This window comes from Cohnella caldifontis (assembly GCF_029360585.1).
In the GTDB taxonomy this organism is placed as follows: Bacteria; Bacillota; Bacilli; order Paenibacillales; family Paenibacillaceae; genus Cohnella; species Cohnella caldifontis.
On record NZ_JAQZSJ010000016.1, the window covers coordinates 1 to 57,671 of the forward strand.

The window sequence follows — 57,671 nt, forward strand, 5'->3', positions numbered from 1 at the left end:
TGATGTCAGTGTTTATGCAACGCCAGTGAACTTTTTTACATAACTCTGCCGGATTCCCGTCACCACGATGTTTTTATGTAACTTTATTACATAACTCTGCCGGATTCCCGTCACAGCGATGCTTTTATGTAACTTTTTTACACAACTCAATTGAATGAATGTCTTCTTCCGGGTGATTTGTGATTCATCTTTCGAATCCCTGGAAGGGTACCTAAGGATATCAATGAATCCTGGTTTCGGTTTCACCACCAGTCTCAGCATTCTTCGTGAATGAGAATGCTTTTTTTATTGTTGCTCGAGCGTTTTGGCCATGATCAAATCGGTTTGTTCTTCATCCCCCATAAAGAAAGAATGGGCTCCGGATTCGACAAACCCCATTTTTTTATAAAAGCCGATCGCGCCTTCGTTTTTTTCCCAAACCCCAAGCCAGACTTTCGTTTTCTTTTTTTCTTTCGCTAATTCGATGGCTTTATGGATCAAGCATTTGCCCAGCCCCTGTTTGTGAAATTTACTCCGGATGTAAATCCTTTCGATTTCCAGCGAATCGTCGCCCATTTTTTCGGATTGGGCATCCTGGGCATTCACCTTTAAATACCCGGCCATTTCATTCTCGGAATAGATAAAATAGAACTCCGAAAAGCGGTTCGATAATTCTTTTTTCAACTGATCCAAGTTAAAAGCTTTTTCCAAGTAGGCTTGCATGTTTTCCTCCGAATTTTGATGCTTGAAGGTGTCGTGAAACGTTTCGACGCTGATTTCCTGAAGCAAGCCCAGATCTTCCATCGTGCACTTTTTAATGTTTACCGCCACTTCATTCGTCCTCCAGTACGATCAATAAATTCTTTTGTTGCCCTTTTTTACGGACTCCCAGTCTTTTTCGATGTTTTTTCTGGCTCTATGAAGCAGGTGGAACAGGGTTTCGATTTCGTTTTCGGAAAACCCGGAAAGCGCCACCCGATCGGAATGATCGTGCTCCCTTATGATTAAGGGATACACCGTCTTTCCTTTCTCCGTAGGAAATAGTTTTTTGATTTTGCGGTTCTTCGGATCGTCCCGTCTATCGATAAAACCGTTCATCACGAGTTTCTTTACGGCGCGAGCCGCCGTCGTTCGGTCTACCTTGATCATTTCCGCTAACTTCTCTTGGATGAACCCCGGATTCTCGCATATACGCACAAGGTACAAGTATTGTCCTTTCGTCAGGTCGTATTCTTTGAATTCCGTATTGCTGATCGAATCCAATGCCCTTGCGATCATTCCGATTTCGCGAAGAATTTCCTTCATCCTGAACCCCTTCTATGTTGCAATTGCAACAAAATAACCGATCTAAATGTACCTCAACTTTGTTGCATTTGCAATGAAAATGAGGAAGATCGGCAACGTTTCCAGGAGACAGCGAGAAGCATAGGATAAGGTAAACGCGGATGAGGAGGGGGCGCTTGCATGCTGGCCGGAAGCCGGCGCGGAATCGCGCTGATCGGCGTTCCCCTGCCTTGGGGGGCGGACCGGCCCGGACTGGAGATGGGGCCTGCCGCTCTAAGAAGCGAGAAGATCAAGGAGAAGCTGGAGTCGCTCGGCTATTCCGTGCGGGATGCGGGTGATCTAGCGGTTGACTTGCTGCGGAAGCCTTGTCTTCCCGAGGAGAAGCTCAAGCATTTGGACGAAATCGCGCGGGTGAATCGGGAGCTCGCCCGACTCGCGGCCGCCGTCGTCGGCGGGGGAGAGCTGCCGCTCGTGCTCGGCGGGGACCACAGTCTGGCGATCGGCACCGTCAAGGGCGTGCTGCAGCACGTCCGCAAGCTCGGCGTCATCTGGTTCGATGCGCATGCCGACGTCAACACGGAGTCGACCACGACGACGGGCCATATTCACGGCATGCCGCTCGCGGTGCTGCTCGGGCACGGGCATCCGGACCTGGTGTCGATCGGCGGGGACCGGACCTTGCTGGACCCGACGAAGGTAGTCATGATCGGAGCGCGTTCGTTAGACCCAGGGGAGCGGGCTTTCTTGAAAGCTTCGGGAATCCGAGTCTTCACGATGCACGAGATTGACAAGTTCGGCCTGACCGCGGTGATGGAAGAAGCGTTGGACCTGGTGACGACAGGCACGGACGGCGTCCACCTCAGCCTTGACTTGGACGGCGTCGACCCCGGCGAGGCTCCGGGCGTAGGGACGCCGGTGCCCGGAGGGCTGTCGTACCGGGAAAGCCATTTGGCAATGGAGATGCTGCACGAGTCCGGCGCGCTGGTCTCGGCGGAAGCGGTGGAAGTGAACCCCGCGCTGGATGCGGGCGGCCGGACCGCCAGGCTCGCGGTGGAACTGATCGGCTCCGCGTTCGGGGAACGCATTTTGTAGCGTGCCGCCGTTTAAGCGCGGCATGCCGCCGCGGTCTGGAGGTCACGGGCGTGCCGCCGGTGAAGCGCGGCCTGAAAGGAGGCGAGTCCATTGGAACGGTCGACATCGCCGGACGTTATTCAGCAGATCGAGCGGTACGGCGCCCGCAATTACCTCCCGTTGCCGATCGTGATCGCCCAGGCGGAAGGGGTCTGGGTTCGGGACCCGGGAGGCAATCGGTATCTGGATATGCTGAGCGCTTACTCGGCGCTGAACCACGGCCACCGGCACCCGAAGATTATCCGGGCGCTCAAGGAGCAGGCCGATCGGGTGACGCTCACGTCCCGCGCGTTTCATAGCGACAATTTGGGCGTATTCTGCGAGAAGCTTGCGGGACTGACCGGCAAAGCCCGGGTGCTTCCGATGAACACGGGGGCGGAGGCGGTGGAGACCGCCGTCAAGGCGATCCGCCGATGGGCGTACCGGGTGAAGGGCGTGCCGCCGGACGAAGCGGAAATCATCGTCTGCGCGGGTAATTTCCACGGCCGGACGATTACCGTTACTTCCTTCTCCTCCGAGTCCGAATACCGGGAAGGCTACGGCCCGTTCACGCCCGGCTTCCGGATCGTGCCGTACGGGGATGCGGGCGCCTTGCGCGCGGCGATCACGCCGAATACGGCCGCGTTTCTGGTCGAGCCGATCCAGGGGGAGGCGGGAGTCATCGTCCCGCCGGACGGTTATTTGCAAGCGGCCGCCGCGATCTGCCGCGAGAACCGGGTGCTGCTGGCCGTGGACGAGATCCAGACCGGCTTCGGCCGCACCGGCCGGCGGTTCGCCTGCGACTGGGAGAACGTGCGGCCGGACTTGTATATCGTGGGCAAAGCGCTGGGCGGAGGCGTGGTTCCGATCTCCGCCGTAGCGGCGGACGAAGAGATTCTGGGCGTATTCGAACCCGGCTCCCACGGCTCGACGTTCGGCGGCAACCCGCTCGCCTGCGCCGTCGCCATCGCGGCGATGGAAGCGCTGGAGGAGGAGAAGCTGGCGGAGCGGTCGGCGGAGCTTGGCGCCTATTTGGTGGAGAAGCTTCGGGAGATCCGCCATCCGGCGATCCAAGAGATCCGGGGACGGGGGCTGTTCATCGGCTTGGAGCTGACGGAGCCCGCCCGGCCTTATTGCGAGAGATTAATGGAACTTGGCGTCCTGTGCAAAGAAACCCACGGGTCGACGATCCGGTTCGCTCCGCCTTTGATCATCGAGCGCGAGGAGCTCGATTGGGCCGTCAGCCGGATCCGCGCCGTGTTCGAAGAGAGGAGTCGATCCGGATGACGGAACGGGAACCGTTTGCCAACGAGCCGCTCACGGATTTCGCGGATCCCGAGAACCAAGCCGCCATGGAGGCCGCCTTGCGCAAGGCGAAGGGGAAATGGGGGCGGGAGTACCCGCTGCGGATCGGGAACGACCGCATCCTGACCGAAGAGCGGATCGTCTCGCGGAATCCGGGCGAAGTCGGAGCGATCGTCGGGAGCGTCAGCAAGGCGGGTCGAGGTCATGCGGAGCAGGCGATGCAAGCCGCGCTCGCGGCTTTCGAATCGTGGAAGCGGGTGCCGGCGGAGGAACGGGCGGAGATTTTGTTCCGCGCTGCCGATCTCATGCGGAATCGCAAACACGAGTTCTCCGCCTGGATGATTCACGAAGCGGGCAAAAACTGGGCCGAAGCGGATGCGGATACGGCGGAGGCCATCGATTTTCTGGAATTTTACGGACGCGAAATGATCCGGCTCAGCCGGACGAACGAAATCCGTCCGCTCACTCCGGTCGCGGGCGAGCGGAACCGGGTGGACTACATCCCGCTCGGCGTGGGCGTCGTGCTCCCTCCGTGGAATTTTCCGCTCGCGATCTGCGTCGGCATGACGTCGGCGGCGGTCGTTTGCGGCAACGCCGTGATTCTGAAGCCGGCTTCGCTGACGCCCGTGATCGCCTATCGGTTCGCGGAGCTGATGGAGGAGGCGGGCCTGCCGCCAGGCGTGATCAACTACGTGCCGGGCAGCGGCGCGGAGATCGGGGATTTTCTCGTCGCCCACCCGAAGACGAGGTTCGTCAGCTTCACCGGCTCCAAGGAGGTCGGCCTTCGCATTAACGAGCTGGCCGCGAGGCCGTCGCCCGGTCAAATCTGGATCAAGCGGGTCGTCGCCGAGATGGGCGGCAAGGACGGCATCGTCGTCGACGAGACGGCCGACCTGGAAGCGGCGGCGCAAGCCATCGTGGCCTCCGCGTTCGGCTACCAGGGGCAGAAATGCTCCGCGGGATCCCGGGCCATTCTCGTGGAATCCGTATACGACGAGGTGGTCGAACGGGTCCGCGCGCTGACGGCCGGCCTGGCGATCGGACTGCCGGAGCTGAATTACCCGATCGGTCCGGTGTCGGACCAAGCCGCCTATGACAAGATCATGGCCTATATCGAAATCGGCAAGCGGGAAGGGCGGCTGATCGCGGGCGGCGGCCCGGCTCGATCGCCATGGGACGGCTATTATCTTCAGCCGACGATTTTCGTAGGCGTGCACGGAACAGCCCGGATCATGCAGGAGGAAATTTTCGGGCCCGTGCTGGCGATCGCGAAAGCCAAGGACGCGCGGGAAGCGATCGCCCTATACAACGATACGGAATACGGGCTGACCGGCTCTTATTTTTCCCGGGACCCGTCCCGGATCGCTTACGCGCTGGAGGAAATGCACTGCGGAAACCTGTACGTGAACCGCAAATGCACGGGTGCCCTCGTCGGCGCCCATCCGTTCGGCGGCTTCAACATGTCCGGCACGGACTCCAAAGCCGGCGGTTATGACTATTTGCTTCTGTTCACGCAGGCGAAAGCCTCTTCGATACGGTGATGCCCGATGGAGGAACTGATGCGGAACGTCCTGCAACGTCTGGGACGCAGCAGAACCGCGGGCCGGCTGGCCCGAAGGTACGGGCTTCGCTTGGGCGCCTCCCGTTTCGTGGCGGGCGAAACGCTGGAACAAGCGATGCGGACGGTGCGTCGGCTGAACGCGGAAGGCTTGATGGCGACCCTCGACCATCTCGGCGAGTTTACCCGGAGCGAGGCGGAAGCCGCGCGAGCGGCGGCCGCGTGCCGCCGGACGCTGGAGGCTATCGCGGAATCGGGCGCGAACGCGAATCTCTCCTTGAAGCTGACCTCGCTGGGCCTGGATCTGGACGAAGGGCTATGTCTTCGCAACGTTCGGGAGATCCTGGATGCCGCCCGGGGATACGGTAATTTCGTCCGCATCGACATGGAGGACTCCGCCCGTTGCCAGGCGACGCTGGATCTCTACCGGAAGCTTCGCGCGGACGGGTATGACAACGTCGGCGTCGTCATTCAGGCGTATCTGTACCGCAGCGAACGGGACGTGGAGGATTTGAGCGGCCTCGGGGCCAATCTCCGTTTGGTCAAGGGAGCGTATAAAGAACCGGCGGACGTGGCGTATCCGGAGAAACGGCAGGTGGACCGACAGTTTCGCGTCTTGATCCGGAAGCAGCTGCTCGGCGGAAACTACGCGGCGATCGCCACGCATGACGAGGCGGTGGTGGAGGAGACGAAGGCGTTCATCCGGGAACGCGGCATCGCCCGGGAAGCTTTCGAGTTTCAGATGCTGTACGGGATCGGCGAAGGGCTGCAGCGGAGGCTGGTCCGGGAAGGCTACCGGGTCCGGGTATACGTGCCGTTCGGCGTGGACTGGTTCGGCTATTTCATGCGGCGCCTGGCCGAACGGCCGGCCAACGTGCGGTTCGTGCTCAGGAATCTGCTTCGGTAACCCGTTTGCCAACGCTGGTTGCCGTCATCGCGATGGGGTCGGCGCCCTCGCGCCTCCGGCCGCAAGTTTGTTTAAATCCGTTTTCTCCCTTTTCGAGGGCGCCGGACCGAGGTACAATATGGTTGTCGGGCCGACGAAATTTCCGGAAAGGGGATGATCGTTTTGAACAACAACCATGAGGTGGCTTCCGTCTAAAGACGGAGCCGCGTGTTGGGCAAGGGGCCGCCCGGCCCCTTGTTTTATAGATGCTGTGGTGCGGAACGGGCGCATCACGGATTTTTCGCATTTTCCATAGGGAGGACGTTGACCGTCAGCTACAAAAACGGCAAAGACGTGCTTCCTCCCCGGCTGCTCGAGGAGCTGCAGAAATATACGCCGGGCGAGCTGATCTATGTTCCGAAGCCGTCCGAATGCCGTGCGGGCTGGGGGGAAGTCAGCGGGACGCGGAAAATGCTGCTTGAACGGAACGAGGAAATCCGCCGCTCGTACGCAGAGGGGCGTTCCGTCGATGAACTGGAGTCGATTTACCATCTCTCCGGGGACAGCATCCGCAGAATCATCTTCCGGACGAAGGCCGCCGAGAGCCGGCCGTAACGAAAAACCTTGAACTTTCGCCTATTGTGAAGGCGGAAGTTCAAGGTTTTTTTAAACGTTGCGGTAGGCTGCCGTGAATATCAAAGCCTTGTTATCTGCCGGTTTATGGGGTGATTCGAGTTTTGTTCCATTATTTGATACACTGTATTTCATGATGGAAAGGGGAGGATCCGGCAATGGGAAGAAAACAGTCGTTTTCCGAATCGGAGCTGCTGGACATCACGAAGAGACTGGTCCTCAATCATGGTTATGATGGCTTCCATCTCAAAATGCTGTCTCAACACCTGCCCGGAGCCCGAAGCACGATTTACCAATACTATGCCAATAAAGAAGAAATCGTTGCCGCCTGCATGAAACGGGTCATTTCGAACGTTTACGAAAAGTTATCCGCGGTTGATGAAACGGATTCAATGAGAGCCCTTCAGGAGATTCTATCCATTTACGTTGAAGAGTCCAAACTTCACCAGCTTCTGGGAGACGCCAATAAAATTAACACGAAAAATTCGGAAGCTGCTGCACGCGACCTCAAGTTCGTTGAGAATGCCCATTCGGATCTCAAAGCGCAGCTTACGCGTCTGATCGAACGCGCGCAAGAGGAAGGAAGTCTTCGAAAGGAAGTTCCGCTCCCCGTACTGGTCGGCACGTTTTTCAATCTGTTCAATACACCCAACATGCTCAATATTCCCGCATTGCAATGGAGTCGGCTGTTGTTTGAGATGTGGGTCGGGGGAGCCAGGAAATAAAGTGTATTTGACACAAGTGTCATAAATAATGTTTAATATCAGGTGAGGCGATGTTCGAACGCTTAATTTGACACATGTGTCAGGAATGTAAAGAGGAGGGACAGGAATCATGTTTTTAGCCTTGAAGGAGTTCGCCCATAGCAAGATGCGCTTTTTCATGATTACGATTATTTTCGTGCTGACGGCATGGCTGGTTTTCATTTTATCCGGGTTGGGCAACGGGCTGTCTACGCTTGCGGCGTCGACGTTCCAGAACATGGACGCTGATTATGTCATCTTCGAACAAGGGTCGCAGTCTTCCATGAGCAAGTCGCTATTATCCAATCAGTTGGCGGTGAAAGCAGAGCAATTGCCGAACGTCACGGCAACGTCGCCGATGGGGATCTCTATGACAACCGCACGGAAGGGGGAAAGCAACAGGAATGAAGATAAGGTGGACATCGCGATTATCGGAATCAACCCAGGAAGTTTCTTAGAGCCGCGGTTCGTTGCGGGCCATGGATTGTCGCCCGATAAGCCTGATGGCGTTATTGTCAATGAGACATTGCAGGATAAAGGCTTTCAACTAGGGGACACCTTTCAGTTGGATGGTTCGATGGAATCTCTAACCATCGTGGGTTTTGTCGAAAATCAGACCTATAATCACGTGGCATCCGTATTTACTTCCCTATCGGAATGGAGGAAGATCGCTTTCGCGGCCCCGGGGTCGGATAAAGGAATCCCCGATCCCGTCAACGCCATTATGCTGCAAGGCAAGGATATTCGTCCAAGCGACATTGACGCCAACCTCCCGGGAACGGATACGGTTACCCGTGGAGCTGCCACGCAAGGTCTTCCGGGGTACAAAGAAGAGAATGGCTCCATTATCATGATGCTTGCCTTTTTGCTAACGATCTCCGCGTTTGTGCTCGGTGTGTTCTTCTACGTGATCACGATGCAGAAAACGCACCAATTCGGAATCATGAAAGCGATTGGAGCAACGAACGGATTCCTCGGCAGAGTGATCCTATCTCAAGTATTCGTTTTGTCTTTAAGCAGCATTGTAGTCGGAATCCTGCTCACTTACGGAACGGCGGCGGTCATGCCGAAGGAAATGCCGTTTAAGCTAAGCGTGGATCTTGTTATCGTATATTCCGTTATTCTTCTGGTCATCGCATTGCTCAGTTCGTTGATTTCAGTACGCAGAATTACCAAAATCGATCCGCTGCAGGCACTAGGGAGGGTTGAATAATGTCAAAAGGATTGCAAATTCAAAATGTAACAAAATATTATGGCGAAGGTATGAATCGATTAACGGCACTGGATCGAGTATCCATTGAAGTTGAACCTGGCGAATTTGCAGCCGTAGTCGGCCCCTCCGGTTCCGGCAAAAGCACTTTCCTGTCCATCGCAGGGGCACTCCTTCAAGCCTCGGAAGGGGAGGTTAGAGTGAACGGGAAATCGATATCCAAGCTATCGGCACGGGAATTGTCTGCAGTTCGGCTGAGAGACATCGGGTTTATTATGCAATCCTCGAACCTTATTCCCTATCTGAATGTTATGGACCAGTTGATTGTGGTGAAAAAAATGGGCGGAAAAGTGTCGGCTGCGGACAAAACGCATGCTCATCGGTTGTTGGATGACCTGGGACTGGGTTCGAAGCTTAAAAGCTTCCCGGAAAAATTGTCCGGCGGGGAAAAACAACGGGTGGCGATCGCTCGAGCTTTGATCCATAATCCGAGCGTCATCTTGGCCGATGAACCGACAGCTAGTTTGGATACCCAGCGCGCATATGAAGTGGTGAATCTGATTGCGCAAGAAGTGAAGACACGCCGGAAAGCCGCGATCATGGTGACCCATGACGAACGTATGCTTGAACATTGCGACAAGGTGTACCATTTGGAAGACGGAAAATTGTCTTTGGTTCGGTAGCTCTCGGATCGGAGAGACTTACCCGAGGTAAGCCTGGGGGCGGGCGGTTTTCCCTTGCCCACAATCCGCTAAAGAAAGCCACCATGGACGCCGAAAACCAAGGAGCTAGGCGAGAACGAGAAGCTAGCTCCTTGGTTATTTCCTATGCCCTCCTATTCTGGAGTAGAAGCCCAACCTATGCTCTCTCCTCGAACAGCTTGGCGATCTCGACGATCACGTTCACGGCCTGGAGCATCGTGTCGGCCGAGGCGAATTCGTAGCGGCCGTGCCAGTTGACGCCCCCGGCGAACAGATTCGGCGTCGGCAGTCCCATGTACGAGAGCTGGGAGCCGTCCGTCCCGCCGCGGATCGGCCTTACGACCGGGCGAATGCCCAAGCGTTCCAGCGCCTCCTTCGCGACGTCCAACACTTCCGGAGCGGCTTCGACCTTCTCGCGCATATTGAAATACTGATCCTTAATCGTAAGCGTGATCCGCTCTTCCCCGTATTTCTTCCGCAGTTCCTCCACGATTTCGGTCAGAAGCGCTTTCCGGGCGCCGAACCGTTCCTTGTCGAAATCCCGGATGTTGTATATCAGGTTTACGGTATCCGTGCTGCCTAGGAACGTGTTCAAATAAAAATACCCTTCATAGCCTTCCGTCAACTCGGGAACTTCAGCGGGCGGAAGTTTGGCGTGCAGCTCCATCCCGACGGCAATGGCGTTGATCATTTTGCCTTTGGCGTAGCCGGGATGCACGACTTTGCCGCGGATCTCGATTTTCGCTTCGGCCGCGTTGAAGCTTTCGTACTCCAGTTCGCCGAGTTTTCCTCCGTCCATCGTGTAAGCGTACTTCGCCCCGAAGGCGGCGACGTCGAACCGGTGCGGTCCCCGGCCGATTTCCTCGTCCGGCGTGAACGCGACCCGGATTTGGCCGTGCTTGATCTCCGGATGCCGGATCAAATACGCCATCGCCGTCATGATTTCGGCAATGCCCGCTTTGTCGTCGGCACCCAGCAAAGTCGTGCCGTCCGTCGTCACGAGCGTGTGGCCTTCGTATTCCGCGAGCTCGGGGAATTGGCCCGGAGACAGCACCACCCCCAGCTCCCGGTTCAGCACGATATCCCGCCCGTCGTAGGCATCGATGACTTGGGGGTTCACGTTCGCGCCGCTGAGCTCGGTGGCCGTGTCCAGGTGGGCAAGGAAGCCGATGACGGGCACCGGCTTGTCCGTATTGGACGGAAGGGTGGCCATCACGTAGCCGTTGCCGTCCATCGTCACGTCCGACATGCCGATCGACTTCAGCTCTTCCACGAGTTTGCGGGCCAGTTCAAGCTGCCCGGGCGTGGAAGGACAGGTGTCGCTGTCGTCATCTGACTGGGTATCGAAGCGCACGTATGTAAGGAATCGTTCCAGCATTTCCTGCTTCAAAGTGTCCTGCTTCAAAATGATCATCTCCTGCCCCTCATTGTATCCCATAAACGGCCGCGCGCGCATCCTTCTCCTTCGCGAACCTCCAAGAAGGGGTTAATCAGGCGGATTTTGGAAACACTACCCCCACGCGAACGCATAAGGAGAATGACGATGAGTTCCCCATTAGGCGCGGAACCCCGCTCCGGTAAAATCAGCATCCTCTCCGCATTTTGCGCGATCATTCTGGCGATCGGGCTGATGAACCACGTCATGGTCATCCCCCCGCTGCTCCAGGAAGCCAAACCGGACGCTTGGCTCAGCGTGCTGTCCGCGCTCGTTCCTTTTCTGGTCTGGTCGAGCGTCCTGTATTTCGTCATGAAGCGGACGAACCAGCAACCGCTGCTGCCTTGGCTTCGTCAGCATTGCGGCGCCGCGGTTTGCGGTGCGATCCGCTGTTTTTTCGCCGTTTACCTATTGCTCATCGGCACCTTGACGCTGAAAGATACCACCGTGTGGACGCACGCCTCGTATTTGCCCCGGACGCCGATCGTCGCTTTGGCGGGCACGCTCATTCTGCTCTCCGGTTGGGCCGCGTATGCCGGCATTCGGGCGATTGCCATCTCTTCGGGTTTCCTGCTCCCGTTCGTCATCGTCTTCGGCGATTTCGTCATGAGCGCCAACCTGCCGAAAAAAAACTACAGTCTGCTGACCCCGATTCTGGAGAACGGCGTGCCTCCCGTTTTGAAAGGAACCTTGTACATCGGGGGAGGGTTAGCCGAACTCCTCGTCCTTCTGCTCCTCCAGCACCGTCTGAAGACCAAGGTGCGCGTCGGGTCCGTTTGGCTGCTCTCCGTCTTTTTGGTACTGCTCATTCTCGGCCCGGTGACGGGCGCCATCGCCGAGTTCGGCCCCTTCGAGGCCGCAGAGTTGAGATACCCCGCTTTCGAGGAATGGAGGCTCGTCAGCATAGGGAAATACATTCGCCACGTGGATTTTCTGTCGATCCATCAATGGTTGTCCGGCGCTTTCGTGCGCATATCGCTCGCGGTGTTTTTGCTGGACGACCTGCTGGGTTCCAAAAGGACGAAAAAATCGAAAGCGATCGGGATCGCGTCGGTTTGCCTGGCGATGTTTGTGCTGGCTGTGCTGCCGATCAGCGACATGCAGTATTTGGCTTTCCTGAAAAATTATTATTTGCCGGGGTCGCTCATGGCCTCTACGGGAGCGCTGGTCGTACTGTTGTTGGCGGTCCTGGTTTCCCGCAAAACGAAGGAGGGCGCTCATGACTCTTGATAAGCGGCAATGGACGCCTGACGGGATCCGGAATCTTTTCCGGCAATCCGCCGACGTGAAAATGGAAACCTACGAGCCCGGGGAAGCGGAGCATGCGCAGACGCTGCATCTGCTGTATTGCGAAGGGCTGACGGATACCCGGAAAATCAACGAGGTGCTGCGCCGTCTGGAGAAAATGGTCGATGGCGGGAGAATCGGGGTGCTGGACCGCAAATGGAAGGTATCCCGCGTCGAGCAGCCGCAGCAGATCGTGCAGCAGGTGTTTTCGGGCAAGCTGATCCTGTATTTCGAAGATTTGGATCTCGTGTACGATATGGATCTGGCCGACCCTCCTCATCGGGCCGTCGAGGAATCCAATACCGAGATTTCCATCAAAGGTCCCAAAGACGCTTTCGTGGAGGAGCTGAACACCAACGTCGCGCTCGTCCGCAAGCGGCTCCGCAGCAATTCCCTCCGTTACGAGCCGTTCACGATCGGCAAGCGGAGCCAGACGAAGGTTGCGCTTCTGTATATCGAAGACATCACGCAGCCGCGGATCGTCGAGGAAGCCAGAAGAAGGCTGCGGAACATCGATTTCGATCTCATATACAGCAGCAGCCAACTTGAAGAAATGCTGGCGGACCGATCGCTGAGCTTTTTCCCGCTGCTCGACTATACGACCCGTCCCGATTACGTCGTGGATTCCTTGGTGCGCGGACGGTTCGCCGTCCTCGTGGAGGGAGCTCCCTCCGCGATCATCGGGCCGGCCAATTTGCTGCTGCTGTTGAAAACGCCGGAAGATTCCTATTTTCCTTATTACATGGGGACGTTCAGCCTGTTCGTCCGGTTTGCGGGGCTGGCGATTTCGCTGCTGCTGCCCGGCTTCTGGGTCGCGCTCGCTTCCTTCAACATGGATCAAATCCCTTATCCGCTCGTCGCCACGATCGCCATGTCGCGAATCGGGCTTCCGCTGCCCGCCCCCTCGAGGCGTTCCTCATGCTGTCGTTGTTCGAGCTGTTCCGGGAAGCCGGCGAGCGACTGCCCAAAGCGGTCGGGCAAACGGTCGCCGTCGTCGGGGGCATCGTGGTCGGCGACGCGGCGATCCGGGCCGGGCTGGCGTCGACAACGTTCCTGGTCATCGCGTCCGTCACCGCGGTAGCCAGCTTTACGCTCGTCAACCAATCGCTCGTCGGAACGGTGACCATCATCCGGCTGTTGGTCTTGCTTTGCTCCGCTTCGTTCGGCATGTACGGCTTCATCCTGTCCACGATCGCCATCGTCTTGTATTTGTCGACCTTGGAATCGTTCGGGGTGCCCTTTCTAGCGCCCCTGGCCCCCTTGAACTGGAAGGACCTCCCTTCGGCCCTGTTCCGGAAGCCGTGGTACCGCAAAAAACGCCGGCCGGACATGCTGGACACGTTGGATTCGACCCGGCAAAAGGAGGGGGAATGAACGGATGCTGCGCCTTGGAAAAGCCGCCGCCGCGTGGGCGGTTTTGGCTTTGGCGTTGACCGGCTGTTGGGATATCAAGGACATTGAGACGACCAACTTCGCGACCGCCATCGGACTCGATTATGCCGGCGGGAAATATTCCGTGTACGTGCAAATGCTGGATTTTACCTCGGTCGCCAAATCGGAATCGGGAAAACCGGCCGAACCGGTACCCGTCTGGGTCGGCAAAGGCACGGGAGAGACGTTGATCGAGGCGTTCAACGATCTTTACCCGACCGCCCAGCTGCGTATTTTATACGGCCAGACCCAGGCCATCGTGCTAAGCGAAAGAATACTGGAGCACGGAAAGCGGGATGCGAAGGATATCCTTAACCGCTATTACGAAATGCGCTATACGCCTTGGATGTACGGAACGAAAGCGCCGATCGACGAATTGTTCGCGGTGACCCCGTTTTTCAATTTGTCCCCGATCGTATCCGTATTGATACAACCTCGGGAAAGCTATCGGCAGCTGTCCGTCATTCCTCCCGTCCAGATGGTCCGGTTCGCCTCCGAGTTCCGGGAGCCGGCCCATACGGTGATCTTGCCTTCGCTTGCGATTTCCAAAAAGAACTGGAAAAGCGGCGGCACGCCGAAACCGCTGCTCGAAATCGACGGCTGCTTCGCGTTTCATGACCAGAAGTACATAGGCTGGTTCGACAAGCGGGAGGTGACGGGGATTCGTTGGACCAGCAAGTTTACCCGCCGAAGCCCGGTGCTGGTCCGCTCCGGCGGCAATCCGCAAGCTTCCGTTTCGCTTGAGCATCCCCGAATCCGAGTCCAGCCGCGCGTTAAGGGGAACAAAGTATCGTATCGATACCGCGTGAGGCTGGTCGGTTACGTCAGCGAAGTATTGCAGCCGATTCCCGAATCGGAGTTGATACGGAAGATTGAAGAGGCGGTCAGGGCGGAACTCCGGCAGACGTTCGAAACGGGACTGAAGCAAGGCGCGGATCTGCTGCATCTGGAGCACGAGCTGTATCGGCAGAACAACCGTGCCTGGAAGCGAATCCGCAGCGCGGAAGCAACCGGCCTGACGGCGGGTTCACTCGAAGACATCCGGGTAGACGTCTTTTTGAAGCATGCCGGAAAGCTCAAGTATTCGTTCCGGGCAGGATCTTTTTGAATTCCTCGGTCAGCAGCGGCACTACCTCGAACAGGTCCCCGACGATGCCGTAATCCGCGACCTTGAAGATCGGCGCCTCCGGATCCTTGTTGATAGCGATGATCACGCGGGAACGGCTCATGCCGGCGAGATGCTGGATCGCTCCGCTGATGCCGCAGGCGATGTAGATCTCGGGCGTGACCGTTTTGCCGGTCTGCCCGATCTGCAGGGCATAGTCGCAATACCCCGCGTCGCAGGCGCCGCGGGAGGCGCCGACCGCCGCGTTCAGCACCTCGGCCAGCCGCTCCAAGGGCGCGAAGCCCTCCGCGCTTCGGACACCTCGGCCTCCGGAGACGACGATTTTCGCTTCCGTCAGATCCACTTTGCCCGACGTTTTGCGGACCACGTCTTTTACGGCCGTTCGCAGATCCGAGGGAGCGGAGTAGGCGGCCGTTACGACGGTGCCGGGAGAAGGGGCGGGGTCGGCCGCCGCGAAGTTGTTGGGGCGGATCGTCACGATCCGGGGATCGTCCGTGACGAAGCGCTTTTTCTCGAACGCTTTGCCGGCATAGAGCGGACGGGTGTAGAGAACCTCCGTGCCGGATCGTTCGATGGCGGTCACGTCCGAGAGTTGGCCGGCACCCAGGCGGGCGGCGAGCTGCGGAGCCAGGTCGCGGCCGACGGCGGTGTGGCCGAGGAATACCGCCCGGGGATGTAACGCGTTCAGGGTTTCGAGCAAGGCGCGGGCGTAGTTTTCCGGGTTATACGTTTCCAGGTCGGGATGGTCGATGACGTGGACGGTTCCGTCGGCATAACGGGACAATTCCTCGGCAAGACCGGCGATCCGATGCCCGAGCAGGACGGCGGCGATCCGGTCGTCCTCCCCCATGGCGGCCTGCGCCGCCCGAACCGCCTCCAGCGTCACCTGCCGCAGCTTCCCTCCGCGAACCTCCGCGACGACCGCGTACGTGTGGTTCATTTTCGGATTCCTCCTCCCGTTCGGGTTAGATGGCTCTTGCTTCGGTTCTAAGAAGATGGACCAGCTCGGCTGCTTGCTCGGCCGGGCTGCCTTTCAAGATTCGGCCAGCCTTGCGTTCCGGCGGCAACGCGAGGGATTCACGCGCCGTCCGGGGCGCGATGTCGGATTCCGACAAGCCCAGATCGTCCAGGCCCAGCGTATGGAAAGGTTTCTTTTTCGCTTTCATGATGCCGGGCAGCGAGGGATATCGGGGTTCGTTCAGCCCTTGCTGCGCAGTGAAAAGCGCGGGCAAGGCAACCTCGATCGTCTCGCTGTCTCCTTCAGCGTCGCGAAGCGCGGCCGCGCGGTTTTCGTCCACGTTCAGCTTGGTGACGGAAGAGACGTGGGGGAGGTTGAGCAGCTGCGCGACCCGCACCGCGACCTGCCCGCTGCCGTTGTCGATCGAGAAGTTGCCGGCCAGCAGCAGATCGAAAGATTGCCGGACGAGGAACGCGGCGATCGTTTTGGACACGGCGTACTCGTCTTCGCCGATCCGATCGTCCGAAAGGAGCACCGCCTCGTCGGCCCCCATGGCCAGCGCCGTCCGCAGCGCTTCGGCGGCGCGCTCGGGCCCGGCCGATACGGCCGTCACGTGCCCGCCGTGCTGCTCCTTCAGCCGGATCGCTTCCTCCACCGCGTATTCGTCGTAAGGGTTGATGACGAACTTGACTCCCTCTTCGGAGATCCGGCCGTCCCGCAGGACGATCCGCTCCTCGGTGTCAAACGTTTGCTTCAGCAGAACATAGACGTTCATCGGCTTCTAACCCCTTTCGTCTGGGATGGAAGGCTCCTCCCCGGGGAAGAAGCCGACCGTCCGGGATTGCGTTGCTTCGCCTATACTGCAGGATATGCTCGATCGATCCGTTATAGGGCATCGCGGATCGGCGATTTCCGTCTCGACCCCCGTCTAACCTCGCAATAGGGCATCACATGCGCTAAACTGCCTATGTCCTCCGTCAGACCGCGCAATAGCGCACCACAAGCACAGAACCGCGCCTGCAACCCGTCTAACCTCGGGATAGCGCACCACATGCATAATTTCGCCTAAGCCCCTCGTCAAACCGAACAAAAGCGCACCAGATGCGCAAAACCGCGGTCGCCCCTTCTAACTGTGCCAATCAGCAAACTGTGGCAGTCCATTTTGTACAAAACAGATAAAGATGGGAAATCGATCCGAAAATCGGAATCGGCTTCATAAGCTAGGTATGGAGGAGAGGTTGAATTCGACCGACTCCATATATCGGCCCTTAGCTCAGCAACTGCACCGGATTTGATCGGGTTACAGCGGTCGGAAAGCCCGACGCGTCGCCTGTAACCGGGTTTTATCGGGTTACAACACGCGAGAGGCTCGGTGTTGCGACTGTGACCGGACCATACCGGGTTACCATTCGCGGTTCGCAGAATGCGCATGGCTGGCCTGCGCGTAACCACCGAACGGCACTTCTGCGACAGCGGCGAAAATATCGAAACTTCGAACGCGAAAGGATGATGCGGATGGCGTGGCGGATCGCGAACCTGCTCCTGTTCCTCGCCGCGGGGGGTTATGCGTTGTACTTGTTCTATCAAACCGTGTACCGCCGATGGTTGTACATAAAGTTGGGAAAGCCGGCGGAGTTCAAGGGGCGGGGAGAGGGGCGGCTATCCGGGTTTCTCTCGCAGGTGTTCGGCCAGAAAAAGCTGCTCAAAGACCCGAAAAGCGGCCTGATGCACGTCGTCGTTTTTTACGGATTCATTATCCTGCAGTTCGGCGCGTTGGACTTGATTCTCAAGGGGCTAACCGGCGGCAAGCATCTACCGCTGCCCGCATACGAAACGTTCGGCCTGCTCCAGGAAATCACGGTATTCCTCGTGCTGGCCGCCATGGCGTACGCCGCCTACCGCCGCTACGGAGAGAAGCTCGCGCGCCTGAAAAGAGGCTGGAAGCCCAGCATCGTCCTTTTCTTCATCCTGTTCCTGATGTTGTCCGTGCTGCTCTCGCTCGGCTTCGAACGCCTATGGCTCGGCCTCCCTGAGCTGTCGGGATACGCCCCGTTGTCCTCTCTGATCGCGGCACTCTTCGCAGGTATCTCCGCCCAAGCGGCCCAAGCCGCCTTTTACGCGTTTTGGTGGATGCATTTGCTCACTCTGCTTGCTTTCCTGGTCTACGTTCCGCAATCGAAGCATTTTCATATTCTGACCGCCCCCGTCAACCTCTGGTTCCGCCGCAGGGAGCCGCCCGGCCGGCTCCGCAGACTCGACCTGGAAGATGAAGAGGCGGAGTCGTTCGGCGCCGGCAAAATCGAGGATTTCACGCGGAAACAGATGCTCGACTTCTACGCCTGCGTGGAGTGCGGGCGATGCACCGACGCCTGCCCGGCTTCGAATACGGGGAAAGCGCTGTCGCCGATGCACCTGATCACGAAGCTGCGGGACCACCTGACGGAGAAAGGCGCGGCGGTCACCGGCAAATCCCCCTGGGTGCCGGAATTCGCGTTCGCGGCAGACGGAACGACGAAAGCGCAAATTCATTCCCTAACGCCAGCGGCCGCACACGTCCCCGAATGGACTCCCGCCTCCCCCGTCACCGACATCCGGCCTACGCTCGTTTGGCAGAAAGCCGCATGGGCCGAAACGGCGAGCGCGGGCAAAAGGCCGGAAGACCTCGAGCTGATCGGCGACGTCATGACCGAGGCGGAAATCTGGGCCTGCACGACGTGCCGCAACTGCGAGGACCAGTGCCCCGTCGGCAACGAGCACGTCGACAAGATCGTGGACCTGCGCCGCCATCTCGTGCTCATGCAAGGCAGCCTTCCGGCCGAAGGCCAGCGGGCGCTGCAAAACATCGAACGCCAAGGCAACCCTTGGGGCCTCAGCCGGAGCGACCGCGCCAAGTGGACGGGTGAGATCGAAGGGATCCCCGTCCCGACGGTCAAGGAGAACCCCGGTTTCGAGTACTTGTTTTTCGTGGGCTCCATGGGCTCGTACGACCAGCGCAGCCGCCGAGTTTCCCGCGCGTTCGCCCGCCTGCTGAACGAAGCCGGGGTCAGTTTCGCGATTCTCGGCAACGAGGAGAGGAACTCGGGAGACACGCCGCGCCGGATGGGCAACGAAATGCTGTTCCAGCAGCTGGCGGCCGAGAACATCGAGACGTTCCGCAAGCACAACGTGCGCAAAATCGTCACCGCCTGCCCGCATACGTTCAACACGTTCAAAAACGAATACCCCGAGTTCGGCCTGGAGGGCGTCGAGGTGCTCCATCATACGCAGCTGCTGGACCGCCTCCTCCGGGAGGGCCGCCTGATCCCCCGCCATGAAGTGAAGGAGCGCGTGACGTATCACGATTCCTGCTACCTCGGCCGTTACAACGGCGTTTACGACGAACCCCGCCGCATCCTGCGAGCCATCCCCGGCGTCGAGCTGGCGGAAATGGCCCGAAGCCGCGAGAACGGCATGTGCTGCGGCGCCGGCGGCGGCCGGATGTGGATGGAAGAGACCTTCGGCAAACGAGTGAACGAGGCCCGCGCCGAACAGGCGCTCGAAGTTCGGCCGACCGTCATCGGCAGCGCCTGCCCCTACTGCCTCACGATGATGGAGGACGGGACGAAAACGAAGGAAATCGGCGAACGGGTCAAAGCGAAGGACGTCGCGGAGCTGCTGGAGTCGTCCGTGTTCGGCGATCGCCCGATCCGCCAGCCGAACCGAAACTTGAACGGGAGGTTGGAGAGATGAACAAACCGATTCGCCGGGCGGCCGTCATCGGCTCCGGAATCATGGGGTCCGGCATCGCCGCCCATCTCGCGAACGCGGGCATTCCCTGTCTGCTGCTGGACGTCGTGCCGAAGCAGCCGACCGAGCAGGAGGCCGCCGAAGGACTCACGCCCGAGCATCCCGCCGTCCGCAACCGGCTCGCAACCGCCGCGATCGCCAAACTCCAAACGACGAATCCGCCCCCGCTCTACGACCCGGATTTCGCGGGCCGCATCACGCCGGGCAACCTCGAGGACGATCTCCCGAAAATCGCCGACGCGGATTGGGTTATCGAAGCCGTCGTGGAGAACCTCGCCGTCAAGCAAGAACTGCTCGCCCGGATCGAACGTTACTTACAGCCAGGTACCGTCGTCACCTCCAACACCTCGGGCATCTCGATCAACGCGATGGCGGCGGGGCGCGGGGCGGAGTTCCGGAAACATTTCATGGGCACGCACTTTTTCAATCCGCCCCGGTACATGAAGCTGCTCGAAATCATCCCCGGCCGCGATACGGACCCGGCCCTCGTCGCCCGGATGAAGGCGTTCGGCGAGCGCGTGCTGGGCAAAGGCGTCGTGATCGCCAAAGATACGCCGAACTTCGTCGCCAATCGCATCGGCACGTACGGCTTGCTGGTCACGCTTCGGGAAATGGTGGAGAAAGGGTACGCGGTGGAGGAGGTAGACGCGGTCACCGGGCCGGCGCTCGGCCGCCCGAAGAGCGCGACGTTCCGCACGCTCGACCTCGTGGGGCTCGACACTTTCCGACATGTGGCGGACAACGTCAGGGAGAACGTAACGGACGAAGCGGAAAAAGCGGCGTTCGAGCCTCCCCAGGTGTTGATGGAAATGGTGGCGCGGGGGTGGCTCGGCGAAAAGAGCGGGCAAGGCTTTTACCGTAAATTGAAGGGGGCGGACGGCGGCAGCCGAATTCTGTCGCTGGACCTGGCCTCCCTCGAATACGGACCGCAGAAGAAACCGTCCGCGGGCTCGCTGGAAGCGGCGAAGCTGGCCAAGGGCGCCGCGGAGAAGACGAAAGCGCTGCTGGCCGGGGGCGACCGTTACTCCGAGCTGGCTTGGAACGTTCTGAAACGGGTGCTGGTCTACTCGGCGGCCAAAGTCGGGGAAATCGCCGATTCCGCGCTCGAGATCGACAACGCGATGAAATGGGGCTTCGGCTGGGAGCTCGGCCCGTTCGAGACTTGGGACGCCATCGGACTCGTCCCCTCCGCCCAGAGAATGGAGCGGGAGGGGCTGGCGGTGCCCGCTTGGGTCAAGGATTGGATCGGCCAGGGCCATACGTCGTTCTACCGCAAGGACAACGGCTCGCGGTTCTATGTTCTGGATGGGAAATATGCTGAAGTCGAAGAACGGCCCGAGGTCATTTCTTTGCGCAGCTTGAAGGAGAAGGGCCGCACGGTCAAGGCGAACAGCGGCGCCAGCCTGATCGACTTGGGAGACGGCGTGGCTTGCCTCGAATTCCATTCGCCGAACAACGCGATCGGGGCCGATATCCTGTCGATGATCACGCAGAGCGTCGAGGAAGTCCGCCGCAACTACGAAGGGCTCGTCGTCGCGAACCAGGGGAAAAACTTCTGCGTCGGCGCCAATCTGATGCTCCTGCTGATGGAGGCGCAGGACGGGGAATGGGACGAAGTCGACGCGATCATTCGGCGGTTCCAGCATACGATGTATCAATTGAAACGCCTCGATAAACCGGTCGTGGCGGCCCCGCACCGGATGACGCTGGGGGGCGGAGTCGAAGCCTGCATGCCGGCGGATCAGGTCATTGCCTCGGCCGAAACCTATTACGGCCTCGTGGAGGTCGGCGTCGGGCTGATTCCGGCGGGAGGCGGCTGCAAGGAGTTCGCGCTGCGGGCCAGTCAAAACGCGCGGCTTCCCGAAGCGGACCTGCAGCCGCTTCTGAACCAAACGTTCGAGACGATCGGTTTGGCCAAAGTGTCCTCGAGCGGGCACGACGCGAAAAAACTGGGGTACTTAAGGCCGACGGACCGCGTGCTGCTGAACCAGGACCATTTGATCTTCGAGGCCAAACAGGCCGTACAACGTATGGCGCAAGCCGGTTACGAGCCGATCCCGGAGGAGAAGATCCGCGTCGTCGGCGCGGAGGGCAAGGCGGTCATGCAGCTGGGCGCCATCGCGATGCGGGAGAGCGGATACATCAGCGACCACGACCTGAAAATCGCGAAAAAGCTCGCGCACGTGCTGGCCGGCGGAGACGTGCCCGCGGGGACGCTGGTGACCGAGGCGTATTTGCTGGATCTGGAGCGCGAAGCCTTTCTCAGCCTGTGCGGGGAACCGAAAACGCAGCAGCGCATGCAGCACATGCTGGCCAAAGGCAAGCCGCTTCGCAATTAATGGGCAGGGGAGGGGACGAAGCGTGAGAGAAGCCGTAATCGTGACCATTGTCCGGACCGCGGTCGGCAAAGCGAAGAAGGGCGGCCTCGCGCAGACGCGCGCGGACGATCTGGGCAAAGCCGTACTGGAGGCGGTCGTCGAGCGGACGCCCGGCCTCGCCAAGGAGGACGTCGAAGACGTCATCATCGGCTGCGCGATGCCGGAGGGCGAGCAGGGGTTGAATTTCGCCCGGATCATGTCGCTGTACGCCGGGTTCCCGTGCACGGTTCCGGCGCTCACCGTGAACCGGTTCTGCTCGTCGGGACTGCAGTCCATCGCTTTCGCCGCGGAGCGCATCATGCTTGGCCACGCCGACGTCGTCATCGCCGGAGGCGTGGAGAGCATGAGCCACGTGCCGATGACGGGTTTTAAAATTTCGCCGAATCCGCGCATCGTCGAGGAGATGCCGGAGGTTTACATCGGCATGGGCCATACGGCGGAGAACGTGGCGGAGCGCTTCGGCGTGTCGCGGGAGGACCAGGACCGCTTCGCCCTCCGGTCCCACGAGAAGGCCGCGAAGGCGATCGCGGAGGGGCGGTTCAAGAACGAAATCGTGCCGATCCAGGCGGAACTGAAAAGCGTGGACGACCGGGGCAAGGTGCTCGCGAAATCGTTCGCGTTCGACACGGACGAAGGCGTGCGCGCGGACACCTCGCTGGAAGCGCTCGGCCGGCTGAAGCCGTCGTTCAAGCGGAACGGCACCGTGACGGCCGGCAACTCCTCGCAGATGAGCGACGGGGCGGCCGCGGCGGTGGTGATGAGCCGGGAGCGGGCCGAAGCGCTTGGCGCAGAGCCGCTGGCGACGTTCCGCTCCTTCGCGCTGGCGGGCGTGGAGCCGGAGATCATGGGCGTCGGGCCGGTCAAGGCGATCCCGAAAGCGCTCCGGATGGCCGGCATCGGCATGGACGACGTGCGGTTGTTCGAGATCAACGAAGCGTTCGCTTCGCAATGCCTCCACGTGATCCGCGAGCTCGGCATCGACGAAGAGAAGGTCAACGCGAACGGCGGCGCCATCGCCCTCGGGCATCCGCTCGGGTGTACGGGCACGAAGCTGTCGGCGACGCTGATTCACGAGCTCCGCAAGCGCGGCGGCGGATACGGCGTCGTCTCCATGTGCATCGGCGGCGGCATGGGCGCGGCGGGCGTGTTCGAGGTCCACGCCGGCTGAACCGGATTTCATCCCCATAAGCAGGAGGGATTCGCGATGGGCAAGGCGACGGCAACCGGCAAAATCCTGGGCGGCAGCTTCATCCTCGAGGACATCGACAGCTCCCGGATCGTCACGCCGGAAGATTTTACCGAGGAACACCGCATGATCGCGCAGACGACGGAAGACTTCGTCGAGGCGGAGATCGTGCCGCACGACGAGGTGATCGAGAAGCTGAACTACGAGCTGACGGTGGAGAAGCTGCGCAAAGCCGGCGAGACCGGCCTGCTCGGCGCCGACGTGCCGGAAGCGTACGGCGGCCTCGGCCTCGACAAGATCAGCTCCACGCTGATCAGCGAGCGCATGACGAAGGCGTCCTCGTTCGCTCTCTCGGCAGGCGCCCACGTCGGCATCGGCACGCTTCCGATCGTCTATTTCGGCACCGAAGAGCAGAAGCGCAAATACCTCCCGCAGCTCGCGACCGGGGAGAAGCTGGCGGCCTACTGCCTGACCGAGCCGTCTTCCGGCTCCGACGCGCAAGGCGCCAAGACGACGGCGACCCCGACGGAAGACGGCCGGTTCTACGTTCTGAACGGAACGAAGCAGTTCATTACGAATGCGGGATTCGCGGACGTGTTTATCGTGTACACCAAGGTGAACGGCACCGATTTCAGCACGTTCATCGTGGAGCGGACGATGCCCGGCGTCAGCGTTGGGCCGGAGGAGAAAAAGATGGGCATCAAGGGCTCGTCCACCCGCCCGCTCATTCTCGAAGACGTCCGGGTGCCGGCCGAAAACCTGCTGTGGGAGGTCGGCAAAGGGCACCTCATCGCCTTCAACATCCTCAACATCGGCCGCTTCAAGCTGGCCGCAGGCTGCCTCGGCGCCTCCAAGAACGCCATCGAGCTTTCGTCGAAGTACGCCAACCAGCGCGCGCAGTTCGGCCGTCCGATCTCCTCGTTCCCGCTGATCGGCAAGAAGCTGGCCGAGATGAACGTCCGGACTTACGCGCTGGAGAGCATGGTATACCGCACGGCGGGGCTTTTCGACGAAGGGCTGGCGGAGGTCGATCCCGCGGCGGACAACGTCGGCTTGCAGGCCGCCAAGGCGATCGCCGAGTACCAGCTGGAATGCTCGATCAACAAGGTGTTCGGCTCCGAGACGCTCGACTTCGTCGCGGACGAAGGCGTGCAGATCCACGGGGGTTACGGCTATATCCAGGACTACAAAATCGAACGGATTTACCGGGACTCGCGCATCAACCGCATTTTCGAAGGCACGAACGAAATCAATCGCCTGCTCATTCCGGGAGCGCTGATCAAGCGCGCCATGAAAGGCGAGCTGCCGCTTCTAGAGAAGGCGATGTCGTTGCAATCCGAACTCCTGGAGCTGATCCCGGGGCAGACGTTCGAGGGCGTGCTGGAGCAGGAAACGCACCTAACGGGCATGGCCAAGAAAATTTTCCTGATGGTCGGCGCCGGGGCCGTGCAGAAATACCAGCTCAAGCTGGAGCGGGAACAAGAAATCCTGGCGCGCCTCGCCGACATGATGATCGCCGTGTTCGCGATGGAGAGCGCGCTGCTGCGGACCCGCAAGCTCATCGGGAAGGGAGGGGGAGAGAAAGCGAGCCATGCGATCGACATGACGGCGGTGTTCGTCCACGAAGAATTCGAGCGCGTCGAGTCGTGGGCCAAGGAGGCGCTTTCGGCGATGGAGGAAGGAGACCTGCTGCGGACCCAGTTGTCCGTCTTGAAGAAGCTGACCCGGAGGACGCCGATCGATACCGTCGCGCTCAAACGGAAAATCGCGGCCAAAGTGATCGAAGCGGAGAAGTACGTCGTGTGACCGGTTTTACACACTGTGGGTAGAATGGGGTGACCGCCATGCCGAGTCAACCTTGGCTCCGCCACTACCCCGCGGAAGTTCCCCCGACCTACCGGTACCCGAAACGCAACCTGGCATCGTTTCTCATCGACTCCGCGGAGGCTTATCCGAATCGGACGGCCCTCGAATTCATGGGGAAAAAAATCTCCTACTCCTCGCTGCTGCGTTCGGCGCGCCGCTTCGCGAACGCCCTGCTCCGGCTGGGCATTCGCAAAGGCGACCGCGTCGCCGTCATGCTGCCGAATTGCCCGCAAGCCGTTATCGCCTATTACGGCACGCTCATGATGGGCGGAGTCGTCGTGATGACGAATCCGCTCTACGTGCCGCGCGAGCTGGAGCACCAGCTGGCGGACGCGGACGTCCGCGCGATCGTGACGCTGGACGCGCTGCTTAAGCGCGTCCGTGACGCGACGGCAGAGCGCCCGCTCGAACGCGTCATCGTCACCTCCGTCGCGGACTACTTGCCTTTTCCCCTCAACCTCCTCTATGGCCTCAAGCAAAGAAGAGAAGGAACGGCCGTAAACGTATCCTACGACGACAAAGTCCGCTCTTTTCGCGAGTTGCTGGCCGTATCCGGCGAGGATCCCGTCGAGGTCCATATGGACCCCGAGCGCGAACTGGCCCTCCTTCAATACACCGGCGGGACGACGGGTTTGGCCAAAGGGGTGATGCTGACCCATGCCAATCTGGTCGCGAACACGATCCAGAGCCGCCTGTGGTGCCATAAAGCCGGGCAGGCCAAGGAGAGGTATTTGGCCGCGCTGCCTTTCTTTCACGTGTTCGGGCTCACTTGCCTGCTGAACCTGGGGATCTACACCGCCGGCACGTTGATCCTGGTGCCCCGGTTCGAAATCGATCGGGTGCTGGACACGATCCGGAAGCGGAAGCCGACCGTATTCCCGGGCGCCCCGACGATGTATATCGCGGTCATCAACCATCCGCGAATCTCGCGCTTCAACCTCTCGTCCATCGAGATGTGCATCAGCGGGGCGGCGCCGCTGCCGCTTCACGTGCAGGAGCGTTTCGAAGCGTTGACGGGCGGCCGGTTGATCGAAGGTTACGGATTGACCGAAGCCTCTCCGGTGACGCATGCCAACAACATTTGGGGGAAACGCAAACACGGCTCCATCGGCATTCCGTTCCCCGACACGGATGCCCGCATCGTCAAGCCGGGCACGTTCGAGGACGCGGAGCCGGGCGAAATCGGCGAGCTTGCGGTACGCGGTCCGCAGGTGATGCAAGGGTATTGGAAGCGGCCGGAAGAGACCGCCAAAATCCTGCAAGACGGCTGGCTGCTGACCGGAGATCTGGGGCGGATGGACGAAGACGGCTTTTTCTATATTTTGGACCGGAGCAAAGACTTGATCATCGCCGGGGGCTACAACGTTTACCCGCGGGAAGTGGAGGAAGTGCTCTACGGGCACCCGGACGTGGAGGAAGCCGCCGTGGCCGGCATCGCCGACCCGTACCGGGGCGAGACGGTCAAGGCCTATATCGTGCTGAAACCCGGCGCCGACGCGACCGCGGACGATCTGAAAATCTGGTGCAAGGAGCGGCTGGCGGCTTACAAAGTCCCGAAGCTGTACGAAATCCGCGACAAGCTTCCGAAGACGATGGCCGGCAAAGTCTTGCGCCGCAAGTTAATCGAGGAAGAATCGGAGCAAGCCCCCAAGACGTAAGGCAGGGCTGCGGAGAGAAAGGTGGGCTTCACCGATGGAGAGGGAGAAACCGTCTGAAAGGCTAGAAATCCCTAAAGAGCCGGGACAATCCGGCAACCCCCTGCAATCCGCAAACGACCAACAGTCGTCAAATCGCGATGGATCCGCAGATTCCCAACAATCGTCACCTCCCGATCAATCGGCAAACTCTCAACAATCAGCGGAAATCGAACCCGCGGCTATTCCTTTGGCGGAACGATTGGCGGTGTGGGGAGCGGCGGCCGAGCCGACCTTCTGGGGTTACCTCGGCTGCAAGGTCGAGTCGGCGGACGAACGGCAGGTGACCGTTGCGCTGGAGATTCAGCCCCATCACCTGAATATGATCGGCATCCTTCACGGAGGCGTTCATGCGACGTTGATCGATTCGGCGATGGGCCTGATCGCGATGATCGCCAGACCGACGGATAAGGTCGTGACGACCAACCTGAACCTGCATTATGCCGCGCCGATCTCGATAGGGCGCATCCTCGTCGTCGCGGAGCCGGTTCACGCGTCCCGCAAGACGATCCACGCCCAGGCGAGCGTGCGGACGGAGAGCGGGGAGCTGCTCGCCTTCGGCACGGGGACGTTCCGGGTGATCGAACGGAAAAACTGAGCGGGAGCGCCTGCCGCCGACTGCCGCAGATGAGGATGAGGGATGCGTTGAAACGAAAAAAAGCCGCCGGCGCGGCTTTTTTTTGAAATATCACTGCCATGAAGATTTGGGGATATCCCCATGCGACTTCAACCTGTTATGGGGGGAGGTAAAATTGAGAAGGAGAATCGTTGGTGAAGCGCAAAGTGTACCTCTCAAAGGGAGGGCTAAGGGCTAAAATGCAGTTATTTTTTCTATTTCTCTCAAAATGAGATGACTAAAGGCCAATATACAATTCGCAGCGCTCGTCTCGGCGAAAAAATAAAGGATTGGCCTAGAATAAATGCATTCCGGCTCTTAGCTCGCCCCAAAAGGGGCAGAATGAGAGGACTAGTTGTATTTAAGCTCTTAGCGAGCACCCTTGCTTCATAAGGACGAGGGTGTCGTTTTACTTGTCTGCAGGTATACCCGCAAATCATAGAGGTTACAGCAATCGCCAACGCCGCTCGAATCCTGTAACCGTGATTTCAGAGGTTGCAGCGTCGAGGGCGGCGATCCGAATCGTCCAGCGGCGGCTGTCGTCATTTCGCCTGGATGTATTTCTCCGCCGTCAGCAGCTCGGCGATGAGGACGGCGCCGCCCGCCGCGCCGCGCAGCGTATTGTGCGACAGCCCGACGAATTTGTAATCGAACAGCGTATCCTCGCGCAGCCGGCCGACCGCCACGCCCATGCCGCGCTCCGTGTCGCGGTCGAGCTTCGTCTGGGGCCGGTTTTCTTCTTCGAAATAGGTCAGGAACCGCTTCGGCGCGCTGGGCAGCCCGAGCTGCTGCGGCCGTCCTTCGAATTCCCGCCAGCGCCGCAAAATTTCTTCCTTCTCCGGCTTGTTCCCGAACGAGACGAACACCGCGGCCAAATGTCCGTCCGATACCGGGACGCGGATGCATTGCGTCGTGATCAGCGGGCCGGCGGCTTTCACGATTTCGCCGTTGTCCACGCGGCCCCAGATCCGCAGCGGCTCCTGCTCGCTTTTTTCCTCCTCGCCGCCGATATACGGAATGACGTTGTCGGTCATTTCGGGCCAATCGGCGAACGTTTTGCCGGCTCCGGAAATCGCCTGGTACGTCGTAACCGCCACGTTCGTCGGTCCGAATTCGAGCAGCGCGTGAAGGGCAGGCACGTAGCTTTGGATCGAGCAATTAGGCTTGACGGCGATGAAACCCGTCGGGGTGCCGAGCCGTTTTCTTTGCGCCGCGATCACGTCGAGATGGTTCGGGTTGATTTCCGGAATGACCATCGGCACGTCGGGCGTCCAGCGGTGGGCCGAGTTGTTGGACACGACGGGCGTGCCCGTTTTGGCGTAAGCTTCTTCCAACGCCTGGATCTCGCTCTTGCTCATGTCGACGGCGCAAAACACGAAATCGACGCCGTCCGTTACCCGATCGATTTTCGAAGCGTCCTGTACGACGATGTTCTTCACCGCTTCCGGAACGGTGCCGTCTAATTTCCACCGGCCTTGCACCGCTTCCTCGTAGGTTTTGCCCGCCGAACCGGCGCTTGCCGCGATCGAAGCCACCTCGAACCAGGGATGGCGGTCCAGCAGCTGCACGAACCGCTGGCCGACCATGCCCGTTCCTCCTACGATCCCGACTTTCAGTTTCCGCGTCATGATGATTCCCCTCCCTAAAATTGCAGGAAATCGCGTTGCGTCATTTCCTGTTCAATAAAAAAAATCCCGCCGCCCAAGACATTGGTCTTGGGGACGAGATTGGACTCGCGGTACCACCCCGGATTCGCCGATATGTCGCCATATCCGCCTCATCAAGTACGGCATTGCCGCGCAATGCATGTACTTCGGCCCTGTAACAGGAGCCCCCTGTCGCGCCATCCCCGATCGCTTCGGTTCCGGCGCGCTGCTCCGAGTCTTTTTTCAATAAAGCATTCTTTGCTCCTTCCCAGCCGCCGGAGCTCTCTGTGAAAGAATCGCTCTATTTACTCGTCTCTTCATCGCATGTCGCTTTGCGAATTATCGTAACAGAGTCTAAGGGCGCGGTAAAGGGATTTGTGAAAATTGGGCGTCGATACCGGTTGTCATGCGCAACGGGGGACGCTCACAAGGGCATGCCCGCTTCCAGATGCGCGAGCGCCCGGTCGAACAGCTCGATATGATCTTCGTCCGGATGGGAGAAGGAATAATGCTGAACCGATAAAAACGCCCCGATGATCGCGCCCGCGAAATTCAGCACGTACAAGTCTTCCGGGGAGCGGCCGGTTCGTTCGGCCAGCAGGTCGGCGATCATTTTCATCGTGTTCATCGTTTGGTTTAAAGAAGCGGCGCGGATTTCGGGCACGGTCAAGGTAAGCGCCATCCGTTCCCTTACGGAGTCCCGGATTTCTTCCGGGATATGGGCAAATCCGGTTTTGACGGCACTTCGGAACGCCTGCAAAGGACTAAGTTCCGGAGGCTGCTCCCGGAACGCCTCGGCCAGCAGCGGATCGAAATCGTCCTCGAGCACGACCGCTTCCTTGGTCGGAAAGTACCGGAAAAACGTGCTGGGCGAGATCTCGGCGGCATCGGCGATCTGTTCGATCGTCGTTTCGTGATATCCCTGCTCGCGGAACAACCGAAGCGCATGCTGCTGGATCGTTTCGCGCGTTTTGATTTTTTTGCGTTCCCGCAGCCCGAGCTTGGGCGGATTGTTGTCCGTCACATAGAGTCCTCCCGCCGCTGGTCGTCGTAACCGTTCTGATCTCAGTTTACCGATTTCGGCGGGATCGGACAACCTTTTAGAGCGGCTCGGCCGGCGCGGCGGCTTGCGGCCGGTCGTGAGTCGTACCGGCGGAACGTCCGGGTAGGAACAGCAGGGCGAGAACCAAGCCCAGCAAGGCGATGCCTCCGGACACCCAGAGCAGCAGGCTCATGCCGTGCAGGAAAGCATGATGGACTTGGGCGAGCAGTTCGTCCGAACCGATTTGGCGGGAGGCGGCAACGCCGGCGGAAACGCCGCGGCGGACGGCCGATGCGACGGCATCCGGCAGGTCGGCTATATGCAGCTCGCCGCGGTAGCCGCGATTCAGCGCGGAGCCGAGCAACGCGACGCCGACCGTTCCACCGACTTGCCGGAAAGCCATGATAAGCGCCGATCCCGTTCCGCTTCTTTCGGCGGACAGTTGATTGAGCGCCGATGCCATGGCCGCGGGCAGGGACAGCCCCAACCCGATGCCGGCGACGACGATCCAAAACGCGATAAAGCCGTACCCGCTGTCGATTCCGGTAGCGGTGCCGATCATAAGGCCCGCGGCCAGAAAGACGAAGCCGGCCGCGACGGTGAGTTTGGCGCCCGCGGCGGACATGAGGCGGTCGGAGGCTCTCGCCCCCAGCATCAACCCCCCGATCAGCGGCAACAGGCGGAGGCCGGTCGCGAACGAATCGACGCCGGATATCGCCTGAAAGTACTGAGGCAGCGCGAACAGCAGTCCGAAAATGGCGAAAGAAACGAGCGTGGCTAACGCGGCTCCCCATGTGAAGCCGCGGGATCGGAACAACGACATTTCGATCAGCGCGTGGCGGTATCGTTTTTGCCAGACGAGGAAGCAGACGAGCAGAACGGCGCCTGCGGCAACGCTCCACAAGGCGGCGGCTTCGTCCCAACCGCGTTCGCCTGCCCGAATGACGCCGTAGGTCAGGGCGGTCAGACCGAGGCTGGAAGCCAGCGCGCCGGCAGCGTCCAGCCGGGGGCGGTCCGGCCGGCGCGATTCGGGCATCAGCCAAGCGACCGCGCAGATCGCGATGACGACGAGCGGCAGGTTCAGGAGGAAGACGGATCCCCAATCGTAATGCTTCAGGAGCCAGCCGCCGACGATCGGGCCGAGCGGGATGCCGAGCATGTTGGCCATGGCCCAGACCATCATCGCCCGGGTCCGTTCTTCTTCCCGGAACAGGACGGGCAGCACGGACATGGAGAGCGGGATCAGGAAAGCCGCGCCGAGTCCGAGGAAAGCCCGCATCAGGATCAGCATGCCGGAGGAATCCGAATACGCGCAGGCTGCCGAAGCGGCTCCGAACAGGACAAGCGCGATCAGGAGCCATTTTTTGCGGCCATAACGGTCGCCCAGCATGCCGGCCGGAAGCAGCGCGGCGGCAAGCGCCAGATTGTAGGCGTCGGCGAACCATTGCAGCTCGCCGGTGGAAGCCTGCAGATCGGCGGCCAGGGTCGGAAGCGCCACGTTCAGCACCGTCATGTCCAGGCCGACGGCCATCAGACCGAAGCTCAGCGCGGCCAGCACCCACCATCTTCGGTTTTGGGCGTTTTTCATGGATAATCCCACCTTCGTGATTTGGATAATGACAGTATATTTAAAATGATAGTTAGTGTCAAAATAAATTTAGTGTCAAAATGTGCCGAGCCTGGATGTCACATAAATGGAACGCAAAAATACGGCCGACCCATTCCGGAAGAATTGTCAGATGCCGATCGTTACGGACACCACGGCCGTTATGGAGCAGTTTTCGACGTTTTACACATCGTAACGGACACCGCGGACCTTAACCGCTCCATTTCGCGGCTAGCCAGCGGTATTTTTGTTAAATAAGCGCAAACGTGTCCGTTAGAATATGGTAAGTCGAGGAATGCCCCCGATAACGTCCGCTGAGTCCCTTAGCCGGATGGCGGCCGAGTTTTTCGACCTTGCATGGGGATTGGTTGTTCGCCGAAAAAAAGCTCCGCCTCCGCCTCTCTCTGCGAGCCGGATCAAGAGCGCTCAGCAAAATAATGCGATGATGGAGCGGGCAAGCAGAGGGGTGAGAGGGCTGCAAACACGATATTTGTGGCCGGAGTGGACGAATGATGGGGTACGCGGGCTGCGGGAATGCGAGAAGAGGAGGATAAGCGGGGCAGAAAAAAACAACCCCCTGCACGAAAGATTCGGCCTGTCGACCGCATCCTTGCAGGGGGCTTGTACGTATATAAAAAAATAGTTGAGTTTCCTTATGAAACGTGGTAGAATGAGATTCGCTCAATTTATATTTATTCATAATATCACAGTACAACGTACTTGTCAATGGCGGTTTGCAAAGGGAATTTGCAAAGGGGAGCTGCAGGATGGAAGACAAGGATCGGCTATCGCTGGAAAACCATAAATCGGCTGAGCAGGAGATGACGTACGATCCCCAGGATCTCTCGCTGCCGCCCGGGGTGGATACGAACGACCCGGTGCGCATGTATCTGAAGGAAATCGGCCGGACGCCGCTGCTTTCCACGGAGGAAGAGATCGAACTGGCCCGCCGGATCGCCGCAGGGGACGAAGAGGCGCGCCGGAAGCTGACGGAGGCCAACCTCCGGCTGGTCGTCAGCATCGCCCGCAAGTACGCCGGCCGGGGCATGCTTTTCCTCGATTTGATCCAGGAAGGCAATCTCGGGCTGATGAAAGCCGTCGAGAAGTTCGATTACGAAAAAGGATTCAAATTCAGCACGTACGCGACTTGGTGGATCCGCCAGGCGATCACCCGGGCGATCGCGGACCAGGCGCGGACGATCCGGATTCCCGTGCACATGGTCGAAACGATCAACAAGCTGATCCGGGTGTCCCGGCAGCTGCTGCAGGAACTGGGCCGGGAGCCGACGCCGGAGGAAATCGCCGAGAAAATGGAGCTGACGGTGGACCGGGTGCTGGAGATCCAGAAAATTTCGCAGGAGCCGGTGTCCATGGAGACGCCGATCGGCGAGGAGAGCGATTCCCACTTGGGGGACTTCATCGAAGATCCCGACGCTTCGGCGCCGGAAGACGCCGCGGCTTACGAGATGCTGCGCGAACAGATGAAGGATATCCTGGACACGCTCACGGACCGGGAGGAGAACGTGCTGCGCCTGCGTTTCGGCCTGGACGACGGCCGGACCCGGACGCTGGAGGAAGTAGGCAAGGTGTTCGGCGTTACCCGGGAGCGGATTCGCCAGATCGAGGCGAAAGCACTCCGGAAACTTCGCCATCCGAGCCGCAGCAAACGGCTGAAGGATTTCCTGGAGGACTGACGGATGAAGCTCATTGTCGTCGGCAGCGCCAATATGGACATGGTGATGACGACGGAAAGGGTGCCGGAAGCGGGGGAGACGCTGCACGGGACCGGGTTTTTCCTCTCTCCCGGGGGCAAAGGAGCCAATCAAGCCGTCGCCGGCGCCAAAATGGGAGCCCCGACATGGCTGCTCGGCAAAGTCGGGGACGACATCTTCGGGCAATCCATCTCTGCGAATCTCGCCCGTCACGGCGTGTCTACGGATTACCTGACGGCCGAGCCCGGCGTGTCGAGCGGGGTGGCGGCCATTACGGTATGCGGCGGCAATAACCGGATCATCTTGGCGGGCGGCGCCAACGACAAGGTTACGCCGGAATACGTCGACGGCTTCCGGGAGGAAATCCTCTCCGCCTCGGCCGTCATGCTGCAGCTGGAAATTCCGCTGCCCGCGGTTTATCGCGCGGTCGAGCTGGCGAAAGGACGGACGCCGGTATTCCTGAATCCCGCGCCGGCCGTTCCGATCGACGATTCCGTGCTGGACGGGGTGGATTACTTCACGCCGAACGAAATCGAAGCCCGCTTTTACACGGGGATCCAGATCCGCGGCACGGAAGAAGCGTTCGCGGCATTGGACCGGCTGAGAGCCAAAGGCATCCGTTTTCCGCTGATCACGCTTGGAGACAAAGGCGTCGCATATTTCAACGGCAGCCGAAACGTGCACAAGATGAGCCTGCCGGCGGAAGTCGTGGACACGACGGCCGCAGGAGATACGTTTTCCGGCACGCTCGCGGCGATGATCGTCGCGGGCAAACCGATGGACGAGGCCGTCGATATCGCCCAACGGGCGGCGGCGATCGCCGTCACCCGGCCGGGCGCGCAGGACTCGATTCCCGTGCTGGCGGAAGTTTTGGGGGAAAACCCGCCGCGGGGTTGATGAAAATCGAAACGCTGTTTCCTTCGGATAGACGAGGGGAGACAGCGTTTTTTTCTTGCCAACTGAGTTTTTTTCTTAATTTTCCGAAAAGTCATTGACAGCCCTCCTTCTTCCGTGTTACTTTGTGAAAAAAATTACAAACTAAGGAGTGGAGAGCCATGTTCGAAGCCATCGGGAGAGAAACGCCGGACGCGGCACCGTTCGCCGAAGCGGATTTGTTACGGGATCGCCTCGCCCAGCCCGAGGTCCGGGAAGCCTTGCGCGCGCTGCTCGATCGTTTGCCGCAGTTGACCGAGATGGCCGTTCAGGTATCCGATGCGTATGCGAAGATCCGCGACGTCGTGACCGACCCGGTTTTCGCCGCGGATTTGAAGAACGGATTCGAGGAATTCGCCGCCCCGGTCAAAGAGAAGGCCAAAGAACTGGCCTCCGCGGCGATCGAAGCCCAAGAACGGGCGAACGCGGATACCCGCACGATCGGGCTGTTCGGTCTGCTCCGGATGCTGCGGGATCCGCAGGCGCAGAAAGCGTTCCGTTTCGCCAAGGCATTGCTCGCGACGTTGAACGATAAAGACGCCGGCCGCATGCGGGCCTGAAGGGGAGGAGACCGAGATGAACAGACGCGTAGTGATATTGGGCGCGGGATACGGCGGATTGCTGACCGCGCTGACGATACGGAAGCATTTGCGGGCCGAAGAAGCTCCGATCACGCTCGTGAACCGCGTGCCGACCCATCAACTCGTCACCGAGCTGCATCGCCTGACGGCGGGCAACATCCGGGAGCAGGCATTAGCTCTGCCGCTGGAGAAGCTGCTGAAAGGGAAGGGGGTCGATCTGCGGATCGGCGGCGTGGAAAGCATCGAGCCCGATCTCAAACGCGTACGGCTGACGGAGGGTTCGGTGTTGGCGTATGACACATTGGTCGTCGCGTTGGGCAGCGAGACGGCGTTTTTCGGCATCCCCGGTCTCCGGGAGAACAGCTTTACGCTTAAATCGGTAGAGGACGCCAAGCGGATTCGGGAGCATATCGAAGAGAAATTGGATTCGTTCGCCCGCGGCGGAAGGGAAGCGGACGCTTCGATCGTAGTCGGCGGAGGCGGTTTGACCGGCATCGAAACGGTCGGGGAGCTGGCGGATGAACTGCCCGCATGGTGCCGCGGCCGGGGGATCGAACCGGGGAGCATCCGCCTGTACAACGTGGAAGCTTCTTCTTCGATTTTGCCCGGATTTCCTTCGGAGCTGGTCGCTCGCGCTCAAAGCAGCCTGGAGAACAGGGGCGTCCGCTTCCGCATCGGGCAGCCGATTACGGCCGTGGAGGGGTCGACGGTCCGACTGGGCGACGGGAGCGCGATCGAAGCCGGCACTTTGATCTGGTGCGGAGGCGTTCAAGGCCATCCCGTCGTGACGGCATCGGGAATCGAGTTGGTTCGCGGAAGAGCCGCCGTAACGGCCGATTTGCGATCCGTGTCGCATCCGGACATCTTCGTCGCGGGCGACAGCGCGGCCGTCATCGGCGAGGATGGACGGCCGTATCCGCCGTCCGCCCAACTCGCTTGGCAGATGGGAGAGACCGTAGGCTATAACGTTTTCGCGTCCTATCGGGGGGCCGACCTCCAGCCTTTCCGTCCGGTGTTCTCGGGCACGCTGGCGAGCCTCGGCCGGAAAGACGGCGTCGCCGTCGTCGGGGCGCGGCTTACGCCGCTGAAAGGTTTTGCCGCGACGGCCATGAAGGAAGCGAGCAATCTCCGTTATTTATCGCATATCAAAGGCTTGTTTGCTTTGGCGTATTGATTACGCGCCAAGCCGCTTCCTGACGATGCCCCGGCCGGCGTCATCCACCGGCGGCCGGCCGGGAGCGTCAATGCCCTGGGGTTACGGTTTTACCGTAATGGGAAAACTCATGCGCGTGTCGCTGTAGGAATCGACTTCCTTGACGGTTCCGCTCTCTTCGTAGCGATAGCGGTAAGGATCTTTGACTCGGATGGCGTAAGTGCCCGGCGGGACGTCCGCTTCCCAGGTGATCGCGGTCCTTCTGGCCCCGCCGCGGGCGGGCAGGACCGTATCCTTAAGCTCCGCCGTCGATTTAACGATATCGGTTCCCGATTTCCCGGGGAACGCGAGTTCAAACCGCGCGCTTTTGATGAGAAGATCATGATCGCTTTTGTTCGCGAAGGTCAAATAGACCTCCATCGATTTTCCTTTTGCGATGGGCAGGCTTAAATCATGATCGGTACTCAGCAGAATATCCAATGGCGTGTCTTCCTGGGCGTAAAACCCCTCTTGGTAAAATTTCCATGGAACTGCATCGATGATTTTCACCTCTACGCTGTAATCCCGCACGGGCGTCACAAACGGAATTCCCGCCGTAAAGGTCCGCATTTCCCCGACCTTGAACCGATTGGCGTTTTTCCCGTTCGACTGAATGACCTCACTCTCGGCCACCACCGCGCCGTTCGGATCCTTCAAAACCAGCACCGCTTCTTTCCCTTCGCCGATCGGTTTCAGCAGCTTCGCCGCGCCGCGGATCGAAGGCTTCCTCGCCAGCCTGTCGTTCGAATCCCCGAAATCCACCTGGAGCTGCCCGACCAAGAGGCTATGGGACGGATCCGCGACGGTAAAGTTCGCTTCGTCCTCATAATACATGTCGACTTGCGGAGGTTGATCGGCGTACTCGGGCAAGCGGTAATCCACCGTGGCTCCCATCTTTTCGGAGAACAAACGGACGGGGACGTAGAGGCGATCCTTGTATCGGATGACCTCTTGCTGATCCGCGCCCGCGCTGCTGGTTTGGCCGTTGACGTGGAAGATCATGGCGGCTTTCGTCAAAAACGGTTTCGCCGAATCGGCTGCGGAGACGGAAGCGGCGGCAGTCACGGCAGCGCCGGCGAGAAAACCGGCGAGAAATTTTTTCATCGAAACCCTCCTTCATCTAGATGAAATACTGGAAAGTTCCGGAAAAGTTGCGATGCCGGCCGCCTTCGAAACGGAAACAGCGGGTTGTAGATCGCGAGATGGGTTACGCGGCGGTTTCCGCTCATACCTTTGGAATAAACGGGTGATACGGGAGGGGACGGGATGGCCGCGAAAGGACCCGCGCTTCGGGCAGGGGATACGATCGGGCTCGTCACGCTCGGCAGTCCGCTCGATCGGGCCGTCATCGACGCGCGGATCGATTTCTTGAAAGGGATGGGCTTTCAGGTCGTGACGGGCAGCCACGTATACGACGTGAACGGCTTTCTGGCGGGGACGGACCAGGAGCGGGCGGCGGACTTGATGGCCATGTTCGCCGATCCCCGCGTCCGGATGATCTTGGCCGTGCGCGGAGGAGTGGGCGTGGAGGGCATCCTGCCCTATCTGGACTATGCCTATATCGCCCGCAATCCGAAGCTGGTGAGCGGCTACAGCGACATCACGGTGCTGTTGAACGTGTTGTTCCAGCGGAGCGGGATCGTGGCGCTGCACAGCCTTTTATTGCTCGATTTTCGAGCGGAGACGCCGGCTTATAATTTCCAGCAGTTTTTCGCCGCCGCCGCTTCCGGCTCCGTGCCCCGGCCGATCGTCAATCCTCCGGGGATGCCGTTGACCGGACGGGTTCCGGGGCAAGCGGCCGGCCCGCTCATCGGGGGCAACCTGACTTCGCTGGTCGGTTCGCTCGGAACGCCGTTCGAGGTCGATACCCGCGGGGCGATCCTGCTTCTCGAAGAGACGCATGAACCGACCAACACGGTTTTCCGATACCTGGAGCAGCTCAGACTGGCCGGGAAATTCGCGGACTGCGCGGGCATCGTCATGGGCGAATGCACGAATTGCCAGACGGCATACGGCACGACATACGGCGACGTCATCGAACGGTTCATCGTTCCGCTCGGAAAGCCGACATTGATCGGCCTGGCTTCCGGCCACGGAACGTACAAAGCTGCTTTGCCGATCGGCGCATGGATGCAGTTGAACGCCGACGCCGGTACGCTGACGCAGATGGAAGCGGCGGTTACGTAACCGACTCGGCCGCCGCATAGGCCTCCGCCGCTAGGCACATATAGTAGGCCAGCCCCGTTTGCTGGCCTTCGAGCATGGAGCGGTGAAAATCGTCCTGCAGGAAAAACCGCGTCTGCGCCGCATATTGGCCCGGGTCGGTATCATGCCCATGTTCGCTCAGAAACGCCAGATGTTCTCCGATCAGCTCCCGGACCGCGGCATCGTCGTGCCGCGCGCCGGATCTTAGCGCCTCCGCCATCCCGTTCATGAACCGGACGGCCTCCCGGGCCGATTCGTTCATTTCCGTCACCTGGATGTTTTCCGTCTCGGCGAGCAGGTCGAACCCGTACGCGTCCCGCAAATGCCGGTTTTGCTCCGCCAACGCCTCCCGCCACTCCTCCTCGCGCAGAAACCCGACGAACATTTTCCGCGTTTCCATCGGTTGTCCCGAGTTGCCGCGATCGAGGGATTCTTCCAACGTCTCCAGCAATCGCGCCAGCCTTTGTTTTCGGTCAAGCAGGAGTTTCCTCTGCTGGGCGAGGATAGCCTGCCGCTCCGGTTCCCGTTGCAGCAGACGTTTGATTTCGCCAAGCGGAAAATCGAGCTCCCGATAGAACAAAATTTGCTGCAGCCGCTCGAGCTGCGGGACGTCATAGACCCGGTAACCGGCCTCGGTGACTCCGCTTGGCTCCAGCAGACCGATTTTGTGATAGTGGTGCAATGTCTTCACGGTAACGCCGGACAATTCGGCCACTTCTTTCACGGTGTACGGCAACGGACGTTCCTCCTTCAGGATTTTGGCGGGGCTAACGCTCGCCTTTCCCTATCATCCTAAAGTCTCCCCTAAGGGGAGAGTCAAGAGGGCGTGGCCGAAGCTTGGGCATGAAAAATCGCAGATGCCGAAATGGGGGATGGACAAGTCCGTCCGGCTCATGGAATATAAGGGATAGTTGGTTACCTAAAGGAGACGGATGAACATGAGCCATTACGAAACGATTCCGTTGTGGGACGGAGAGCCGCCGTATAGCGAAGGGGTGGAGCAGAAGACGCAACCGACCCTGACGCTGTACCCGGTTCCGAACGCCAAGGGTATGGTGGTCGTTTGTCCCGGCGGCGGATACCAGCATCTCGCGGATCATGAAGGGGAGCCGGTCGCGCTGTGGCTGAACCGGATCGGCATCTCCGCCGCCGTGCTGAAATACCGGCACTCGCCGTACCGCCACCCGGCTCCGCTGTCCGACGCTTCGCGCGCGATTCGATATGCCCGGCATTTGGCCGGGAAGTGGGGACATTCCGCCGATCGGATCGGCATTCTCGGTTTCTCGGCAGGCGGGCATCTGGCGGCATCGGCCGGGACGTTGTACGGGAACGGGCATCCCGAATCGGAGGATCCGATCGAACGGCTGAGCAGCCGGCCGAACGCGATGATCCTCTGTTACCCCGTGATTTCGTTCGGAGAATACCGGCATCACGGGTCCATGGTGAACCTGCTCGGCGACCATCCCGATCCGGCGGCCCGCCAGATGATGTCGATCGAGCAACAGGTAAACGGAGATACGCCGCCCGCGTTCATTTGGTTTACCGCCGACGACGGCGCGGTGCCCGCGGAGAACGGGCTGCTTATGGCAGGCGCGCTCAGCCGTCACCGCATTCCTTATGAGCTGCACATTTACGAACGCGGGCGCCATGGACTCGGCCTGTGCGAAGGCGAAGATTTGACCGCCCGCGCCTGGCCCGTGCAGTGCGAAGCCTGGTTGAGGAAACAAGGTTTCTAGAACCGCAGCAGACGGCAGAAACGACACCGCCGAAGGACGCGTCCGCGTCCTTCGGCGGTGTTTTGCGTTATTTCGAGCCCATCGCGAGCTGCAGCAATTTTTGGATGTCGGATGCCGTTTGGCGGGGCGAAGCGCTGCCCGCGTTCGAACGGATCCGGTCGATCGTCCGTACGGCTTCGGGGCTGGTGACGGCATATATCTTCACGTCGCCCATATTGTCCTTAATCCACCGTTTCGCCTGTTCCATATCGTCGTGGGTCGCGCCGTCGCCCGCCGGCGTCGTGCCGACGTTCACGCCCGGTCCGGCTTCCGGACCGTGTCCGGACATGCCGGCGGTTCCGCTGAGCAGCTTCTGCTGCATCGTATCGTACCGGTAGGCGCTGGTGCCGCTTTTTTTCGCCGCGAGAATGACCATGTCGTCCAGCGCGAATACCCGGATATCGGATAAACCCGCGCCGCTGAGCCTCGATTCGATATGCGAGGACAAGCCTTGGCTGTGCAGGCCGGAGCTTCCGATCACGCTGTATACCGAGCTGCCGAGACCGTAGCTCGTTCCGCCGAACTCGTTCGTCGTGCGGGTTTTGGCGCCATCCGCGCCCGGGATGGCGCGCGGATCCCCGTGACCGGCGATCCGGTGGGGCGTGAGCGAGTTGGCTTTGATTTTGTCGTCGGCCGCTTGCTGGCGGGCCGCCGGTTTCTTGCCGTCCGCCGCTTGCGTCTTCATGTTGTTGTTGGCTTGGCACGCCGGGAGAAACAGAAGCGCGGCTGCCGTTAGCGCCGCAAGCAGAGTGAATTTCGTTCTCATCCGCATTTTCCACCTCTGGTCCAATCTCAAAGTTGTCGTTAGCATGACCCATCCGGCCCATGCATAACCGCGATTTTCTGGAAAAACAATAAATGAAAACCAATCCACACAATCGAGGTGTTCGGTTTGGCCCCAACAGACGAAAAGAAAAGCGCCAACCCGCCGCAAGTCCGGGAGCCGTCCCGCCGGAAATTCCTCGTCAACGCGGGGAAAGTGATCGGAGGCGTCGTGGTCGGCGGGGCGATCGGCGGACTGGTCGGCTGCAATCCCAACAATAACGACAACGCCAACAAGGCCTCGCCTTCCGCCAGCCCGTCCGCCGGAGGAGCGCAGGCCGCGGCGGAACCGAAAAACTACAACCGCGCGCTTATGTTTTTCACGCAAGAGCAGTTCAGGACGGTGAACGCCGCGGTGGAACGCATTTTCCCCGAGGACGAGAGCGGTCCGGGAGCCCAGGCGCTGGGGGTCGCTTATTTCATCGACCACCAGCTGGCCGGAGAGTGGGGCTTTAACGGGCGGGAATACATGTCGCCTCCGTTCTACCACGGCGAAACCGTGCAGGGGTACCAAGGCCGGCTGAAAAGGCGGGAAATATTCACGATCGCGATCCAAGAGATGAACAACTACAGCCAGGCCCAATTCAAGAAAAACTTCGTCGACCTGGCTGCCGACCAACAGGACAAAGTGCTGGAAGCGTTCGAGAAAGACCAAGTGCAGCTGACGACGATTTCCCCGAGCGGTTTCTTCAAAATGCTGCGGGCCAGCACGCTCGAAGGCGCCTACAGCGATCCGCTGTACGGCGGGAATCTCAACATGGCCGGCTGGAAGATGCGCGACTACCCGGGCAACCAGATGAGCTACACCGACGTGATCGACAAGGATTTCACCGCCATCGCGCCGTCCAGCCTGCAGGACCATATGGCGGCACATTAGAAAGGAGGGATTCGCGGCATGGCTAAAACGTTGCCGAAAAAGGACGTCGTGATCGTGGGCGTCGGCTGGGCCGGCGGGATCATCGCGGCGGAGTTGACCCGGGGCGGTCTGGACGTGGTCGGACTGGAACGGGGCAAGGAGCGCAAGACGGAAGATTACTTCATGGTGCACGACGAGCTGCGATACGCGCAGCGTTACGAGCTGATGCAGGATCTGTCCAAGGAAACCGTGACGTTCCGGGCCAACGAGAACATGCGGGCGCTGCCCATGCGCGCCTACGGATCCTTTCTGTTGGGGGACGGGATAGGCGGAGCGGGCGTTCACTGGAACGGGCAGACGTTCCGTTTTCTCCCCTATGATTTCGAAATCCGCTCCAAGACGATCGAACGCTACGGCAAAAACAAAATCCCGGACGGCATGACGATCCAGGATTGGGGCATCACGTACGATGAGATGGAGCCGTATTACGACAAGTTCGAGAAGATGGCGGGCATCTCCGGGGAGGCGAACCCGCTCGCGGGCAAACGGTCCAGCGATTACCCGAACCCGCCGATGAAAAAATCGCCGCCGATCCAGCTGTTCGAGCAAGCGGCCAAAAAGCTGAATCTCCACCCTTACATGCAGCCCTCCGCCAACTTGTCGCAAAACTACACGAACCCGGACGGCGTTTCGAGAGCGGCCTGCCAATATTGCGGATACTGCGAACGTTTCGGCTGCGAATACGGCGCCAAGGCGGACCCGGTCGTGACGGTCATTCCGATCGCCAAAAAAACGGGCAAATTCGAAATCCGGACCCATTCGCAAGTGCGGCGGATCTTACATACCGGAGGCAAAGCGACCGGCGTCATGTATACGGACGTCACGACGGGCGAGGACATCGTCCAGCCCGCGGACATCGTCGTGATGACGAGCTACGTGTTCAACAACATCCGGCTCCTGCTCATGTCCAAGCTCGGCACGCCGTACGATCCGAAGACGGGCAAAGGCGCCGTCGGCAAAAATTACGCTTACCAGGTCCAGAAGGGCAACGCGACGGGCTTTTTCGACGACAAGAAATTCAATCTGTTCGCGGGCGCGGGTTCGCTCGGCATGAACCTGGACGATTACAACGGAGACAATTTCGACCACAAAGACGTCAAATTCATCCACGGGGCTTCGATCAGCATCGGGCAGACCGGTTTCCGCCCGATCGGCAACAACACGGTTCCGTCCGGCACGCCCACTTGGGGCAAGGAATTCAAAGCCGCCTCGGTCAAATACGCGAACAGCGCGCTGAAAGTCGGCGCCCAGGGCTCTTCCATGCCCTGGAAGCATCATTTCGTCGATCTGGATCCGACGTACAAGGACGCGTTCGGGGACACTTTGCCGCGGCTCACCTTCGATTTCGAGGATCAAGACAAAGAACTCACCGCCTACATGACGGACCGGTGCGCGGAGATCATGAAGGAGATGGGCGCGTCGAAGATCGACAAGGCGAAGTCGCTCGGCCCTTACGAGATCACGACCTACCAGTCCACCCACAACACGGGCGGCACCATCATCGGCTCCTCGCCGGATACGTCCGTGGTGAACAACTACCTGCAAATGTGGGAGGCCGAGAACGTGTTCGTCATCGGGGCCAGCAATTTCCCCCACAACTCCGGCTACAACCCGACGGATACGGTGGGCGCCTTGGCCTACCGGGCTTCGGAGGGGATTCTCAAGTACGCCAAATCGGGCGGGTTGCTCGTTTGACCTTCGGATCATGCAATACGCCCCCGAACTCTCTGAGCCCGGGGGCGATATTTTTTGAAAAGCCTGATGCATAGATAAGGACCTCATTTTCCCTGCCAGGGAAAATGAGGTCCTTACATGTATCAAATGAACCGCACCGCCTCAGCTCAGCTTCTGCGCCTCTTCCTTCAGCAGCTCGATGGGCTCGGCTTTATCGTCGTCCGTAATGCCCCGGGTGGAGTTGCGGAACTCCCGCAGCGTGTCGCCGAACGCCCTGCCGAGCTGCGGCAGCTTGGCGGGACCGAAGACGATCAGCGCGATCACGAGAATGATCAGCAAGCCGGAAATTCCGATGTTGTGGAACATGGGTCAGGACCTCCTTGGATTTGAAATGACAGGTTTGCAGTCGTTCAACCGGGAGCCGGCGCCGGAGACGCCGACGCGGCTTTCTTGCGGGCATACCGCACGGAGAGGAGCGCGCTGAGCTCGAACAGGAGCAGCAGCGGAACCGTCACCGACAGGTGGGACACGAAATCGGGCGGCGAGATGCAGGAGCCCACGACGGCGAGTCCGACGTACGCGTATTTGCGGACATGCCGGAGACGGGCCGGCGTCAGCAAGCCGAGCCGCGTCAGGAACAAGACGGCGAGGGGCATCTCGAACGCCGCTCCGAGCGGGAACACGACGTTGAAGAGGAAGGAGAAATAGCGGTCGATTCCGTACGTCTCCACGGCCCCCAGGCTTTCGTTCATCTCTTTCATGAAGCGGAGCATCATCGGAAACACGACCAGATAGCCGAACGAGATGCCCGTCAGGAACAGGAAGAAGGAAGCCGGCACGTACCGGAACGTCTCCCTCGCCTCCCGCTCGGTGAGCCCCGGCCGGACGAACGCCCAGACGTGGTAGAGCAGCAGCGGCAGCGTCATCAAGGCCGCGAACAGAAACGCGCATCGCAAATAGACGAACAGGCCGTCGGTGAACGAGAATACGTTCCATTCGACCGCGATGCCGGCCGGCCCGCGCTTCAGGCGCAGCAAGATGTCCGGCGACAAGTACAAGCCTCCGCACATCGCCGCCAGGAACCAGGCGCCGACCCAAATCAGCCGTTTGCGGAGCTCGGCCAAATGGCTCACGAGATCGTCCCGCAGTTCGATTGCCATCACCCCGCGTTGCAGGCATTTTGGATTCCGCTTCCTTACGTTGCCCAAACTTTGCCAAGGTATTCTGCGGGTGCGCCATGCGGCTTTTGAATGGAGAGGGGGAAATCGGGGGATGGTAAGATGAACCCAAAATGCAGGTTTTGGATCAGGAGGTCTTGAAGCATGAAAAAACTGGCCGCCGTCGTGCTTATCTTCACGGTTTTCCTCGCCGTGACCGCCTGCCAGAGGAACAATAACGGAGCCCCGGACCAAACCCAGGCGCCCGCCGCGTCTCCGACTGGTTCCCCGGCCGGTACTCCCGCGGCTTCTCCGTCTGGGGCGGCCGGCACGGTCGACGCGGAAGCGGTATTTTCGAAAAATTGCGTAGCCTGCCATGCCGCCGACTTGCACGGAGGCGTCGGGCCGAACCTTCAGGACGTAGGGGCCCGATTGTCGGCCGCCGACATCACGACCCGGATCTCCGGGGGCGGCGGCGGCATGCCGGCATTCAAAGGAACGCTGTCGGACGCCGAGATTCAGGCGCTTGCCGATTGGTTGTCGGCGAAAAAAGGGTAAGTATCCCGCATCCGTTCCACCCGAATCGAGGCCCCGGGCCCATGGCCGCCCGGGGCCGCTTTGCGTCGGTTCGGCGGTTGCGCGGATGGCGGATTTTCCGAAACCCGATTTTTTTGATACTATAGGGTGTACAGAGAGAGAAGGATTCACCTAAATGAATCCGGATATGGGAGAGGAGGATCTGCGTTTCGAGGCCATGAATCAGTTTCTGACCAAAAGGCCGTTTTTGTTCTTTTCGCTGCTGCTGATCCTGAAGAGCGCCCTGGCGTATCTCGTGATATTCGAGACGCCGGCGTCGTGGCTGTGGAAGCCCCTGCTCAACGAGCTGCCGTTCATCTGGATCTTATTTTGCCTCATCGAATTTTTCTCCGCCAAGCGCAAGATTTTGCTGTACATGATCGTCAATCTGCTGCTGACCGGACTTTTCTTCGCCGTAATCATGTACTACCAATATTACGGAGTCATCGTAACCTACCACGCGCTGGACCAAGTCAACCAGGTTACCGCGGTCAGCAACAGCGTGTTCTCGCTGCTTCATCCGTACTACCTGCTGATTTTCACCGACATCGTCGTCCTGATCCTCATGGCTTTCCGCAACCGCAACCGGAAAATGTGGCGGAACCTGGGCTCCCTGCGGATGCCGAAGAGCGTCACGACCGTGGTGTTCGTGCTGTCGCTGTCCTTGTGCTTGTTCCAGGTGCTGCCGAACCGCGCCAGCATGAACGAGATCAAAAAAGCCGAAGAAATGGGCATTCTCAACTATGAAGCGTTCACCCTTCTGGCCGACGAGAAAAAAGAGAAGCCGGTGGACAAAGAAGCCATCACCCAGCAGGCCGTTAACGAGTTGAAAGGCATCAACGAGCCTGCCGATCCCCAGTTCCATGGGGCGGCGGCCGGCAAGAACCTGATCATCATCCAAATGGAGTCGTTCCAGAATTTCCTGATCGATCTGAAGCTGGACGGGCAGGAAGTCACGCCGAACATGAACAAACTGGCGCACGAAAACTTCTACTTCAACAAGTTTTATCAGCAAGTGGGGCAGGGCAACACGTCGGACGCCGAATTCGTCGTGAACTCCTCGTTCTACGTGCCGCCGCACGGCGCCGCCTCCGGGGAATACGTGGACAAGGAATTGCCGAGCCAGCCGAGGCTGTTCGAAGCGAACGGGTACGACACCGCCACGTTCCATACGAACATCGTGGAGTTCTGGAACCGGGGCGAGCTGTACAAGGCGCTCGGCTGGAACCGTTACTACGACCAACAGTTTTTCGGCGACGAGGATAAAATTTTCTTCGGTTCCTCGGACGAGGTGCTGTACCGCAAGACAAGCGAGAAGCTGAAAGAGATGGACGACTCCGGCAAGCCGTTCTACGCGCAGTTGATCAGCTTGAGCGCGCACCACCCGTTTACGATTCCGGAAAGAAAATACAAAATGACGCTTCCCGAACGGTACGAAGGCACGATGGTGGGCGATTACGTCCGCGCCCAGAATTACGCCGATTACGCGCTGGGTCAGTTCATCGACACGCTGAAAGCGAACGGCGTATGGCAAAACAGCCTGATCGTCGTGTACGGGGACCACGTGGGCTTGCCCAAGTTCTCCCTGGACAGCAAGGAAGCCGGTCTGATGAAGGAGATTTACGGCCGGGATTACGACTATTCCGACATGATCAACATTCCGCTGATCATCGCCGGAGACGGCGTCACGTCCCCCCGGACGTTCGACCAGGTCGGAGGACAGGTCGACGTGCTGCCGACCGTGGCGAACCTGATGGGTTTCTCGCTGGACGGACAGCTCCATTTCGGAGAGGACATCCTGAACCAGCCATACAACTTGCTGCCGCAAAGGTACTATCTGCCTTCCGGTTCGATGATCAGCGGCGAAGTGCTGTTCATTCCCGGGAACGATTACGATGACGGAACCCAGTATCCGTTGAAAGGCACGGATTCGGGCTCGACCGACATCACGGAAGACGAATACCGCAACGCGCTTGACCTGCTCCGCTATTCCGACAGCTATATCCGGCAGCTGCCCGATCGGGAGCAGCCGGCGGAATAGGGATGGGCAAAGCCGCCATCGGAATGGAAAAACCCGCGTTCCCGGGATGGGAGCGCGGGCTTTTTGCGCCTGCGCGAGGCGGATCACCGCACGGAGGCGAGCCGTTCCGCCAGCCACGCCTTCATGACGCGGAAGACGTCCTCCCGCTGCAGCTCGTTGTGCAGCTCGTGCCGAAGGCCGGGCCATTCCCGGTACGTGCACAAAGGGCCGGCGTTCGCCGCGAACTGGCGGCTGGCGGCGACGGAGGTCACGGAATCCGCGCCGCCGTGCATGAGCAGCAACGGGACGGACAGTTCCGTTGCATGCTGAAGCGCCCAGTAGCCGGCGCGGTGCACGCTGACGAAGAATTTGGCCGTGATGAAGCCGTGTCCCAGCTTGTCTTCCCGCAGCCGCTCCAGCATGACGGGATCCGAGGTCAGGTGCGTCGGATTGAATGGCCGGTGGTTGGAATAGGCCGGCATGATGCGCTGCGCCACGCGGGCAATGGCGACTTGCAGGGCGGGGGGATCGAAGGCCAGCTTCAGCCAAGGACCGACGACGATGGCGCCGGCGACGTCCGGCTTGCGGCGCAGCAAATAGTTCAGCGTCAAGTTGCCCCCCATGCTGTGCCCGAACAGGATGACGGGTTTGCCGGGGAACCGGCGGGCGGCTTCCTCCCGCATCCGGTCGATGCCTTCGAGCAAATCGTCATAGGAGTTCGTGTGTCCGCGTTTGCCCTCCGTGCGGCCGTGCCCCAGTTGGTCGAAAGCCAGCATGGCGTATCCGTCCGCCGTGAAGCTTTCCGCCACGTGGAGATAACGTCCCGTATGCTCTCCCATGCCGTGCGTGACGGCGATGACCGTCCGGACCGACGCTTCGTCGTCCGGCGTCCACTCGATGGCGTATACCTTACGGCCGCCGTCCGACGGCCAGCCGAATTCCCGGGTTTTCAATGCGGCAGCTCCTTTCCGGAGGTTCCGGTATGGGGGTCCGTTCCAATTCCATCTTACACGGTTCCGCGGGCAAACGAAATCCCTTGCGGTTCGCAAGGGATTCCCGGACGTTCGAGCGGTCAATGGTTGTTCCCGGACGAGTTGCCCTTCTTGTCGGAGGTGCGGGTCGTCGTGTTTTGCCGGCCGTGTCCCTGCTGCTTGGAGCCCATTTCATCCACCTCCTTGCATGGACGGATCGGTTTCAGTTTGCTCCTCCCGACCTTCGGTTATGACGGATTCACAAGTTGTCAACGGCCCTGCCGTAGCGCATAATGACCGTATGAGGTGATCGCGTTTGCTGCACACGCTGGCCATTAAGGACGACGGGGAAAAAATCGAGGACGTCCCTCTGCATACCCTGAACGAATCGTACGTCAAATGGTTCTGGGTCGACTTCGACTGTCCGTCGGAGGAAGAAACGAAGCTGCTGGACACGTTTTTCCATTTTCACCCTTTGGCCATCGAGGATTGCCTGCATTTGCTTCAACGGCCCAAGGTGGATCACTACGAGGGTACCCACTTTTTCGTCGTGCATGGGATCGATCCGGATACGCTGAAAGTGGACGAAATCGATTTTTTCATCGGGGCCCGGGGCATCGTGACGTTCCATCTGCAGCCATCCGCGGAAGTGCAGGAAGCGTGGCGGCGCATGCAGGAGCCGGAGGCCGTCGGAAACCGCGATCACCATTTCGTGGCTTATTTGATTCTGGACAAACTCGTGGACAACTATTTTCCCACGCTGTACCGGATCGAGGACCACATGAACGACCTGGAGACCCGGGAGGATTCCGAGCCGCTGCAGACGCTGATCGACGAGGTGTACGACATTCGGAGCGACCTGCTGCGCTTGCGCCGCACCGTCATCCCGATGAGGGATTTGCTTTACCGGATTTTGAACTCGGACAAAATTCCCGGCATGCGCGAGCATGTCGCCTATTATACGGACATCCACGACCATCTGCTCAAGCTGACGGACATGATCGAGGCCGACCGGGAAATGACCGCGGATTTGCGGGACAGCTACGACTCCATCCGGTCCAGCCGGATGAACGGAATCATGAAGACGCTGACGGTCATCACGACCATTTTCATGCCGCTGACGTTTATCGCGGGCATTTACGGCATGAATTTCCGCTACATGCCCGAGTTGAATTGGCACTGGGGATATTTTGCCGTGCTCGGCGTAATGGTCGGGCTCGGGGTCGGCATGTATGCGTGGTTCAAGCGGAAAGGTTGGTTCGATTAAAAAACGGGCGGAGGGGCCGGTATATGCGCTTATCGGTGTGCGTGGACGCGGTGTTTCGGGGCGTGGAGAAGGCGGAGGCCGTAAGACGGGCCGCGGAGGCAGGGTACGGCGCTTACGAGTTCTGGTCTTGGTGGGACAAGGATCTGGACGCCTTGTCGCGGGTGCAAGAAGAGACGGGGCTCGCGCCGGCGGCGATGTGCACGCGTTTCGTCAGCTTGGTCGATCCCGCGCGGCGGGACGAGTACTTGGCCGGTTTGCGGGAGTCGCTGGACGCCGCTCGGCTGTTGGGATGCCGCACGCTTATCTCGCAGACGGGGAATGAGCGGGAAGGTATTCCGCGAGAAGAGCAGCGGGCCAGCCTGGTGGAAGGGCTTCGCGCCTGCGTGCCGCTGTTGGAAGAAGCGGGCGTCACGCTCACCGTGGAACCGCTCAATACGGCGATTAATCATCCGGGCTATTATTTGTCCTCCTCCGACGAAGCGTTCGGCATCGTGCGGGAAGTCGGAAGCCCGTACGTGAAGGTCCTGTACGACATTTACCATCAGCAGGTCACCGAAGGGGATTTGATCCGCCGGATCGCGGGGAACCTGGACTGGATCGGGCATATGCACGCGGCCGGCCATCCCGGCAGAGGCGAGCTCGACCAAGGGGAGATCCACTACCCGAACGTGTTCCGGGCGATCCGGGAAGCCGGGTACGAAGGGTACGTCGGTTTAGAATATTTTACGGATGGGGACCCGATGCCGGGGCTTCGCCGCTGGTTGGCGTATTGAAAAAAAAGTCGATTTCCGGCTGGTTGCGAGCCGGAGTCGGCCTTTTTTGAGCGTTCAGAACTGATAACTTTTCGGGGTGAAGTCATGCCCCATCCCTTTCTTAGAGCGACNTTATGTTGCGGAATATCTGAAGGCCGTAACGAATATGACTCCGAATGCCATAAGTTTAACGTTATTCGTCTTCGGCGGAGCCAATATGATCGGAAACATCGTCGCGGGAAGATTGCTTACGCATCGCGCCAATCGGTCCGTCGTGTTTTTCCCATTGTTATTGGGTGCCGTATACATCCTCTTATTCTTCACGGGACGGTTTGCGGTACCAATGGAAACCATGACTTTTGTTTGGGGAATATTGGCGGGAGGGATCATGGCCAATATCAATCAGTATTTGATTGCGTCCGCAGCTCCCGAAGCGCCGGATTTCGCCAACGGATTATTCATCTCCTCCTGTAACGTGGGAACGACCGTTGGCGCGGCAGCAGGCGGTGTGTTGATCTCCGAAATGGGCACGCCATACGTGGTGTTGGCGGGGTTGCTTTCATTATTGTTGAGTTTTGGAGCCATTTTCCTAAGAAGCTGCATGATGACTCCAACAAGGCAACTCTCCGGGACATGAGCGAATAAAGGAAGCCGGCAAGGCCGACCCTAATCCTTGGTTAAAATAGGCAGTCGTATGACAAAGGAGGGGTTCAACATGACAGCAGCCGAACAAAACTGGCAGCAACAGTGCCAGGAAATCCATCATGCTTGCTCCAATCGCAACTGGAGTCAAGTGATCCAGCAGTGCCGCGATCTGATCCAGTACGCGCAGCAACAATCGGGCGCTACAACCGCAGCACAGCAGTCCTACCAAGGCCATGAAAGGCAACAGCAGATGCACATTCAAGCACATGCCGAGCAAGACTAATATCGATCATCCGGTTCTTCCGCACGCGGAGTGCAACGGATTTCAGGAGGTTAAACTTTGATTACGGTTCAAGCGCGCGCAACATTCAGCCCCGAAGGTCCATTCAGACTGACCACGATCGAACGCAGGGATCTCCAGCCGCATGATGTCCTTATTGAGATTAAATACGCGGGTATCTGCCACTCCGACATTCATACCGCTCGCGGCGAGTGGGGACCGGTGCAATATCCTCTCGTTCCCGGACACGAGATTGCCGGAATCGTCACGCAGGTAGGTTCGGAAGTCACCAAATATGCCGTCGGCGACCGAGTCGGGGTAGGCTGCATGGTGGACTCCTGCAGAGAGTGCGTGAACTGCCGGAAGGGAGAGGAGCAGTATTGTCTTCACGGCAATACGGGCACCTACGCAGCCATCGACCGGTACGGGCAATATACGCAGGGCGGCTATTCCACCCATATCGTCGTAACCGAAGACTTCGTGGTCCGAATTCCCGACGGTCTCGCCTTCGACGTCGCCGCTCCGCTCTTGTGCGCCGGCATTACGACGTATTCGCCGCTGCGCCACTGGGGCGCTGCTCCGGGCAAGAAGGTCGCGGTCGTCGGCCTTGGCGGGCTCGGGCATATGGCCGTGAAGCTCGCTCATGCCATGGGGGCGGAGGTAACGGTTTTATCTCAGTCACTGAAAAAGAAAGAAGACGGTTTGCGGCTTGGCGCGGATCATTATTACGCCACGAGCGATCCGGAAACGTTTAAAAAACTGGCGGGCTCGTTCGATCTCATCGTGAACACCGTGAGCGCGAAAATCGACCTGGACGCCTACCTTTCCTTGCTGGCTCTGGACGGTACGCTCGTCAACGTGGGTGCGCCGGCGGATCCGTTGTCGGTTAACGTCTTCTCGCTGATCGGCCATCGCCGGTCGTTTGCCGGATCGATGATCGGCGGGATTCGCGAAACGCAGGAGATGCTTGATTTTTGCGCCGAGCATCGTATTGCTCCTGAAATTGAGGTCATATCCGCCGACCGGATCGACGAAGCCTGGGAGCGCGTACTCAAATCCGATGTCCGGTATCGATTCGTGATCGACATCGGCACCATGGGGAAAGAATGACGAGTTCGCATAGCTGAGGATAGAAGCAGAGGCACGCCTGCACGGGCGTGCCTCTTTGATTGAGGCGCAAGAAACAGGAGGCTCATATATGGACCGAATTGAAAAGAGCGGGGAGAAGTACAAGCAACTATTCGGCGATGGAGTACCGGCAGCGTATGCCACGGATCCCGATTTCCAGGACATCCTGAGCCGTTTCATTTTCGGTGAGGTCTTCCATCAAGGCAGCCTGGATGACAAGCAGAGGGAGCTCATAACCCTGGTGGTGTTGACCACGAACCAAACCTTGCCCCAGCTTAAGGCGCATGTGCATGCCGCGCTGAACGTCGGGCTCACGCCGATCGAAATCAAAGAAGCCGTGTACCAGTGCGCGCCGTATATCGGCTTTCCGAAAACGCTCAATGCCATCGCGGAGACGAACGAGGTTTTGAAGGCCCGGAATATCGCATTGCCGCTCGAAAGCCAGAAGCGGGTGGAGGAAGACAACCGGTTTGAACAAGGGCTCGCCGTGCAGGTTGAGATTTTCGGGGACATCATCGCGAAAAATCGGGAGAACGCCCCCGCAAACCAGAGGCATATTCAGGATGATCTCTCCGCCTTCTGCTTTGGCGACTTCTACACCCGCGGCGGACTCGAACTTAAGACGAGGGAGCTGCTTACGCTCTGCATCGTAAGCGCGCTGGGCGGTGCAGAAAACCAGGTGAAGGCGCATGTGTCGGGTAACCTGAACGTAGGCCATGACAAAGAAACCATGATCGCCGCCATCACGCATTGCCTGCCCGATATGGGTTTCCCCAGAACGCTCAACGCCCTCCATTGCATCAACGAAATCATTCCGGAAAAGTAACCAGTGCTTTCGGGGCCAATTTTCGTGGGAATACCAAGACCGCTTTCTTCGGTACGAAGGGACCGTTGGAAGCGGTCTTTCTTCTCCTTATGGTGCAGCACCCGGAGAATTTCTCTGCTCCGAGAAGTACGAGCACCGATACTGGATTGATGTGCTGCGCTCTTTCGGCGGTCCGGGGAATCGTGCCGTGATACTTGCTTTTTTGGAGGCAATTGGACAGCCGAATTTGCAAAATAGAGCACGTGGTGCGCTAATCCGAGGTGCGGCGCCTCTCGACGGACCGTCAGACAAAACGCACTGACGCTTTTTCTTGCCGTTTCGAGGGGTGAAAACGGTTCACTTCGCGGAGAAAACGGTCCGATAACGGCGGACGCCTTTCGCGCAGCCGATGCCGATTTTCCCTCCCGGACGCCTGCCGCCCTGCTTTAGAATGAAATCGCATACAAGCGGCGGCCGGGCAGCTGGCCGCGAAACGGAGCAAAAGGGGATTTGCGAACATGTCCGTACCGGCTGACCAACTTGCCCAGCTCGGATCGGCCGCAGCGAAGCCGGGCCGGAGACTCCCGAACAAGTATAAGCTCTTCCTGATGGCCCTGCCTTTCCTCGCCGTCACCTTCATTTTCTACTACTTGCCGATCTATGGATGGATTTACGCCTTCTACGACTACATCCCCGGTATCCCGCTGGAAAAAACGCCGTTCGTCGGCTTCAAGTGGTTCCGAACGATCGCGGAGAATCCGACGCAGACGGCCGAAGTGGTCCGGGTCATGAAGAACACGGTCGCCATGAGCGGCCTCGGCATCGCGACTTCGTTCCTGCCGGTCGTCTTCGCGATCTTGCTGACCGAGATCAAGACGGGATGGTACCGGCGGATCGTCCAGACGCTGACCACGATTCCGAACTTCATCAGCTGGATCCTCGTGTATTCGGTCGCGTTCACTCTGTTCTCCGTCGATAACGGGTTGGTCAATACGCTCCTCCTCAAGCTCGGCTTCATCGACGATGGGATCAACTTCCTCGCGAACAACCGCAACGTCTGGCTCGCGATGATCGCATGGTATTGGTGGAAAAGCCTCGGCTGGGGCGCGATTCTGTACCTCGCGGCCATCACGGGCATCGACCAGGAGCTGTACGAGGCGGCGGAAGTGGACGGCGCCAGCCGGTTCCGCAAAATTTGGCACATCACGGTGCCGGGGATCATGCCGACGTTCTTCGTGCTGCTGCTCCTGTCCATCGGCAACTTCGTCAACAACGGGATGGAACAGTATTTCGCGTTCCAGAACGCCATGAACAAGGACACGATCGAAGTCCTGGACCTGTACGTCTACAATATCGCCTTCAGCAACAACTTCGCGTTCGCGACGGTCGTCAGCATGCTCAAATCGATCATCAGCGTATTCCTGCTCTTCCTGGCCAACGGCATGTCCAAGTGGGTCCGGAAAGAGTCGATCATCTAAGGTCCGGGAGGGTAACGCCGTGAAAAGCCGCAAGCTTCGCGCCGGGGACGCCGCGTTCCATACGATCAACTATGCGTTCTTCGGCCTCTTTACCTTGACCTGCATTTTCCCGTTCTACTATTTGTTCATCAACACGATCAGCGCCAACGACCTGTCCACGATGGGGTATATCACGTTTTACCCGCGGGGGATCCACTTCGATAACTACGTTTCGGTGCTGAAGATCAAAGGGCTGGGACACGCCGCCTTCGTCTCGCTTTACCGCACCGTCGTCGGCACGCTGCTCACGGTGGGGGCATCGGCTTTCCTCGGTTACCTGTTCACGAAGAACGAGATGTGGGGCCGCAAAATCATGTACCGCGCCGTCGTCGTCACCCTCTATTTCAGCGCGGGCATGATTCCCTGGTACAGCACGATGCACATGCTGCATCTCACCAACAACTACTTGGCGTACATCCTGCCGACGATCATCGCTCCGTTCAACATCATCCTCGTGAAAACGTTCATCGAAGCGGTGCCGCCGTCGCTGGAGGAATCGGCCGCTCTCGACGGCGCGGGGTATTTGCGGATATTCGGCAGCATCATCTTTCCTCTGATCACGCCGATCCTGGCGACGATCACGATCTTCTCGGCCGTGAACCAGTGGAACTCGTTCATCGATACCGCCTGGCTGATGACGGACAAGAAGTATTACACGCTGCAGTACTTGCTCTGGCGCTATCTGAACGAGTCAAGCTCGCTGGCCGCGCTGATCAAGAGCGCGCAGAACCTGGGGGCCGTCGACGTGCGGAACATGCAGACGCCGACTTCGGTCCGGATGACGGTGACGATGATCGTCGTCTTTCCGATCCTGCTCGTCTACCCGTTCTTCCAACGCTATTTCGTCAAAGGCATCATGATCGGGGCCGTGAAAGGGTAAGCCGCGGGCATGCGAAGCCATGGGGAACCGGGTTTGTCTCCGCCGCCCGGCGGAGTTGAACTATAACCGATTGTCATTATCCAAAGGGAGGCAACAAGGCATGCGTTTCAAAAAGTTGACGAGTCTTGCGCTCGCGGCCATCCTGGCGGTTGCCGTCACGGCGTGCAGCAGCAGCAAGAACGAGGAATCGAAGAATTCCCCGCCGGCAAGCGCGTCGCCGTCCAGCGGCGGATCCGGCGCCAGCGCGAGCGCAAGTCCGGAAGGCGGGCTGGATCACACCAAGGAGCTCGAGCTCACCGTCTTCTCGACGACCGCGAACTACGCGGGCGAGCAGACGGGCTGGTACGGCAAAATCCTGAAGGACAAGTTCAACATCAAGCTGAACATCATCGCCTCCAACCTCGACGGAGGCCAGAATAAGATCGCGGCCATGATGGCTTCCGGCGACCTTGGCGACATCGTCGTGTTCGGAAGCGACAAGACCGATTACCCGAACGCCATCAAGGGCGGTCTGTTGCTGGACTGGACGAAGGACGGGCTGCTGGACAAATACGGCAAATACATCGTCGACAACTTCCCGAAAGCGATCGAGAAAGCGAAAATCGCGTTCGGCGGCGGCCAAGCGGTGTACGGGCTCGGCCATAACGTGGCGGGCAACCAGCCGGGACCGTCCGAAGGCAAGGACCTGACGTGGGGGCCGGAGCTTCGCTGGGATTTGTATAAGCAGCTGGGCTATCCCGAGATCCGGACGCCGCAGGATTATTTGGGGGTCCTCAAGAAAATGCAGGAGCTCGAGCCGAAGAACGAGCAAGGCAAGAAGACGTACGCGTTCTCCCTCTGGTCGGACTGGGACGGCAACTACAAGATGACGCTCGCGAAGCAGTTCGCGAACATGTACGGCTACGACGAGAACGGCGCCACGCTGCTGTACGTCGCCGCGGACGAAGACAAATACTACGAATTCCTGTCCGACGACAGCTGGTACATGAAGTCCCTGAAGCTGTACTTCGACGCGAACCAGATGGGGCTGGTCGATCCGGACTCCTTGACCCAGAAGTTCGACGACGTCGTCGGCAAATACAAGGACGGCCGTCTCCTGTTCTCCTGGTTCCCGTGGCTCGGCTCCGCCAACTACAATACGCCCGATCGCACGGCCGTCGGCAAAGGGTTCGCGACGGTGCCGTTCAAGGAAGAGAAAGTCTATTCCTGGGGCTTCAACCAGTACGGCAACGACTGGATCATGGCGATCGGCGCGAAAGCGAAGGAGCCCGAGCGCATCATGGAATTCATCAACTGGCTGTATACGCCGGAAGGCGCCATGCTGTCGTCGGGCGGCGGCACGGCGATCCAGAACGGGCCGAAAGGCTTGACCTGGGATCTCGACAAGGACGGCAAGCCGTTCGTCACCGATTTCGGCTGGCAGGCATTCGCGGACCAGAAGGGCACGATCGTGCCGGACGAATACGGCGGCGGCACGTTCTACGACGGCCAAAGCCAGATCAACTTCTCCAACGTCGCGCCGGGGCTCACGAATCCGGAGACGGGCGAACCGTACGACCATAACCTGTGGACGTCGTCGCTCAAGCGGAATCCGAGTCAACTGGACCAGGAATGGCGCGACAAGATGGGCGCGCTGACGCCGAAAGAGTATTTCGTGAAGAACAACATGATCGCGGTCGCTCCGCAAGGCTTCACGGGCAAGCCGCCGCTCATGATGGATAAGGCGCTCGAGCAGAAGAACGCGCAGATCGGTACCGTCATCCAGCAGTACTCGTGGAAAATGATTTTCGCCAAGGACGAAGCGCAATACGACAAGTACAAGCAGGAGATGATGGATAAGGTCAAAGGCCTTGGCTACGACGAGGTGCTGGCGTTCTCCGTCAAGAAAGCGGAAGAGCTGTTCGAATCCAGAAAGAGCGTCCAGCAGTAAGAGAGAACGGAGCCGCCAGTAACGCATGCCGCTCGCTTCCCCGGAGGCGGGCGGTATTCGCCGTTCGGCGAGCCGACGCGGGGACGGTTGATCAGCCGTGTGCTATAATGGCCGTGACAACGCTTACAGACCAAGGGAGACATGGAACGTGACCGTATTCCCCCTGTTGCGCCGCCGGTTCGAGGTCCGCTCGCTGCGGCGCTCGCTCATCGTCTACCTGATGATCGGCTGTTTGTTGCCCTTGCTTCTGGTCGGCGCCCTGTCCTACAGCTCGATTTACGACATTCTCTCCGGGAAAATCCGGAGCGGCATCAGCGCCAGTCTGAACCAAGAGGCGGCCGCACTCGAATATACGATCAACAACCTCGATTTCGCGTCCAAGCAGTTCGCGCTGGACGGCCAGATCGCGTCGGAGATGTCTGCCTATCTGCAAGAGCAGCAAATCTCCCGGAAATCGCAGATCATGG

The 57,671-nt window shown here is 59.5% G+C and carries 49 protein-coding genes, 3 pseudogenes and 1 other annotated feature (1 of these 53 running past the window's edge); of the genes and pseudogenes, 38 read left to right on the forward strand and 14 right to left on the reverse strand.

Annotation, left to right across the window (positions count from 1 at the left end; all coding sequences use genetic code 11):
• Positions 1-285: 285 nt before the first annotated feature.
• Positions 286-810: a spermidine/spermine N(1)-acetyltransferase gene (paiA, locus tag PTZ19_RS18990; RefSeq protein WP_276356722.1), complete on the reverse strand. Its 525-nt coding sequence runs from the start codon at positions 808-810 to the stop codon at positions 286-288.
• Between the two features lie 21 nt (positions 811-831).
• The gene (locus PTZ19_RS18995; RefSeq protein WP_276356724.1) at positions 832-1,284 is read right to left on the reverse strand and encodes a MarR family winged helix-turn-helix transcriptional regulator; all 453 of its coding nucleotides are present in this window, start codon (positions 1,282-1,284) and stop codon (positions 832-834) included.
• Positions 1,285-1,443: 159 nt separating this feature from the next.
• Here PTZ19_RS18995 and rocF point away from each other — a divergent pair, with 159 nt between their 5' ends.
• From rocF to PTZ19_RS19035, 8 genes are all read left to right on the forward strand, one after another.
• A complete protein-coding gene (gene rocF, locus PTZ19_RS19000) occupies positions 1,444-2,355 on the forward strand; it encodes an arginase (protein WP_276356725.1) in 912 nt (303 codons plus the stop codon).
• Positions 2,356-2,445: 90 nt separating this feature from the next.
• Positions 2,446-3,660: an ornithine--oxo-acid transaminase gene (locus tag PTZ19_RS19005; protein ID WP_276356726.1), complete on the forward strand. Its 1,215-nt coding sequence runs from the start codon at positions 2,446-2,448 to the stop codon at positions 3,658-3,660.
• Positions 3,657-5,219, forward strand: a complete 1,563-nt coding sequence (gene pruA / locus PTZ19_RS19010; protein WP_276356732.1) for an L-glutamate gamma-semialdehyde dehydrogenase — start codon at positions 3,657-3,659, stop codon at positions 5,217-5,219. The genes PTZ19_RS19005 and pruA overlap by 4 nt, the downstream gene beginning before the upstream one ends.
• A gap of 6 nt (positions 5,220-5,225) precedes the next feature.
• Positions 5,226-6,143, forward strand: a complete 918-nt coding sequence (locus PTZ19_RS19015) for a proline dehydrogenase family protein (RefSeq protein ID WP_276356733.1) — start codon at positions 5,226-5,228, stop codon at positions 6,141-6,143.
• 303 nt (positions 6,144-6,446) lie between these two features.
• On the forward strand, positions 6,447-6,737 hold the full coding sequence (locus tag PTZ19_RS19020) for a CD3324 family protein (protein ID WP_276356735.1): 291 nt from the start codon (positions 6,447-6,449) through the stop codon (positions 6,735-6,737).
• A 176-nt stretch (positions 6,738-6,913) separates the two neighbouring features.
• Complete coding sequence (locus tag PTZ19_RS19025) at positions 6,914-7,480, forward strand: TetR/AcrR family transcriptional regulator (RefSeq protein WP_276356737.1); 567 nt, start codon at positions 6,914-6,916, stop codon at positions 7,478-7,480.
• A 109-nt stretch (positions 7,481-7,589) separates the two neighbouring features.
• A complete protein-coding gene (locus PTZ19_RS19030) occupies positions 7,590-8,711 on the forward strand; it encodes an ABC transporter permease (RefSeq protein WP_276356738.1) in 1,122 nt (373 codons plus the stop codon).
• Positions 8,711-9,391: an ABC transporter ATP-binding protein gene (locus PTZ19_RS19035; protein ID WP_276356739.1), complete on the forward strand. Its 681-nt coding sequence runs from the start codon at positions 8,711-8,713 to the stop codon at positions 9,389-9,391. The genes PTZ19_RS19030 and PTZ19_RS19035 overlap by 1 nt, the downstream gene beginning before the upstream one ends.
• Before the next feature lie 175 nt (positions 9,392-9,566).
• On the opposite strand, the gene pepT is transcribed toward PTZ19_RS19035, so the two are convergent.
• The gene (pepT, locus tag PTZ19_RS19040; protein WP_276356867.1) at positions 9,567-10,799 is read right to left on the reverse strand and encodes a peptidase T; all 1,233 of its coding nucleotides are present in this window, start codon (positions 10,797-10,799) and stop codon (positions 9,567-9,569) included.
• A gap of 153 nt (positions 10,800-10,952) precedes the next feature.
• On the opposite strand from pepT, the gene PTZ19_RS19045 reads away from it, so the two are divergent.
• The 4 genes and pseudogenes from PTZ19_RS19045 (at position 10,953) to PTZ19_RS19060 (ending at position 14,670) form a co-directional block, all read left to right on the forward strand.
• The gene (locus tag PTZ19_RS19045) at positions 10,953-12,074 is read left to right on the forward strand and encodes a GerAB/ArcD/ProY family transporter (protein WP_276356740.1); all 1,122 of its coding nucleotides are present in this window, start codon (positions 10,953-10,955) and stop codon (positions 12,072-12,074) included.
• Between the two features lie 61 nt (positions 12,075-12,135).
• Positions 12,136-12,972, forward strand: a pseudogene (locus PTZ19_RS25520) (spore germination protein); the annotation flags it as partial.
• A gap of 77 nt (positions 12,973-13,049) precedes the next feature.
• Complete coding sequence (locus PTZ19_RS25525; protein WP_276356741.1) at positions 13,050-13,505, forward strand: spore germination protein; 456 nt, start codon at positions 13,050-13,052, stop codon at positions 13,503-13,505.
• 4 nt (positions 13,506-13,509) lie between these two features.
• Positions 13,510-14,670 carry a Ger(x)C family spore germination protein gene (locus tag PTZ19_RS19060; RefSeq protein ID WP_276356742.1) on the forward strand — a complete coding sequence of 387 codons (1,161 nt, stop codon included), beginning with the start codon at positions 13,510-13,512 and terminating at the stop codon, positions 14,668-14,670.
• Here PTZ19_RS19060 and PTZ19_RS19065 read toward each other — a convergent pair.
• Both PTZ19_RS19065 and PTZ19_RS19070 read right to left on the reverse strand, forming a co-directional pair.
• A complete protein-coding gene (locus tag PTZ19_RS19065) occupies positions 14,639-15,628 on the reverse strand; it encodes an electron transfer flavoprotein subunit alpha/FixB family protein (RefSeq protein ID WP_276356744.1) in 990 nt (329 codons plus the stop codon). The two genes, PTZ19_RS19060 and PTZ19_RS19065, sit on opposite strands and share 32 nt — an antisense overlap.
• Positions 15,629-15,653: 25 nt before the next feature.
• Positions 15,654-16,421: an electron transfer flavoprotein subunit beta/FixA family protein gene (locus PTZ19_RS19070; RefSeq protein ID WP_276356745.1), complete on the reverse strand. Its 768-nt coding sequence runs from the start codon at positions 16,419-16,421 to the stop codon at positions 15,654-15,656.
• Between the two features lie 740 nt (positions 16,422-17,161).
• On the opposite strand from PTZ19_RS19070, the gene PTZ19_RS19075 reads away from it, so the two are divergent.
• The 6 genes from PTZ19_RS19075 to PTZ19_RS19100 all read left to right on the forward strand — a co-directional run bounded on the left by PTZ19_RS19075 (position 17,162) and on the right by PTZ19_RS19100 (position 27,154).
• On the forward strand, positions 17,162-19,375 hold the full coding sequence (locus PTZ19_RS19075; RefSeq protein WP_276356746.1) for a heterodisulfide reductase-related iron-sulfur binding cluster: 2,214 nt from the start codon (positions 17,162-17,164) through the stop codon (positions 19,373-19,375).
• Positions 19,372-21,771 carry a 3-hydroxyacyl-CoA dehydrogenase/enoyl-CoA hydratase family protein gene (locus PTZ19_RS19080; protein WP_276356747.1) on the forward strand — a complete coding sequence of 800 codons (2,400 nt, stop codon included), beginning with the start codon at positions 19,372-19,374 and terminating at the stop codon, positions 21,769-21,771. Before PTZ19_RS19075 ends, PTZ19_RS19080 begins: the two co-directional genes overlap by 4 nt.
• A gap of 22 nt (positions 21,772-21,793) precedes the next feature.
• Positions 21,794-22,978 carry an acetyl-CoA C-acyltransferase gene (locus tag PTZ19_RS19085; protein WP_276356748.1) on the forward strand — a complete coding sequence of 395 codons (1,185 nt, stop codon included), beginning with the start codon at positions 21,794-21,796 and terminating at the stop codon, positions 22,976-22,978.
• Positions 22,979-23,014: 36 nt separating this feature from the next.
• Positions 23,015-24,802 carry an acyl-CoA dehydrogenase family protein gene (locus tag PTZ19_RS19090; protein WP_276356749.1) on the forward strand — a complete coding sequence of 596 codons (1,788 nt, stop codon included), beginning with the start codon at positions 23,015-23,017 and terminating at the stop codon, positions 24,800-24,802.
• 38 nt (positions 24,803-24,840) lie between these two features.
• Positions 24,841-26,520: an AMP-binding protein gene (locus PTZ19_RS19095; RefSeq protein ID WP_276356750.1), complete on the forward strand. Its 1,680-nt coding sequence runs from the start codon at positions 24,841-24,843 to the stop codon at positions 26,518-26,520.
• A 226-nt stretch (positions 26,521-26,746) separates the two neighbouring features.
• Positions 26,747-27,154 carry a PaaI family thioesterase gene (locus PTZ19_RS19100; protein ID WP_276356751.1) on the forward strand — a complete coding sequence of 136 codons (408 nt, stop codon included), beginning with the start codon at positions 26,747-26,749 and terminating at the stop codon, positions 27,152-27,154.
• Between the two features lie 560 nt (positions 27,155-27,714).
• On the opposite strand, the gene asd is transcribed toward PTZ19_RS19100, so the two are convergent.
• The 3 genes from asd to PTZ19_RS19115 form a co-directional block, all read right to left on the reverse strand.
• Complete coding sequence (gene asd / locus PTZ19_RS19105; RefSeq protein ID WP_276356753.1) at positions 27,715-28,800, reverse strand: aspartate-semialdehyde dehydrogenase; 1,086 nt, start codon at positions 28,798-28,800, stop codon at positions 27,715-27,717.
• Positions 28,801-28,886: 86 nt separating this feature from the next.
• Positions 28,887-29,148 (reverse strand) — a binding site (T-box leader).
• A gap of 94 nt (positions 29,149-29,242) precedes the next feature.
• Positions 29,243-29,842: an acyl-CoA-like ligand-binding transcription factor gene (locus tag PTZ19_RS19110; protein WP_276356754.1), complete on the reverse strand. Its 600-nt coding sequence runs from the start codon at positions 29,840-29,842 to the stop codon at positions 29,243-29,245.
• A gap of 76 nt (positions 29,843-29,918) precedes the next feature.
• Positions 29,919-31,448 carry a DHA2 family efflux MFS transporter permease subunit gene (locus tag PTZ19_RS19115; RefSeq protein WP_276356755.1) on the reverse strand — a complete coding sequence of 510 codons (1,530 nt, stop codon included), beginning with the start codon at positions 31,446-31,448 and terminating at the stop codon, positions 29,919-29,921.
• Positions 31,449-32,236: 788 nt separating this feature from the next.
• On the opposite strand from PTZ19_RS19115, the pseudogene rpoD reads away from it, so the two are divergent.
• From rpoD to PTZ19_RS19135, 4 genes and pseudogenes are all read left to right on the forward strand, one after another.
• Positions 32,237-33,160, forward strand: a pseudogene (rpoD, locus tag PTZ19_RS19120) (RNA polymerase sigma factor RpoD); the annotation flags it as partial.
• 3 nt (positions 33,161-33,163) lie between these two features.
• The gene (gene rbsK, locus PTZ19_RS19125; protein ID WP_276356757.1) at positions 33,164-34,075 is read left to right on the forward strand and encodes a ribokinase; all 912 of its coding nucleotides are present in this window, start codon (positions 33,164-33,166) and stop codon (positions 34,073-34,075) included.
• A gap of 158 nt (positions 34,076-34,233) precedes the next feature.
• Positions 34,234-34,671, forward strand: coding sequence for a DUF1641 domain-containing protein (locus PTZ19_RS19130; RefSeq protein WP_276356758.1), 438 nt, complete (start codon positions 34,234-34,236; stop codon positions 34,669-34,671).
• 16 nt (positions 34,672-34,687) lie between these two features.
• On the forward strand, positions 34,688-35,866 hold the full coding sequence (locus PTZ19_RS19135) for an NAD(P)/FAD-dependent oxidoreductase (protein WP_276356759.1): 1,179 nt from the start codon (positions 34,688-34,690) through the stop codon (positions 35,864-35,866).
• Between the two features lie 81 nt (positions 35,867-35,947).
• On the opposite strand, the gene PTZ19_RS19140 is transcribed toward PTZ19_RS19135, so the two are convergent.
• Positions 35,948-36,988: a hypothetical protein gene (locus PTZ19_RS19140; protein ID WP_276356760.1), complete on the reverse strand. Its 1,041-nt coding sequence runs from the start codon at positions 36,986-36,988 to the stop codon at positions 35,948-35,950.
• 162 nt (positions 36,989-37,150) lie between these two features.
• On the opposite strand from PTZ19_RS19140, the gene PTZ19_RS19145 reads away from it, so the two are divergent.
• Positions 37,151-38,071, forward strand: coding sequence for a S66 peptidase family protein (locus PTZ19_RS19145; protein WP_276356762.1), 921 nt, complete (start codon positions 37,151-37,153; stop codon positions 38,069-38,071).
• Here the strand turns inward: PTZ19_RS19145 and PTZ19_RS19150 are convergent.
• Positions 38,064-38,825 carry a MerR family transcriptional regulator gene (locus tag PTZ19_RS19150; RefSeq protein ID WP_276356763.1) on the reverse strand — a complete coding sequence of 254 codons (762 nt, stop codon included), beginning with the start codon at positions 38,823-38,825 and terminating at the stop codon, positions 38,064-38,066. The genes PTZ19_RS19145 and PTZ19_RS19150 overlap by 8 nt on opposite strands.
• 202 nt (positions 38,826-39,027) lie before the next feature.
• Here PTZ19_RS19150 and PTZ19_RS19155 point away from each other — a divergent pair, with 202 nt between their 5' ends.
• Positions 39,028-39,825 (forward strand): alpha/beta hydrolase, encoded by a 798-nt coding sequence (locus PTZ19_RS19155; protein WP_276356764.1) that lies wholly within the window; start codon positions 39,028-39,030, stop codon positions 39,823-39,825.
• Between the two features lie 67 nt (positions 39,826-39,892).
• Here PTZ19_RS19155 and PTZ19_RS19160 read toward each other — a convergent pair whose 3' ends face one another.
• Positions 39,893-40,630: a hypothetical protein gene (locus PTZ19_RS19160; RefSeq protein ID WP_276356765.1), complete on the reverse strand. Its 738-nt coding sequence runs from the start codon at positions 40,628-40,630 to the stop codon at positions 39,893-39,895.
• Between the two features lie 126 nt (positions 40,631-40,756).
• Here PTZ19_RS19160 and PTZ19_RS19165 point away from each other — a divergent pair, with 126 nt between their 5' ends.
• Positions 40,757-41,563, forward strand: a complete 807-nt coding sequence (locus PTZ19_RS19165; protein WP_276356766.1) for a gluconate 2-dehydrogenase subunit 3 family protein — start codon at positions 40,757-40,759, stop codon at positions 41,561-41,563.
• A gap of 18 nt (positions 41,564-41,581) precedes the next feature.
• Positions 41,582-43,297, forward strand: coding sequence for a GMC family oxidoreductase (locus PTZ19_RS19170; protein WP_276356767.1), 1,716 nt, complete (start codon positions 41,582-41,584; stop codon positions 43,295-43,297).
• A gap of 141 nt (positions 43,298-43,438) precedes the next feature.
• Here PTZ19_RS19170 and tatA read toward each other — a convergent pair whose 3' ends face one another.
• Together tatA and tatC are read right to left on the reverse strand one after the other, a co-directional pair.
• The gene (gene tatA / locus PTZ19_RS19175) at positions 43,439-43,642 is read right to left on the reverse strand and encodes a twin-arginine translocase TatA/TatE family subunit (protein WP_276356768.1); all 204 of its coding nucleotides are present in this window, start codon (positions 43,640-43,642) and stop codon (positions 43,439-43,441) included.
• A 44-nt stretch (positions 43,643-43,686) separates the two neighbouring features.
• Positions 43,687-44,436, reverse strand: a complete 750-nt coding sequence (gene tatC / locus PTZ19_RS19180) for a twin-arginine translocase subunit TatC (protein ID WP_276356769.1) — start codon at positions 44,434-44,436, stop codon at positions 43,687-43,689.
• A 162-nt stretch (positions 44,437-44,598) separates the two neighbouring features.
• Between tatC and PTZ19_RS19185 the strand changes: the two genes are divergently transcribed.
• Positions 44,599-44,991 carry a c-type cytochrome gene (locus PTZ19_RS19185; RefSeq protein WP_276356771.1) on the forward strand — a complete coding sequence of 131 codons (393 nt, stop codon included), beginning with the start codon at positions 44,599-44,601 and terminating at the stop codon, positions 44,989-44,991.
• A 196-nt stretch (positions 44,992-45,187) separates the two neighbouring features.
• The gene (locus tag PTZ19_RS19190; protein WP_422615020.1) at positions 45,188-47,050 is read left to right on the forward strand and encodes an LTA synthase family protein; all 1,863 of its coding nucleotides are present in this window, start codon (positions 45,188-45,190) and stop codon (positions 47,048-47,050) included.
• Positions 47,051-47,133: 83 nt separating this feature from the next.
• Here the strand turns inward: PTZ19_RS19190 and PTZ19_RS19195 are convergent, their stop codons facing one another.
• Positions 47,134-47,982 (reverse strand): alpha/beta hydrolase, encoded by an 849-nt coding sequence (locus PTZ19_RS19195; RefSeq protein ID WP_276356774.1) that lies wholly within the window; start codon positions 47,980-47,982, stop codon positions 47,134-47,136.
• 334 nt (positions 47,983-48,316) lie between these two features.
• On the opposite strand from PTZ19_RS19195, the gene corA reads away from it, so the two are divergent.
• The 10 genes and pseudogenes from corA to PTZ19_RS19245 form a co-directional block, all read left to right on the forward strand.
• Complete coding sequence (corA, locus tag PTZ19_RS19200) at positions 48,317-49,267, forward strand: magnesium/cobalt transporter CorA (RefSeq protein WP_276356776.1); 951 nt, start codon at positions 48,317-48,319, stop codon at positions 49,265-49,267.
• Positions 49,268-49,290: 23 nt separating this feature from the next.
• Positions 49,291-50,040 carry a hydroxypyruvate isomerase family protein gene (locus PTZ19_RS19205; RefSeq protein ID WP_276356777.1) on the forward strand — a complete coding sequence of 250 codons (750 nt, stop codon included), beginning with the start codon at positions 49,291-49,293 and terminating at the stop codon, positions 50,038-50,040.
• 112 nt (positions 50,041-50,152) lie between these two features.
• Positions 50,153-50,656 (forward strand): annotated as a pseudogene (locus PTZ19_RS19210) (MFS transporter); the annotation flags it as partial.
• Positions 50,657-50,734: 78 nt separating this feature from the next.
• Entirely contained in the window at positions 50,735-50,947 is a 213-nt protein-coding gene (locus PTZ19_RS19215) for a hypothetical protein (protein WP_276356778.1), read from the forward strand.
• A 57-nt stretch (positions 50,948-51,004) separates the two neighbouring features.
• Positions 51,005-52,054, forward strand: coding sequence for an NAD(P)-dependent alcohol dehydrogenase (locus tag PTZ19_RS19220; protein ID WP_276356780.1), 1,050 nt, complete (start codon positions 51,005-51,007; stop codon positions 52,052-52,054).
• Positions 52,055-52,109: 55 nt separating this feature from the next.
• Complete coding sequence (locus tag PTZ19_RS19225) at positions 52,110-52,898, forward strand: carboxymuconolactone decarboxylase family protein (protein WP_276356781.1); 789 nt, start codon at positions 52,110-52,112, stop codon at positions 52,896-52,898.
• 497 nt (positions 52,899-53,395) lie between these two features.
• Positions 53,396-54,355 (forward strand): ABC transporter permease, encoded by a 960-nt coding sequence (locus PTZ19_RS19230; RefSeq protein WP_276356782.1) that lies wholly within the window; start codon positions 53,396-53,398, stop codon positions 54,353-54,355.
• A gap of 19 nt (positions 54,356-54,374) precedes the next feature.
• Positions 54,375-55,274: a carbohydrate ABC transporter permease gene (locus PTZ19_RS19235; RefSeq protein WP_276356783.1), complete on the forward strand. Its 900-nt coding sequence runs from the start codon at positions 54,375-54,377 to the stop codon at positions 55,272-55,274.
• Positions 55,275-55,374: 100 nt separating this feature from the next.
• Positions 55,375-57,204, forward strand: a complete 1,830-nt coding sequence (locus PTZ19_RS19240) for a type 2 periplasmic-binding domain-containing protein (RefSeq protein WP_276356784.1) — start codon at positions 55,375-55,377, stop codon at positions 57,202-57,204.
• 148 nt (positions 57,205-57,352) lie between these two features.
• Positions 57,353-57,671: the beginning of a sensor histidine kinase gene (locus tag PTZ19_RS19245; RefSeq protein WP_276356785.1), read on the forward strand. Its footprint extends 1,433 nt past the window's final position; the window shows 319 of its 1,752 coding nt (coding positions 1-319); the start codon lies at positions 57,353-57,355; its stop codon lies beyond the right edge, outside the window.

Coding starts and splice junctions, on each gene's coding strand:
- PTZ19_RS18995 (WP_276356724.1), bottom strand. CDS start 1,284: ATGAAGGAAATTCTTCGCGAAATCGGAATGATCGCAAGGGCATTGGAT.
- rocF (WP_276356725.1), top strand. CDS start 1,444: ATGCTGGCCGGAAGCCGGCGCGGAATCGCGCTGATCGGCGTTCCCCTG.
- pruA (WP_276356732.1), top strand. CDS start 3,657: ATGACGGAACGGGAACCGTTTGCCAACGAGCCGCTCACGGATTTCGCG.
- PTZ19_RS19015 (WP_276356733.1), top strand. CDS start 5,226: ATGGAGGAACTGATGCGGAACGTCCTGCAACGTCTGGGACGCAGCAGA.
- PTZ19_RS19025 (WP_276356737.1), top strand. CDS start 6,914: ATGGGAAGAAAACAGTCGTTTTCCGAATCGGAGCTGCTGGACATCACG.
- PTZ19_RS19030 (WP_276356738.1), top strand. CDS start 7,590: ATGTTTTTAGCCTTGAAGGAGTTCGCCCATAGCAAGATGCGCTTTTTC.
- PTZ19_RS19035 (WP_276356739.1), top strand. CDS start 8,711: ATGTCAAAAGGATTGCAAATTCAAAATGTAACAAAATATTATGGCGAA.
- PTZ19_RS19045 (WP_276356740.1), top strand. CDS start 10,953: ATGAGTTCCCCATTAGGCGCGGAACCCCGCTCCGGTAAAATCAGCATC.
- PTZ19_RS25525 (WP_276356741.1), top strand. CDS start 13,050: ATGCTGTCGTTGTTCGAGCTGTTCCGGGAAGCCGGCGAGCGACTGCCC.
- PTZ19_RS19060 (WP_276356742.1), top strand. CDS start 13,510: ATGCTGCGCCTTGGAAAAGCCGCCGCCGCGTGGGCGGTTTTGGCTTTG.
- PTZ19_RS19065 (WP_276356744.1), bottom strand. CDS start 15,628: ATGAACCACACGTACGCGGTCGTCGCGGAGGTTCGCGGAGGGAAGCTG.
- PTZ19_RS19070 (WP_276356745.1), bottom strand. CDS start 16,421: ATGAACGTCTATGTTCTGCTGAAGCAAACGTTTGACACCGAGGAGCGG.
- PTZ19_RS19075 (WP_276356746.1), top strand. CDS start 17,162: ATGGCGTGGCGGATCGCGAACCTGCTCCTGTTCCTCGCCGCGGGGGGT.
- PTZ19_RS19080 (WP_276356747.1), top strand. CDS start 19,372: ATGAACAAACCGATTCGCCGGGCGGCCGTCATCGGCTCCGGAATCATG.
- PTZ19_RS19090 (WP_276356749.1), top strand. CDS start 23,015: ATGGGCAAGGCGACGGCAACCGGCAAAATCCTGGGCGGCAGCTTCATC.
- PTZ19_RS19095 (WP_276356750.1), top strand. CDS start 24,841: ATGCCGAGTCAACCTTGGCTCCGCCACTACCCCGCGGAAGTTCCCCCG.
- asd (WP_276356753.1), bottom strand. CDS start 28,800: ATGACGCGGAAACTGAAAGTCGGGATCGTAGGAGGAACGGGCATGGTC.
- PTZ19_RS19115 (WP_276356755.1), bottom strand. CDS start 31,448: ATGAAAAACGCCCAAAACCGAAGATGGTGGGTGCTGGCCGCGCTGAGC.
- rbsK (WP_276356757.1), top strand. CDS start 33,164: ATGAAGCTCATTGTCGTCGGCAGCGCCAATATGGACATGGTGATGACG.
- PTZ19_RS19130 (WP_276356758.1), top strand. CDS start 34,234: ATGTTCGAAGCCATCGGGAGAGAAACGCCGGACGCGGCACCGTTCGCC.
- PTZ19_RS19135 (WP_276356759.1), top strand. CDS start 34,688: ATGAACAGACGCGTAGTGATATTGGGCGCGGGATACGGCGGATTGCTG.
- PTZ19_RS19140 (WP_276356760.1), bottom strand. CDS start 36,988: ATGAAAAAATTTCTCGCCGGTTTTCTCGCCGGCGCTGCCGTGACTGCC.
- PTZ19_RS19145 (WP_276356762.1), top strand. CDS start 37,151: ATGGCCGCGAAAGGACCCGCGCTTCGGGCAGGGGATACGATCGGGCTC.
- PTZ19_RS19155 (WP_276356764.1), top strand. CDS start 39,028: ATGAGCCATTACGAAACGATTCCGTTGTGGGACGGAGAGCCGCCGTAT.
- PTZ19_RS19160 (WP_276356765.1), bottom strand. CDS start 40,630: ATGAGAACGAAATTCACTCTGCTTGCGGCGCTAACGGCAGCCGCGCTT.
- PTZ19_RS19170 (WP_276356767.1), top strand. CDS start 41,582: ATGGCTAAAACGTTGCCGAAAAAGGACGTCGTGATCGTGGGCGTCGGC.
- tatA (WP_276356768.1), bottom strand. CDS start 43,642: ATGTTCCACAACATCGGAATTTCCGGCTTGCTGATCATTCTCGTGATC.
- tatC (WP_276356769.1), bottom strand. CDS start 44,436: ATGGCAATCGAACTGCGGGACGATCTCGTGAGCCATTTGGCCGAGCTC.
- PTZ19_RS19185 (WP_276356771.1), top strand. CDS start 44,599: ATGAAAAAACTGGCCGCCGTCGTGCTTATCTTCACGGTTTTCCTCGCC.
- PTZ19_RS19190 (WP_422615020.1), top strand. CDS start 45,188: ATGAATCAGTTTCTGACCAAAAGGCCGTTTTTGTTCTTTTCGCTGCTG.
- PTZ19_RS19205 (WP_276356777.1), top strand. CDS start 49,291: ATGCGCTTATCGGTGTGCGTGGACGCGGTGTTTCGGGGCGTGGAGAAG.
- PTZ19_RS19215 (WP_276356778.1), top strand. CDS start 50,735: ATGACAGCAGCCGAACAAAACTGGCAGCAACAGTGCCAGGAAATCCAT.
- PTZ19_RS19230 (WP_276356782.1), top strand. CDS start 53,396: ATGTCCGTACCGGCTGACCAACTTGCCCAGCTCGGATCGGCCGCAGCG.
- PTZ19_RS19240 (WP_276356784.1), top strand. CDS start 55,375: ATGCGTTTCAAAAAGTTGACGAGTCTTGCGCTCGCGGCCATCCTGGCG.